Annotated in this window: 42 protein-coding genes and 1 tRNA gene; 33 read left to right on the top strand and 10 right to left on the bottom strand. The window is 33.1% G+C overall.

Annotated features, from left to right (window positions below; all coding sequences use genetic code 11):
- Positions 1-3,738 (top strand): T9SS type B sorting domain-containing protein (locus tag B2989_RS03970; protein WP_292944477.1); only part of this gene is annotated, 3,738 nt, incomplete at its 5' end.
- An 82-nt stretch (positions 3,739-3,820) separates the two neighbouring features.
- On the opposite strand, the gene B2989_RS03965 is transcribed toward B2989_RS03970, so the two are convergent.
- The 3 genes from B2989_RS03965 to B2989_RS03955 all read right to left on the bottom strand — a co-directional run bounded on the left by B2989_RS03965 (position 3,821) and on the right by B2989_RS03955 (position 6,598).
- Positions 3,821-4,021 (bottom strand): dodecin family protein, encoded by a 201-nt coding sequence (locus B2989_RS03965; RefSeq protein ID WP_099568818.1) that lies wholly within the window; start codon positions 4,019-4,021, stop codon positions 3,821-3,823.
- 94 nt (positions 4,022-4,115) lie between these two features.
- Complete coding sequence (locus tag B2989_RS03960) at positions 4,116-5,636, bottom strand: OmpP1/FadL family transporter (protein ID WP_292944467.1); 1,521 nt, start codon at positions 5,634-5,636, stop codon at positions 4,116-4,118.
- Positions 5,637-5,656: 20 nt separating this feature from the next.
- Positions 5,657-6,598: a hypothetical protein gene (locus B2989_RS03955; RefSeq protein WP_292944464.1), complete on the bottom strand. Its 942-nt coding sequence runs from the start codon at positions 6,596-6,598 to the stop codon at positions 5,657-5,659.
- 101 nt (positions 6,599-6,699) lie between these two features.
- On the opposite strand from B2989_RS03955, the gene proS reads away from it, so the two are divergent.
- From proS to rpsT, 3 genes are all read left to right on the top strand, one after another.
- On the top strand, positions 6,700-8,178 hold the full coding sequence (proS, locus tag B2989_RS03950) for a proline--tRNA ligase (protein ID WP_292944461.1): 1,479 nt from the start codon (positions 6,700-6,702) through the stop codon (positions 8,176-8,178).
- A gap of 146 nt (positions 8,179-8,324) precedes the next feature.
- A tRNA-Glu gene (locus B2989_RS03945) sits at positions 8,325-8,396 on the top strand.
- A 30-nt stretch (positions 8,397-8,426) separates the two neighbouring features.
- Positions 8,427-8,678: a 30S ribosomal protein S20 gene (gene rpsT, locus B2989_RS03940; protein WP_028282655.1), complete on the top strand. Its 252-nt coding sequence runs from the start codon at positions 8,427-8,429 to the stop codon at positions 8,676-8,678.
- Positions 8,679-9,001: 323 nt separating this feature from the next.
- On the opposite strand, the gene rho is transcribed toward rpsT, so the two are convergent.
- Complete coding sequence (gene rho, locus B2989_RS03935; RefSeq protein ID WP_292944453.1) at positions 9,002-10,687, bottom strand: transcription termination factor Rho; 1,686 nt, start codon at positions 10,685-10,687, stop codon at positions 9,002-9,004.
- A 260-nt stretch (positions 10,688-10,947) separates the two neighbouring features.
- On the opposite strand from rho, the gene B2989_RS03930 reads away from it, so the two are divergent.
- Complete coding sequence (locus tag B2989_RS03930) at positions 10,948-11,361, top strand: DUF4293 domain-containing protein (protein ID WP_292944450.1); 414 nt, start codon at positions 10,948-10,950, stop codon at positions 11,359-11,361.
- Positions 11,362-11,420: 59 nt separating this feature from the next.
- On the opposite strand, the gene B2989_RS03925 is transcribed toward B2989_RS03930, so the two are convergent.
- The gene (locus tag B2989_RS03925) at positions 11,421-11,915 is read right to left on the bottom strand and encodes a metallophosphoesterase family protein (protein ID WP_292944447.1); all 495 of its coding nucleotides are present in this window, start codon (positions 11,913-11,915) and stop codon (positions 11,421-11,423) included.
- 154 nt (positions 11,916-12,069) lie between these two features.
- Between B2989_RS03925 and truA the strand changes: the two genes are divergently transcribed.
- Both truA and B2989_RS03915 read left to right on the top strand, forming a co-directional pair.
- Positions 12,070-12,819 carry a tRNA pseudouridine(38-40) synthase TruA gene (truA, locus tag B2989_RS03920; protein WP_292944444.1) on the top strand — a complete coding sequence of 250 codons (750 nt, stop codon included), beginning with the start codon at positions 12,070-12,072 and terminating at the stop codon, positions 12,817-12,819.
- Positions 12,812-14,587, top strand: coding sequence for an ABC transporter ATP-binding protein (locus tag B2989_RS03915; protein WP_292944441.1), 1,776 nt, complete (start codon positions 12,812-12,814; stop codon positions 14,585-14,587). The genes truA and B2989_RS03915 overlap by 8 nt, the downstream gene beginning before the upstream one ends.
- Positions 14,588-14,645: 58 nt before the next feature.
- Here the strand turns inward: B2989_RS03915 and B2989_RS03910 are convergent, their stop codons facing one another.
- The 4 genes from B2989_RS03910 to folP form a co-directional block, all read right to left on the bottom strand.
- Complete coding sequence (locus B2989_RS03910; protein ID WP_292944438.1) at positions 14,646-15,047, bottom strand: hypothetical protein; 402 nt, start codon at positions 15,045-15,047, stop codon at positions 14,646-14,648.
- Positions 15,048-15,119: 72 nt separating this feature from the next.
- A complete protein-coding gene (gene cdaA, locus B2989_RS03905) occupies positions 15,120-15,905 on the bottom strand; it encodes a diadenylate cyclase CdaA (protein WP_145000797.1) in 786 nt (261 codons plus the stop codon).
- 40 nt (positions 15,906-15,945) lie between these two features.
- Entirely contained in the window at positions 15,946-16,623 is a 678-nt protein-coding gene (locus B2989_RS03900; protein WP_292944432.1) for a hypothetical protein, read from the bottom strand.
- Positions 16,616-17,440, bottom strand: coding sequence for a dihydropteroate synthase (gene folP, locus B2989_RS03895; RefSeq protein ID WP_292944429.1), 825 nt, complete (start codon positions 17,438-17,440; stop codon positions 16,616-16,618). The genes B2989_RS03900 and folP overlap by 8 nt, the downstream gene beginning before the upstream one ends.
- A gap of 115 nt (positions 17,441-17,555) precedes the next feature.
- Between folP and B2989_RS03890 the strand changes: the two genes are divergently transcribed.
- The 7 genes from B2989_RS03890 (at position 17,556) to B2989_RS03860 (ending at position 23,817) form a co-directional block, all read left to right on the top strand.
- Positions 17,556-18,095 (top strand): DUF1599 domain-containing protein, encoded by a 540-nt coding sequence (locus tag B2989_RS03890; protein ID WP_292944426.1) that lies wholly within the window; start codon positions 17,556-17,558, stop codon positions 18,093-18,095.
- A gap of 34 nt (positions 18,096-18,129) precedes the next feature.
- Positions 18,130-19,458: a BT_3928 family protein gene (locus B2989_RS03885; RefSeq protein WP_292944423.1), complete on the top strand. Its 1,329-nt coding sequence runs from the start codon at positions 18,130-18,132 to the stop codon at positions 19,456-19,458.
- Positions 19,459-19,556: 98 nt separating this feature from the next.
- Positions 19,557-20,633, top strand: a complete 1,077-nt coding sequence (locus B2989_RS03880) for an ABC transporter permease (protein ID WP_292944482.1) — start codon at positions 19,557-19,559, stop codon at positions 20,631-20,633.
- An 11-nt stretch (positions 20,634-20,644) separates the two neighbouring features.
- Positions 20,645-21,394: a triose-phosphate isomerase gene (gene tpiA, locus B2989_RS03875; protein WP_292944420.1), complete on the top strand. Its 750-nt coding sequence runs from the start codon at positions 20,645-20,647 to the stop codon at positions 21,392-21,394.
- A gap of 146 nt (positions 21,395-21,540) precedes the next feature.
- On the top strand, positions 21,541-22,380 hold the full coding sequence (prmA, locus tag B2989_RS03870; protein ID WP_292944417.1) for a 50S ribosomal protein L11 methyltransferase: 840 nt from the start codon (positions 21,541-21,543) through the stop codon (positions 22,378-22,380).
- A 235-nt stretch (positions 22,381-22,615) separates the two neighbouring features.
- Positions 22,616-23,446: a M57 family metalloprotease gene (locus B2989_RS03865; protein ID WP_292944414.1), complete on the top strand. Its 831-nt coding sequence runs from the start codon at positions 22,616-22,618 to the stop codon at positions 23,444-23,446.
- Positions 23,447-23,541: 95 nt separating this feature from the next.
- Positions 23,542-23,817, top strand: a complete 276-nt coding sequence (locus B2989_RS03860) for an ATP-dependent Clp protease adaptor ClpS (RefSeq protein ID WP_145000780.1) — start codon at positions 23,542-23,544, stop codon at positions 23,815-23,817.
- A gap of 44 nt (positions 23,818-23,861) precedes the next feature.
- On the opposite strand, the gene B2989_RS03855 is transcribed toward B2989_RS03860, so the two are convergent.
- Entirely contained in the window at positions 23,862-24,053 is a 192-nt protein-coding gene (locus B2989_RS03855) for a YgaP family membrane protein (RefSeq protein WP_292944408.1), read from the bottom strand.
- Positions 24,054-24,349: 296 nt separating this feature from the next.
- On the opposite strand from B2989_RS03855, the gene B2989_RS03850 reads away from it, so the two are divergent.
- From B2989_RS03850 to B2989_RS03760, 19 genes are all read left to right on the top strand, one after another.
- The gene (locus tag B2989_RS03850; protein ID WP_191101276.1) at positions 24,350-25,594 is read left to right on the top strand and encodes a tyrosine-type recombinase/integrase; all 1,245 of its coding nucleotides are present in this window, start codon (positions 24,350-24,352) and stop codon (positions 25,592-25,594) included.
- Between the two features lie 2 nt (positions 25,595-25,596).
- On the top strand, positions 25,597-26,646 hold the full coding sequence (locus tag B2989_RS03845; protein ID WP_191101277.1) for a hypothetical protein: 1,050 nt from the start codon (positions 25,597-25,599) through the stop codon (positions 26,644-26,646).
- A gap of 111 nt (positions 26,647-26,757) precedes the next feature.
- Complete coding sequence (locus tag B2989_RS03840; protein ID WP_013868959.1) at positions 26,758-27,090, top strand: helix-turn-helix domain-containing protein; 333 nt, start codon at positions 26,758-26,760, stop codon at positions 27,088-27,090.
- A 72-nt stretch (positions 27,091-27,162) separates the two neighbouring features.
- The gene (locus B2989_RS03835) at positions 27,163-27,564 is read left to right on the top strand and encodes a hypothetical protein (RefSeq protein WP_041301242.1); all 402 of its coding nucleotides are present in this window, start codon (positions 27,163-27,165) and stop codon (positions 27,562-27,564) included.
- A gap of 6 nt (positions 27,565-27,570) precedes the next feature.
- The gene (locus B2989_RS03830; protein ID WP_191101278.1) at positions 27,571-27,888 is read left to right on the top strand and encodes a hypothetical protein; all 318 of its coding nucleotides are present in this window, start codon (positions 27,571-27,573) and stop codon (positions 27,886-27,888) included.
- A gap of 2 nt (positions 27,889-27,890) precedes the next feature.
- A complete protein-coding gene (locus tag B2989_RS03825) occupies positions 27,891-29,087 on the top strand; it encodes a primase-helicase family protein (RefSeq protein WP_191101279.1) in 1,197 nt (398 codons plus the stop codon).
- A 590-nt stretch (positions 29,088-29,677) separates the two neighbouring features.
- Positions 29,678-29,989, top strand: coding sequence for a DUF6660 family protein (locus B2989_RS03820; RefSeq protein WP_224742434.1), 312 nt, complete (start codon positions 29,678-29,680; stop codon positions 29,987-29,989).
- Between the two features lie 92 nt (positions 29,990-30,081).
- The gene (locus tag B2989_RS03815) at positions 30,082-34,416 is read left to right on the top strand and encodes a CusA/CzcA family heavy metal efflux RND transporter (RefSeq protein ID WP_191101281.1); all 4,335 of its coding nucleotides are present in this window, start codon (positions 30,082-30,084) and stop codon (positions 34,414-34,416) included.
- A 4-nt stretch (positions 34,417-34,420) separates the two neighbouring features.
- A complete protein-coding gene (locus B2989_RS03810) occupies positions 34,421-35,626 on the top strand; it encodes an efflux RND transporter periplasmic adaptor subunit (RefSeq protein ID WP_191101282.1) in 1,206 nt (401 codons plus the stop codon).
- Positions 35,627-35,628: 2 nt separating this feature from the next.
- The gene (locus B2989_RS03805) at positions 35,629-36,042 is read left to right on the top strand and encodes a Fur family transcriptional regulator (protein WP_191101283.1); all 414 of its coding nucleotides are present in this window, start codon (positions 35,629-35,631) and stop codon (positions 36,040-36,042) included.
- A gap of 56 nt (positions 36,043-36,098) precedes the next feature.
- Positions 36,099-36,461, top strand: a complete 363-nt coding sequence (locus B2989_RS03800; protein ID WP_191101284.1) for a DUF3703 domain-containing protein — start codon at positions 36,099-36,101, stop codon at positions 36,459-36,461.
- Positions 36,458-38,419: a heavy metal translocating P-type ATPase gene (locus B2989_RS03795; RefSeq protein WP_191101285.1), complete on the top strand. Its 1,962-nt coding sequence runs from the start codon at positions 36,458-36,460 to the stop codon at positions 38,417-38,419. Before B2989_RS03800 ends, B2989_RS03795 begins: the two co-directional genes overlap by 4 nt.
- A 62-nt stretch (positions 38,420-38,481) precedes the next feature.
- A complete protein-coding gene (locus B2989_RS03790) occupies positions 38,482-38,895 on the top strand; it encodes an HYC_CC_PP family protein (RefSeq protein ID WP_224742435.1) in 414 nt (137 codons plus the stop codon).
- A gap of 324 nt (positions 38,896-39,219) precedes the next feature.
- The gene (locus B2989_RS03785) at positions 39,220-42,921 is read left to right on the top strand and encodes an efflux RND transporter permease subunit (protein ID WP_292944376.1); all 3,702 of its coding nucleotides are present in this window, start codon (positions 39,220-39,222) and stop codon (positions 42,919-42,921) included.
- The gene (locus B2989_RS03780) at positions 42,918-44,153 is read left to right on the top strand and encodes a TolC family protein (RefSeq protein ID WP_292944373.1); all 1,236 of its coding nucleotides are present in this window, start codon (positions 42,918-42,920) and stop codon (positions 44,151-44,153) included. Before B2989_RS03785 ends, B2989_RS03780 begins: the two co-directional genes overlap by 4 nt.
- 3 nt (positions 44,154-44,156) lie before the next feature.
- The gene (locus B2989_RS03775; RefSeq protein WP_292944370.1) at positions 44,157-46,499 is read left to right on the top strand and encodes a multicopper oxidase domain-containing protein; all 2,343 of its coding nucleotides are present in this window, start codon (positions 44,157-44,159) and stop codon (positions 46,497-46,499) included.
- Positions 46,500-46,514: 15 nt separating this feature from the next.
- Positions 46,515-49,016 (top strand): heavy metal translocating P-type ATPase, encoded by a 2,502-nt coding sequence (locus B2989_RS03770; RefSeq protein ID WP_292944367.1) that lies wholly within the window; start codon positions 46,515-46,517, stop codon positions 49,014-49,016.
- 18 nt (positions 49,017-49,034) lie between these two features.
- Positions 49,035-49,517, top strand: a complete 483-nt coding sequence (locus B2989_RS03765) for a DUF305 domain-containing protein (protein ID WP_138434445.1) — start codon at positions 49,035-49,037, stop codon at positions 49,515-49,517.
- Positions 49,507-49,716 (top strand): heavy metal-binding domain-containing protein (locus B2989_RS03760; protein ID WP_292944355.1); only part of this gene is annotated, 210 nt, incomplete at its 3' end. The genes B2989_RS03765 and B2989_RS03760, both read left to right, overlap by 11 nt.

Raw genomic sequence — 49,716 nt, 5'->3', positions numbered from 1 at the left:
AGTGATGGCTTTGGAGTCTTCACATTAAGTGATGCTACAGCAGAAATTACAGGAGGCGCACCAGGATTAACGGTTACTTATCACGAAACCTCAAGTGACGCGACAAATAACGTAAACCCATTAGTTAGCCCATATAATAACATTGTAGCAAATACTCAGGTTATTTATGTACGCGTAGAAAGTGCAACAATCTCAACAGACTGTGCAACGTTTGTAGACTTGGTTTTAATAGTAAATCCAACACCACAAATCACAGACCCAAGTGCTTTAGAAGTTTGTGATAATGATGCTGACGGTTTTGCAATTTTTGATTTAGAATTAAACAATCCAGAGATATTAAATCAGTTAGATTCAGATACAACAAACGATTTAGCAGCAGCAGATTATACAATAACATTTTACGAAACAGAAGCCAACGCTAATGTGCCAACAAACGCAATAGCAACACCAAATGCTTACACAAACACAACCGCAGATATACAAATTATTTGGGTACGTGTGGATGATAACGCTAATGGCTGTTCTACAGTAACACCAATGGATTTAATTGTAAACCCATTACCAGTATTAGTACAACCTGATCCAATAGCCTTATGTGATTATAACAATCCAGGAGACGAAGTAGAAGCCTTTAATTTAGAAGATGCCAATGCACAAATTCTAGCAGGACAAACCGGAATCACCTTAACCCACTATATTAGTCAATCAGGAGCAGACAATGCTACAGCAACGGACCAAATATTTAGTCCATACACTAATATTGTAAACCCACAAACGGTTTATGTAAGAGCAGTGGATAATGTAACAGGCTGTGTAAGCACAATTACATTAGACTTAAGAGTTAATCCTATCCCATCACCACAAGCAAGTCCAGTGGCTTTAATAGAATGTGATGACGATAACGACGGATTTACAACCTTTAATTTAGACAGTCAAACAACAACGATTTTAAATGGAGAGCCAGACGTAAGCATCAGTTACCACGAAACACAAGCCGATGCGACAAACGATTTAAATGCCTTAGTTAGTCCATACACAAATATCGTTGCAAACACGCAAATGATATATGTGCGTGCAGAAAATGATATCACAGGATGTTTTACAATAGTCGTATTACCATTACAAGTACAACCATCACCAGTAGTACCAGTAGTAATCGATGATTATATTGTATGTGATGATAATGATGATGGGTTTAGCCAATTTGATTTTGATACAGTAATGGCACCACAAATCTTAGGGACACAAGATCCAGCAGATTTTACATTAACTTACCATACCACACAATTAGCAGCAGACAACGGAACTAGCCCAATAGTTAACACAAGTAACTATACTAATGTTACTAACCCACAGACAATTTATGTTAGATTAGAAGGTAACGTAAATGGATGTGTTACAACAGGCTCATTTATAATCCGAGTTGAGTTTCCACCAGTAATTGTGCAACCAACACCATTAGCAATATGCGATGAGTTAGATGCAGATTATTACGAAAACAATGACGATATGGCAACGTTTGATCTAACGGTTAAAAACGACGAAATTACCGCAGGTAATCCTAGTTGGATTGTAACCTATTACGAAACACAAGCCAATGCACAAGCCGACGTTAGTCCAATAGTAGACCCAACCATGTATACTAATATGATGGTAGGAACAAATCCAGCTAACCCACAAACAGTTTATGTTAGAGTCACAGATGCAGATACAGGATGTTTTTCATTTACAACATTAACCATCCGTGTGTTACCAAACCCAACACCATTACAAAACCCTACAGATTTAGAATTATGTGATGATGTGAATATTGTAGGGCCAAATGATTTAATAGAAATCTTTGACCTAACCACAAATGAAGTAACCACAATAAACGGAGAATTAGGCGTAAGCGCAAGTTACTATACGGATTTAGATGATGCCTTAATGGGAACTAATCAAATAGTAGACCCAACAGCACATAGTAATGAAGATTCAGATAATCCAGGCGTAGCAATTAATCCGCAGACGATTTACATGCGTGTAACAAACGGAACAGATGCCTCAGGAACAGGAGGAACAGGATGTTATACTATAGTAAGTTTTGACATTACAGTAAATCCATTACCAGAGGTTAGCCCAATAGAAGATTATATCTATTGCGAATTATTTAATGATGGTCAATATGGTTTTGATTTAGAAAGTAAAACACCAGAAATCCTAAACGGACAAGACGGAACAATCTTTACTGTAACGTATCATGAAACACAAGGTGAAGCAGATATGGCCATGAATGCATTAAGCAGTCCATATACCAATACAAGTAACCCACAAACCATATACGTTAATATCACCAATACCCTAACAGGATGTGATACGACCACGACATTTAATATCGAAGTTCAGGAAGCAGCACAAGCCAATCCAGACCTAGTACCAATCGTATACCAGATATGTGATGACAATATGGAAACCGATGGAGATACAACTGATGATAGCGCACAATTTGATTTATTAACATTAAATCCAGAGGTATTAGATGGACAAGATCCAGCCAATTACATTGTAAGCTATTATGCAACACAAGCAGATGCCGATGCAGCAACAGATGCGTTACCATTTTTATATGAAAACAGTGTTAATCCACAAGTTATTTATGTACGTGTAGATAACAATACCATGACTGTATTACCATTGGCTATCGACCTAGCAGGATTAGGGACAACAGGAATAGACTTTAATGGCGACGGAACGATTGATACAATTGATACCGATTTAGATGGTGTCTTTGACCTAATAGATGTTGATGGCGATGGACTATCAGACGGAACAGATACAGATGCAGATGGTCTAATTGATGAAGTAGACATTGATGGCGATGGTATTGCAGATGCAGTAGATATTGATGGCGACGGTGTGTTAGATAATCAAGCAGACAGCTCAGTATGTTATGACACTGCCGAAATCACATTACAAGTTAACCCATTACCAGAGTTTGATTTAGATGACTTTTATTTATTATGTGTTAATACAAACGGAACTGAAGTGGTAAACACACCAGTATTAGATACAGGATTAAGCACGACAGACTACACTTTTGAGTGGCAATTAGAAAGCGTAACACTTCCAGGAGAAACAGGAAGCAGCTTAACACCAACACAAGGTGGTTTGTATACAGTAATAGTAACAGATGCAGTTACAGGATGTACTAATGACGACTCTGCAACGGTAGAAGAAAGTGAGCCACCAGTAATCACAGCAGAAGTAACCACAGCAGCCTTTGCAGAAGTACATAACATATCAGTAACCGCAACAGGAAGTGGTGTTTCAATCTTCGAGTTTAGTATAGACGATGGACCATGGGAAACAAATACACCAAATGATGGCATGTATATGTTTACAGACGTAGGAGCAGGAGAGCATATAATAACAGTAAGAGACATTAATGGCTGTGGAGAAGCAAGTATACCAGTAATGGTAATGGACTATCCACACTTCTTTACACCAAATGACGATGGGTTTAATGACACTTGGAACATTTACGGAATAGAAGACCAATTAGATGCCGAGATATACATCTTTGATCGTTACGGTAAATTATTAAAACAATTAAGCCCAAGTGGACTAGGATGGGATGGGACGTATAATGGTAATCCAATGCCAACTAGTGACTACTGGTTTACGGTTGAGTATAGAGAGCCAAACGATACCTCAAATACAAGAAAACAATTTAAAGCCCACTTTACTTTAAAAAGGTAATTAAGCAAGATTAAGTAACACCAATAAAAAAGCCTGAACAAATGTTCAGGCTTTTTTTATAATACTATATTTTAAAAAGGTATTAATTAACCTCAAATGTAATTTTAAGATTAACTCTAAAGTCTACAACTTCGCCATCTTTAACGCTAGCACTTTGATCTTGTACATAAACAGATCTAATGTTTTTAACGCTTTTAGACGCATGCTTTACCGCTTTTTTAGTTGCATCTTCCCAACTTTTATCAGAGTTTGATAATACTTCGATTACTTTTAATACTGCCATAATATTTAAATTCTTAATAGACGTAAAAGTTATTAATCACAAAAAAAACCTGAACGTTAAGTTCAGGTTTTTAAAATATAGTTTGTAAAGGGTTTTAAATTTTAAAACCTAATGTTAATGTAATGTTTGAGTTAGAGTTGTCTATCGCGACAGTATTAGTAAGTCCTGTGTCATATAATTGATAGTTTCTATCTTGTTGAGATTTGCTGTAAGATAAATCCAAATTAGTGTTTCCAAAATTATAACCTAAACCTAGAGAGTAGCCTTTTAAATCTCCAATAGTGTTTTTGTCTGCATATGGACTTTCTTCAATTCTATAACCGCCTCTAAAGCTAAATTGGTTTAGTTTGTATTCTGCACCAATCTTATATGTTGAAGCTGCAGTTAGTGCATTTTCAATCAATGTGTTTTGGTAGTTAAAGTAAGTGTCTGACGTAGGCTTAAATTTTGTTTTACTATGATCTTTTCTAGAATAATCAAAGCTTATTAAACCTTTTGTACCAAATACGTAGGCTAAACTTCCTGTAATTTTACTAGGTGTTTGTAAACGATAGGTTTCATAAATATTAACAATGTTTGGGTCTACAACTTGATAAAAGTTTCCATTTGTATCATCAATAACTAAAGTTTCTAAGTATTGTGTTGTTTCATCTTGTAAACTCATCCATGTTGGCGAGTCATAAGTTAGACCTGCTCTTAATTCATTTGTTAATTTAAATATACCACCTAATTGAAAAGAAAAACCTGATCCATTTGTAGATAGTGTATTGTCAAATAAAACGTCTCTTACAGTAGAGTTTTCATTTGAGTTGGTTTCGTATAAACTGGTGTAACGTTCGTAATTTAAAAAGTGCGAATTTAGGTTTAATCCAAAATAAGTGTCATCACCATATTGGGTACCAACATTAAAACTAATCTTACCATTATATCCTGTTGCTGCATACCTATAATCTTGTTTAAATGAATTACCTCTAATGTTACTTGTGTAATTTTGATTGTTATCGTCAAAAGTTTCAGGCTCTAAGATGTATGAGTCATACCCCAAAAAGGCTTGCTGATTATCAAATCCATAAGCGCTACCTATTTCGGCATAAGCTTCTGTTGTGGATTCACCAGGAAATGCTGATATTTCATCCAAGCGTAACCCTTGGGCATTAGCTAAAAAATATTGGCCAATACTAGTATTACCAGTTCCATTAGCTCTCCAATCATCCTCATAATTTTTAGAGATGTCATAATTAATACCTAATGAAAATTTTCTCCATTTAGAATTATCATTGGTGTTTTTGAAAATAAAAACACCACCACCTTGATTTAAGTTAACTGAAGAATTTGATGAATTATTCATTCCGTTAAAGTAATTAGTGTCGTTTTCATTATTTTCAATACCTAAAGATATAGAAGCATAACTACTTGTAAATACTGCAGAACCTGCAGGGTTTACACTAAAAGCACTTAAGTCTCCTCCAAGCGCTCCAAAAGCACCACTCATACTTTGAAATCTTGCGGTTCCTTTAATGTCTCCACTGGAGTATCTTAACGCGTCATTTATGTTTTGAGCTTGACTTACAGACACAGATATAACACCTATGACTAGTATAAATAATTTTTTCATAGCAAATTTGATTTTGTATTTTAACCTCTTCCTCTTCTTGAGCTACCTCCAGAAGTAGATCGACTTCTAGAAGGAGTACTTGATCTAGGAGTAGAGATGCTTCTTGGTGTAGAATTGTTACTTCTTGGAGTTGATGTATTTGTTCTTGGTCTAGGCGTCGATGTATTAGTTCTAGGTCTAGGAGTTGAAGTATTAGTTCGTGGTCTTGTGGTATTTAATCTAGGTTTAGAAGTAGAGTTTGTTCTTGGTCTTGTGGTACTTGTTCTAGGTCTAGTTGTAGTGTTTGTTCTTGGTCTAACAGCTGAATTTCTAGAATATCTTGAGCTTAAAACAGAGTTTCTGTTAACAAGTGAACCTCTTCTTCCAGAATTGTATGATATGCCTCTTCTGTGGTAACCATTGGTATAGCTATATCCATAACCGTATCCATAACCAAAATTATTAAAACCGTAATATGGTGATCTCCAGTAAGAGTTGTAAAAACTATTGTTCCATCCCCAACCATATCTCCAAGAATAAGGACTGTTCCAACCCCAATTATACCATCCATTCCAACCCCAAGGTCTGTTCCAACCCCATCCATAGTCATTGTAAAAACCAGTATCGTGTATGTTGATTATAACATTACTATTAGTCGCTCCCCAACCTGCATTCTGTTCAGCCACTTCTATAGAATCATCATAGTTACCTTGATAAGTGTCAACGTCAGTAAATATTTCTTCAGTCTGACTATATACTTCCGCTTCATCAGCTTTTTCTTTAAAATAATTAGAGTAATAGTCATTATTATTTTCTGCAGGTATAGCCTCAGACTCATACTGTCTGTTTTCTGTTCCACTATCATATATGCCATCAGTAGTTTGTCCAACATATTGGTAAGAACCGCAAGAACTTAATGCTAAAGCAGTGAAAAGAACAGTAAAAACCTGTACTTTATTAGTTAAGTAGTTAATTAATTTCATATCGTGTTGTTTTTAATTGTTGAACATTACAAAAATAGTTAGTTTTGTCCAACTATTTTATTATTTAACATAATCACAATTTTTGTGCCAAAAGACTATATATGAGTAAAAAACTAACAAGTAGAGCAGAAAATTATTCCAAATGGTATAATGAACTGGTGGTAGAGGCTGATTTAGCAGAAAACTCTGCAGTAAGAGGATGTATGGTTATTAAACCTTATGGGTTTGCTATTTGGGAAAAGATGCAAGCGGAGTTAGATAGAATGTTTAAAGAGACAGGTCATCAAAATGCATACTTCCCTTTATTTGTACCTAAGAGCTTATTTGAAGCAGAAGAAAAAAATGCTGAAGGTTTTGCTAAAGAATGTGCAGTCGTTACACATTATAGATTACAAAACGATCCTGATAATCCAGGTAAATTACGAGTGGACCCTAATGCTAAGCTAGAGGAGGAGTTAGTTGTAAGGCCAACTAGTGAAGCTATAATTTGGAATACATATAAAGGATGGATTCAATCTTACAGAGATTTACCTTTATTAATCAATCAATGGGCTAATGTTGTACGTTGGGAAATGCGTACGCGTTTGTTTTTAAGAACAGCTGAGTTTTTATGGCAAGAAGGTCATACAGCACATGCTACTAAAGCAGAAGCAATCACAGAAGCAGAATTAATGAATAATATATATGCCACTTTTGCTGAAAACTTTATGGCTATACCAGTAATACAAGGATTGAAAACCGAAAGTGAACGTTTTGCAGGTGCTGATGAAACATATTGTATTGAGGCACTAATGCAGGATGGAAAAGCATTACAAGCTGGTACATCTCACTTTTTAGGTCAGAATTTTGCAAAAGCATTTGATGTGAAGTTTACATCAAAAGAAGGGAAACAGGATTATGTATGGGCAACATCTTGGGGAGTGTCTACTAGATTAATGGGAGCATTAATAATGACGCATAGTGATGATCATGGTTTAGTCTTACCTCCAAATTTAGCACCTAATCAAGTGGTTATTGTTCCTATATATAAAACTGACGAACAATTAGAAGCTATTACCGAAGTTGTAAATGGCATAATGAAAGACCTAAGGAGTAAAAACATTTCTGTTAAGTTTGATAATAGAGACACGTATAGACCTGGAGCTAAGTTTGCACAGCATGAATTGCAAGGTGTGCCCTTAAGAATAGCAATAGGATCAAGAGATCTAGAAAATGGAACAGTGGAGCTTGCTAGACGTGATACATTAACTAAAGAGGTTGTTGCATTAGATGGTTTAATTGATAAAGTGGAAGGATTAATGACAGAAATACAAAACACCTTATTTAATAAAGCTAAAAATTACAGAGATAACCACATCACAGAAGTAGATACTTTTGAGGAATTTAAAAAAGTTTTAGAAGAAAAGGGTGGATTTATCTCTGCGCATTGGGATGGAACTGCAGAAACTGAAGATAAAATTAAAGAAATTACTAAAGCTACGATTAGATGTATGCCTTTAGAAGGAAAAATTGAAAAAGGAATTTGTGTGCTTACTGGCAGAGAATCAGCACGTCGCGTATTGTTTGCAAAAGCGTATTAATTTTTTTTTAATTTTTTTTATAAAAATTGTTGCAACACTTAAATATAGTTGTATATTTGCACCCGCAATGGAAACGTTGCTAAGTTATTTGAAAGGGTTGTAAGTTTAAAAAATATGTTTTATATTTGCGCTCTCAATAATCAAATGGCCCGTTCGTCTATCGGCTAGGACGCATGGTTTTCATCCATGTAAGAGGGGTTCGATTCCCCTACGGGCTACAATTTTTATAAAAAAATAAGGAAACAAAAATGGCAAATCATAAGTCAACTTTAAAAAGAATCAGAAGTAACGAAGCTAAGCGTTTGTTAAATAAGTACCAACATAAGACTACACGTAATGCTATTAAAAAATTACGTGAATTAGAAGATAAGAAAGAAGCTGAAGCTTTATTTCCTTCTGTAGTATCTATGTTAGACAGATTAGCTAAGAAAAATGTTATTCATACTAACAAAGCTTCTAACTTAAAGTCTAGTTTAGCTAAGCACGTAGCTGCTTTATAATTAGCTTTTAGTTTCTTAAAAATTATAAGTGCTTCATTTAATGAAGCACTTTTTTTTGTGCCTTATATTTTGGTAGTCTTTGTTTTTTAATGAAGATACTGTCCTTTGGCGCTGCGTTAGCGGTAGTAGTGGATAGCTTTTGGCGAGCTTGCGCTTTGAGCCAAAACTTGTAACGGATGACGCGACCTTTATCCTGAAACTTAAATCAGGGTATAGGTAACGCCCTAAAATAAAATAGAGCTACTAAGCTTAAGTGTTTACTTTAGTGCATAAAAAAGCCTTAACGATTGTTAAGGCTTTTTTATAGTTTATGCTTTTAGTGTTTAACCATTCATTGAGATTAAAAACTCTTCGTTATTTCTGGTTTGTTTAAAGCGGTCGTTTATAAATTCCATAGCTTCTACAGGGTTCATGTCTGCTAGATATTTACGCATTACCCACATACGTTGGATCGTGGAAGCATCTAGTAATATGTCGTCGCGACGTGTACTTGATGATGTTAAATCAATTGCAGGGAAAATACGACGGTTAGATATTTTACGGTCTAATTGTAGCTCCATATTTCCGGTACCTTTAAATTCTTCAAAGATAACCTCGTCCATTTTAGATCCTGTTTCTGTTAATGCTGTAGCAATAATAGTTAGTGATCCACCATTTTCTATGTTACGCGCAGCTCCAAAGAAACGTTTTGGTTTGTGTAATGCGTTTGCATCTACACCTCCAGAAAGTATCTTTCCTGATGCTGGTTGTACTGAGTTGTATGCTCTGGCTAAACGTGTGATTGAATCTAATAGGATTACTACATCGTGTCCACATTCTACCAATCGTTTTGCTTTTTCTAATACGATGTTAGCAATTTTTACATGCTCATGCGCTTCTTTATCAAAAGTAGAAGCAATAACTTCTCCACGCACATTACGTTGCATGTCTGTTACTTCTTCAGGACGCTCATCAATTAGTAAAATCATTTGGTATACTTCAGGATGGTTTGCTGCAATTGCATTGGCAACATCCTTTAAAAGCATTGTTTTACCTGTTTTTGGTTGTGATACAATCATACCACGTTGTCCTTTTCCTATTGGTGCAAACAAATCCATGATTCTTGTAGAAATAGTCGCTTGCTTTTCTGCAATATTGAATTTTTCTTGAGGAAATAATGGTGTTAAATGCTCAAAAGCAACACGGTCCCTAACCACATTTGGGTTTTGACCATTTATTTTGCTTACTTTAATTAAAGGGAAATATTTTTCGCCTTCTTTTGGTGGTCTCACTTGACCTAATACTGTATCTCCTACTTTTAATCCAAATAAACGGATTTGAGATTGTGATACATAAATATCATCTGGTGATGAAAGGTAATTATAATCTGAAGAACGTAAAAAACCATAGCCATCTTGCATGATGTCTAAGACTCCTTCGCTTTCTATTATTGCGTCAAATTCAAAATCTGGTTCTCTGTAACGGTTACGACTGTCTTTGTTACCGTTATGTTGATTACCATTTTTTTGATTGTTATTTTTTTGATTCTTTTGGTTGTTATGTTTTGGTCGATTAGGTTGCTTGTTGTCACCTTGTTTATCATCTTTATTGTCGTTAGACTGCTTATTTTTTTGATGATTATGGACCGGTTTTTTTGGTTGTGGTTTAGCAGGTGCTTTAGTTACAGGTGTTTTATCTCCAACCTCTGTTTTTGCTTCTGCCTCAGGTTTTAAATCTAATTGAGGTTGCTTAGTATTGTCCTTTTGTTGTGCAGGTTTACTAACTCTAGCTCTTTTTGGTTTTTGTATAGCAGGCTTTTTTGAAGCTTCTGTTTTAGCAGGTGCTTTTTTGACAGGTGTATCCTCTTTTTTTACTTCTAAAACAGCTTTTGGGTCTGCTGCTTGCTTATCTAGTATTTGATATACTAAATCTAATTTTTTTAATGAACGAAACTTTGAGACATTCAGTTTTTTAGCTATATCCTGCAATTCAGGTAGCTTCATTTCTTTTAATTGTGAGATTTCAAACATTGATGTTGAATTAACTTATGTGTTGATGTAATTTGAATTGATTATTTCTTGAAGAAAATAAGATATACTTCTGAAGAATTAACGTCTTGCTAGTGTGAGTGTTGCAAACCGTTACGCAATTATACAACTTTTATTTTAATTTTTTATTTAAGTGCTAATGTTTATTCATTTTAATAATTGTCTAAATTTTTAATGATGTATGTTTCATTTATAATAAAAGAAACTATATTTTTGTCATTCATACCATTTGAAACTTTAATATGTTACAACGTATACAAACCATATATTTATTAATTGTTGCTGCAATTTCTGGTGGACTTATTTTTGTCTTTGAGTTATGGACAACAACTAATGAGGTTGTGGTGTTTGCAAAAGATGAGCTACTTGTTTTTGGTTTGTTTTTTGCATCTGCGTTATTAGCATTAGTTTCAATATTTAGTTTTAAAAATAGAAAGTCTCAATTTATGCTGGGACGACTTAATCAGATATTAAATTTAATTTTACTAGGATTTTTCGTGTATCGAATACTAAATGCATCTGGAGAAGCAAATGATGTTTCAGAGAAAGGTGTTGCGATTTTCCTCCCTGTTATTTCTATCGTCTTTTTGATTTTATCAAATAGAGCCATTAAGAAGGATGAAGATCTTGTAAAATCTGTAGATCGTCTACGTTAAACCTAACATCTTAGTAGTATTAGTGCGAGAAAAAACCGAAGCGAAAGCTTCGGTTTTTTTTATTTTCTTGGATATTCAATAACTTCTAGATTATCAATTTTACCACTATCAATGGTAAAGCGTAGCATGGTACGTACATTATGAAAACCATGAATCCCAATTGCTCCTGGATTCATGTGTAATAAACCTAGTTTTTTATCCTGCATTACTTTTAATATATGGGAGTGTCCACAAATAAATAATTTAGGTGGATTTTTAGTAATTTCCTCTCTTACTCTAATATTGTATCTATTTGGATATCCTCCAATGTGTGTAATCCAAACATCAACACCTTCAATAGTAAACCGATTGTTTTCAGGAAATTCAGCTCTAGCTTTATCATTATCAATGTTACCCCAAACAGCACGAAGTGGTTTTAATGCTTTAATAGCATCTGTAACTTTCAGGTCACCAATATCTCCAGCATGCCAGACTTCGTCAGCTTGTTTGACGTGACTAAGTACAGCATCATCTATATGACTATGTGTGTCTGATAGTAGTAATATTTTTTTCATTTATACCTAAATTTTTTCTGGACGATCTGTTTCTGCAAAAGTGCTAAACTTAAATTTATTTTTTTGTAAACTATTCTTAAAACTTTAGGCTTGTGAGTTGAAGCTTCTGTGTTTGTATTATCTTTGCTTTTTAGAATGTAAAAATACAGCTTTCTTGCGCTATTTTATAGAACTCTCTTATAACGGAACAAATTATCATGGTTGGCAAAATCAGCCCAACGCTATATCTGTACAAGAAGTTTTAGAAAAAGCACTATCTACTATTTTAGGAGAAACTATTACTGTTATGGGAGCAGGACGCACAGATGCAGGTGTACATGCCAAACAGTTGTTTGCTCATATGGATACAGATGTTGCATTTAATATTGACACGTTGCAGTATAAATTAAATTCTTTTTTACCTAAAGATGTGGCTATTCAGTCCATATTTAAGGTAATACCAGATGCTCATGCACGTTTTCACGCAACTAGCAGAGCTTATGTGTATAGAATTGCGTTAAGGAAAAGTCCTTTTAATTTTGATCAGACTTATTTTTTAAAACAGTCTTTAGATATTGATAAGCTTAATCAAGCAACTAAAATATTATTTGATTACACAGATTTTCAGTGTTTTAGTAAGTCTAATACAGATGTGCATACCTATAATTGTGATATTATGGAGGCAAAATGGGATGTGGTAGAGGACGAAATTCATTTTACAATTAAAGCAGATCGTTTTTTGCGTAATATGGTTAGAGCAATTGTTGGTACGCTAATAAATATTGGTATTGGTAAGTTGGAAGTTAACGACATGCATACAATAATACAATCTAAAAATAGAAGTGAAGCTGGTTATTCCGTACCTGCTAAAGGTTTATATCTAATAAAAGTTGAGTATCCTGATACTATAAAATTAAATGACTAAGACTAAAGAAAACATATTTGATTTACAGCTATTTAAACGTTTGTTTAAATACACAAAACCTTACAGAACCGTTTTTTACGCATTAATAGTGTCTGTTTTAATTTTAGGTGCTTTAAGTATTGCAACACCTGTTTTACTTAGAGAAATTATTGACGAGCATCTTGTTAAAAAAGATTACAGTGGTTTTGTATATCTTATAATATTAATGGTTGTGCTACTGGTAGCACAAGTTTTGCTACAATTGTTTTTTATATTTTACTCGTCTTGGTTAGGATTAAAAATGGTAAAAGACATACGTGTTAAACTATTTGACCATATTTTAAGCTTCAGGATGAAATATTTTAACACCTCTTCAGTAGGTGTTTTAATAACAAGAGCTGTTACAGATATGGAACGTATTGCATCTGTTTTTGGTGATGGTTTATTTACCATTGTTAGAGATTTATTAGTTATGGTTGTTATATCTGGTGCGATGTTATATTACAACTGGCAATTAAGTTTAATTGTGTTTGTAACGTTACCAATTGTTTTATTTGCAACTAAAATTTTTCAGCGTTACATGAAACGTGCGTTTGAAGATGTACGTAATGAGGTGTCTAACTTAAACTCGTTTGTGCAGGAGCGTGTAACAGGAATGAAAATTTTGCAACTGTTTACAAGAGAAGATACCGAGTATAAAAACTTTAAAGAAATTAATAATCGTCATAAAAAAGCATGGTTAAAAACGGTTTGGTATAACTCGATATTTTTTCCGATTGCAGAATTTTTAGGATCGCTAACAACAGGTTTAGTGGTATGGTTTGGTGGTTTAAATATTTTAGTTGAAGGTAGTAATGTTACACCTGGAGATTTATTTATGTTTATTACCATGATCCCAATGTTGTTTAGACCATTACGTCAAATAGCAGATAAGTTTAATACGCTGCAAATGGGTATGATTGCCTCAAATCGTGTGTTTAAAATATTAGATACGACATCGCATATTGATAATGCTGGAAACTTAATAGCAGATAACTTTAAAGGCGCTATTAATTTTAAAAATGTACACTTTAGTTATGTGGAGGATGAAGAAGTTTTAAAAGGGATTAGTTTTAACGTTAATGTTGGAGATACGGTTGCTATTGTTGGTGCAACTGGTGCAGGGAAAAGTACAGTTATAAATTTATTGAATCGTTTTTACGAAATCAATTCGGGTAGCATAGCAGTGGATAATGTAGATATAAAAGAGTATACATTAGTCTCTTTAAGACAGCAAATAGCAGTAGTACTTCAAGATGTGTTTTTGTTTGCAGATACCATTTTAAACAATATTACACTTAGTAATCCAAATATTACCGAAGCTGATGTGGTCAAAGCAGCTCAGGATATTGGGATACATGATTTTATAATGAGTCTTCCAAATGGTTACCATTATAACGTAAAGGAAAGAGGTGTTATGTTATCTTCTGGACAACGCCAATTAATCTCTTTTTTACGTGCCTATGTAACTAACCCAAGTATTTTGGTTTTAGATGAAGCAACGTCATCTGTAGATTCGTATTCAGAACAATTAATACAAACAGCAACAGAGAAAATTACAAAAGGACGTACATCCATAGTTATTGCTCATAGATTAGCAACGATACAGAAAGCAGATAATATAATTGTTATGGATGCTGGTTTAATTGTAGAGCAAGGAACACATGCCGAGTTGCTTAAAAAAGAAAATGGCTATTATAAAAACTTATACGAAGTACAGTTTTTACAAGCAGAAAAGGTAGCTAGTTAATTTTCGAGAAACCAAATAATATATAAAAGTAACTAGTATTTAGTTGTTTATGTTATAATTAAGCAGAGATGTCTAATTTACTAAGCATTTTTTTTACTTTAATAATTTCTTCAGAAGATTTTAAGTAAGCTAAATCACGATGTTTTCCATTGGTTAATTGTAGTGATAATCGCTTTGCACCAAAGACTTTTTTTTCTGTAAAACTAACAATTGTTTTTGTATCAATTTTTTCTTGACTTGATTTTTTAAAAATGAAAAAATATAGGACTACAATGGATACTAATCCTAATATTAGCCAGATTATGTGCATAAAACCAATTCCGCTTTCACTAATATAGGACACGTTAAGAATAGCGTTTAATAGGTTTAAAATCATCAAAGCTTTTATCATAAAATATTGAGATTTTAATCCATCTTTAATGTCTATAGTATTTTCTTTTTCGTTATAAATAATGTTCATTATAATTTTAATTAAGGTGAAAACGCATAAAATGGTTGTAGAATAAAATGTTTAACAGAATAGAAATAAGACCTACTCTAAATCATCTTTCAAAATTTGAGCCAATTCAATAGTGTTTTCAAACGGAAGGAATTCGCCATTTCTAAAACATGAAATCTGTCCAGTTTCTTCACTTACTGCAATTGCAATAGCGTCAGTACGCTCTGTAACACCAACAGCAGCACGATGACGTAATCCAAATCGTTGCGGAATGTTTTTCTCGTTATTTACAGGTAAAATAACACGAGTTGCTTTAACAATATTATCTTGTATAATAATGGCGCCATCATGTAGCGGACTATTTTTAAAAAAGATACTTTCTATAATTGGTTGTGTAACTTTAATATTCATTTCGTCACCTGTATTTGCTAAAAAATCAAGATTATTATTACGTTCCAAAACAATTAAAGCACCAGTTTTAGAACTGCTCATTTTATTGCAAGCAGAGATGATAGCATCAATATCTGTGGATGTACCTTGTTCTATCTTTAAAAACTTTAACTGACTTAAAAACTTGCGTCGACTAGCAAAGTTTGTAGATCCAACCATTAATAAAAACTTTCTGACTTCTTGCTGAAATACAATAATTAAAGCAATAAAACCTACACTAATAAAACCTCCTAAAATTTTGGTAAGTAAAACCATTTGTAAGGCTTCAACCGTTAAGTAGATAAAGTAGATAACTACAATACCAATAAAAATATTAATGGCTACAGTCCCTTTAACTAGCTTGTATACGTAATAAAGTAGTAGTGCAACAAGCACAACATCTATCATGTCAATCCAACTAAATTTTAAAATGTCTTTAAATATTTCCAACGAAAATCGGTTTTTGTAAAATTAGTAAAATTGGATTGATTTAATCAAAAATGAATTCGTTATTACTAATTTCTGTGTTTTCAGTTTCAAAGGTTTTTATTATTGATTTTAATGAAATGTAATCTTGGAATAATAACGTTTTTTTAAAGCCTAAAACAATATAACTTCCTTCTTGGTTAATTTCGGGTTGTATAAGCTTTTTAAGTTGGCTATAATCACTTAAAATAGTTTTATTGTCTATGGATATTTTAATTTTATCTAATGAAAAACACATAATATCAATAATTTTATTGTCTTCATTTATGGCGCTATTTGAAATTCCTTCTTCGTTTTCATGTAAATAAACCACATCAGTAAAATCAATAAAGCCTAAATTTTTAATACTAGTATCATTACAAGTATAATAATTTCTAGCTTTTTCATTTTTATGCATGGTTGCATTTCGCTTCTTCTCTTGTAGTTTTATTATAGATGGTAACGCTTGTTCTAATGTTAGGCGCTTGTCAACGTTTATTAACCAATTAGTAGAAATAATTAAGTTTTTTCGGTTTAACTCAACGCTATCCTGTTTGGTTTCGTCATAAAAAATATAAGCAGGAGAAACGTCTAAAATCTGAGTTATTTCTGCATTTTGTATTTCTGGTAGTTGTATTACTTTTTCGTTTCCGCAGGAAAAAAATAAAAAAAGTATAGTTATAAATAAAAATCTGTTAAGCATTTAATTTGTTATATAGTGTGATACATTCTTTAGCTTCTTTTACATCGTGCACACGCACAATTTTAGCTCCTTTTTGTAGTGCAATCATGTGTAAAGCGGTTGTTCCGTTTAAAGCATTTGCTGCTGTAGTATCTAAGGTTTTGTAAATCATAGATTTTCTGGATATACCTGCTAATACTGGTAATTCTGCAATATTTAATAATTCAAACTTACTTAAAAGTTCAAAATTTTGTTCTAAAGTTTTAGCAAAACCAAAACCAGGATCTAAAATTAAATCTATAATACCCAATTCGCGTGCTTTGGCAATACGTTCTGAAAAATAAAAATTAATATCCTTTAATAAGTTGTCATACTGGGTTAGTGTTTGCATAGTTTGTGGTGTACCACGCATATGCATCATTATATATGGGACTTGTAAGTCGGCAATAGTTGGTAGCATATTGTCATCTAATAAACCTGCCGAAATATCATTAATTAAAGCAGCACCTTCAATAATAGTTGCTTTTGCTACTTGACTTCTAAAGGTGTCCACAGATATTATAATTTCTGGAAAATGACTAACCAAAAGTTTTATTATTGGTACAATGCGTTGCAATTCTTCATCTTCACTTACAAAAGGCGCATTGGGTCTTGAGCTGTAAGCACCAACGTCAATAAACGTGGCACCTTCATTTAGCATGTTTTCTACTTGTTTTATTATTGAAGTTTCATCTTTATAACGTCCACCATCAAAAAAAGAATCTGGTGTTACATTTAAAATACCCATTACTTTTGGAGTAGTTAAATCTATAAGTTTGCCTTTAAAATTTATTGTCATTGATACACTTAAATATGGTGTTGGGATAACGTTAGTAAAACTTTAAACCCTAAACCTTGAACTTTAAATAATTTTATGCGAAATTTACGCAAAATTCAATTAGAGTTTATCAAATATGCAAGATACTTCAAAACAATACGATGCTGTAATAAAAACCTGTCGAGACCTTTTTATTAATAAAATGACAGATTATGGTAGTGCATGGCGAATTTTACGTTTACCTTCATTAACCGATCAAATTTTTATAAAAGCACAACGTATTAGAGGTTTGCAACAAAACGATGTGCGTAAAGTTGACGAAGGTGAGCAAAGCGAATTTATCGGGATTATCAACTATTGTATTATGGCATTAATACAACTCCAAAAAGGAGTGGTAGAGCAGCCAGATTTGGAAGTTGAAGAAGCGACTGTTTTATATGATGAACAAGTAAAAGCAACAAAGCAGTTAATGCAGGACAAAAACCATGATTATGGAGAAGCTTGGAGAGACATGCGTGTTAGTAGTTTAACCGATTTAATTTTACAAAAATTATTACGTGTTAAGCAAATTGAAGATAATTCAGGTAAAACAATTGTAAGCGAAGGCATTGATGCTAATTATCAAGACATGATTAATTACGCCATTTTTGCAATGATACATTTAACAGAACAATAAAATTGCTTTTGCAATTTGATATTTAATTAAAGTTATGAAATACATAGTCGGTTTTTTAAGAATATTTGTTGGTATATTTTTTATTATTTCAGGATTTATAAAGCTTAATGATCCAATCGGATTTGCTTTTAAATTAGAAGAATATTTTGGACCAACCGTTTTAGATTTACCATTTTTTATTCCTTATGCTTTAGGGATTTCAATAATAGTAGTCGTTTTTGAGGTGCTTTTAGGTATATTTTTAATTATTGGATATAAACCTAAATTTACAATTTGGAGTTTATTATTAATGATAATATTCTTCACATTTTTAACCTTTTACTCAGCGTACTTTGATAAAGTAAAAGACTGTGGTTGCTTTGGTGATGCCATGAAAATGGATCCATGGGAAAGCTTCGGGAAAGATGTTTTTCTATTAGTTTTAATTTTAATTATTTTCTTCGGAATAAAATACGTTAAGCCATTTTTTGGTAAACTAGCTACCACTATTTTGTCTTTATTAAGTTTTATAGCTTGTTTAGGTTTTGCTTACCATGTGTTAATGCATTTACCAAGTATTGATTTTAGACCATTTAAAATAGGAAACAACATTACAGATAACATGATTGTGCCAGATGATGCACCACAACCAGTAATTGAGTATACGTGGACGTTTAATGAAAATGGTACAGAAAAACAATATATAACAGACGGTTCATACCCTGAATCTCCAGGAGAATATCTTACAGTAACAACAAAAACAATAGCGGAAGGTTATGAGCCACCAATCCATGATTTTTCAATTGAAAAAGATGGTGAGGATTTTACTCAAGACATCCTAACGCGACCAAATGTACTATTGGTAGTTAATTACAATTTAGCAAAATCTGAAAGTGATGGTTTAGTGGCTGTAAAACAAATTACAGACAAAGCAATCGCAAATGGTTATGATGTTATTGGATTAACAGCATCTGGTCCAGATGAGGCAAATGGTGTTATCTCAAATTACAAATTAGGTTTTGAGTATTATTTTTGTGACGAGACTGCCTTAAAAACAATCATCCGTTCTAATCCAGGATTATTAAAATTAGAAAAAGGGACCATTATCCAAAAAGTACATTGGAATGATATTGATCAATTAGAACTGCCTAAAGTAGATAGACCAGCACCTAAGGTTATAGATGATGGAACAGCACATGTAGTTGATGATAAAGTTTTAAATAAAGAAGCGTTTGAAGCTTTACAGTTAAGTGAGGATCAAATTGAAAAGGTATCTGTTTTTAAAGGAGCTTCAGAGGTTAAAACGGTTATTGACTCAATAAACACAGCTACTGGTAAAAATTACACAAGTATTGTAAAAATTGAAATAAAAAAAACAGAATAACATATCTTCGATTGATTTGTAAAGCATAAGCAAATTATATCTAGAAACACATTAATTTGTAAAACTGTAAAACAACGTATTTAAAATAAATAAACCCACTGACAACATACTTTCTAAATAAAACAGGTTACGCATTACTTACATTATTTGGTGTAATAACCGTTATATTCTTATTATTTAGTGTGCTTCCAGGAGATCCAGCACAAATGATGTTAGGGCAAAATGAGGATAGTCAGCAGCTAGCAATTATCAAAAAAAAATACGGTTTTGATAAGCCTGTTGCCACACAGTATTTGTATTATTTAAACGATTTGTCTCCAGTGTCATTTCACTCAAAAACAGAAGGAGACTACACCTATTTAAGTCAAAATAAATACGCAGCAACACAACTGTTTGCAATAGGCAATACGACTATGGTTGTTAAATTTCCATATCTACGCGAGTCTTTTACAAAGCAAGGTAAAAAAGTAAGCCAAGTATTGTCAGAGACGTTACCCAATACGTTTGTATTGGCAGTTTCTGCAATACTAATCGCAATATTTTTAGGGGTTATATTAGGCGTGGTTTCTGCATTAAAAAAAGATTCCTTTTTAGATAAAACCATTCAGATATTAAGTACCTTAGGTATGAGTGTACCATCCTTTTTTAGTGCCATATTATTCGCATGGTTATTTGGATTTGTATTGCATAAATACACCAATTTAGAAATGACAGGAAGTCTTTACGAGTTGGATGATTTTGGTGAAAAAATGCACATAAAATGGAAAAACCTAATCCTACCAGCAATCGTTTTAGGAATAAGGCCATTAGCAGTCGTGATACAATTAATGCGCAACTCCCTATTAGAAGTACTTAATCAAGATTATATCAGGACTGCCAGAGCAAAAGGATTATCAGAGTTTCAGATTATTAAAAAACACGCCATTAAAAATGCCTTAAATCCCGTAGTAACCGCAATCTCAGGTTGGTTTGCAAGTATGCTAGCAGGCGCAGTGTTTGTAGAGTATATTTTTGGTTGGAATGGATTAGGAAAAGAAATTGTAAACGCACTAAACACTCTAGATTTACCTGTAATTATGGGATCTGTGTTAATAATAGCCTTACTATTCATAATAATTAATATTTTTGTAGATATAATATACACTTGGTTAGATCCAAAAGTTAAATTAGAATAAAACGTAACGTCATGAGAAAAAACATAGTAGCCGGAAACTGGAAAATGAATAATGATTTACCACAATCAGAAGCATTAATTTCAGATTTAAAAAGACAAACAAAAACATCTAATGCAGAGGTTATGATTGCGCCAACATTTACTAACTTATGGCATGCTTTTGAAGCTACAAGACATGACGATATCGAGGTTATAGCACAAAACATGCACTTCGCAGAAAATGGTGCATACACAGGAGAGGTCAGTGCAGACATGCTCAAAAGCGTAGGTATCCAAACAGTAATCTTGGGTCACTCAGAGCGTCGTGCATATTTTAACGAAGACGATGCTATTTTATCTAAAAAAGTAGACCAAGCCTTATCTAACGACTTACGCGTAATTTTCTGTTTCGGAGAAGAGCTTGCAGACCGTAAAGCAGCAAACCACGAAGCAGTGGTAGAAAGTCAAATCAAAAACGCATTGTTTCATTTAGACGCATCAGCATTCAAAAATATCGTGTTGGCTTATGAGCCTGTATGGGCAATCGGAACCGGAGAAACAGCAAGTCCAGAACAAGCACAAGACATGCATAAATTTATCCGTCAAACATTAAACGACAAATACGGTAACCAAGTGGCGGACAGCATGAGCATCCTTTACGGAGGTAGTGTAAAACCAGCAAACGCAAAAGAGATTTTCTCAAAACCAGACGTAGACGGTGGTTTAATTGGTGGTGCAGCCTTGAAAGCCGAAGATTTTTACGCAATCGTAAACGCCTTTTAAATAACAACAAAAATTAATATAATTTGGGCGTTACCACAAGGGTCGCGTCTTCCGTTATATCTTTTTTTGCCATATGTGGCAGCAAAAAAAGGATGCCACTACAACCGCTAACGCAGGCTAATCTGCAAAATACAGTACAAATTATAATGTCAAATATTATTTACATAGGGTATTACTTTAAAGTGCAACCCATGCAACCAGGAACAGAAATCCTGATAGCAGAACTAGGTTACGCAGGATTTGAAAGTTTTGTAGAAACCGAAGAAGGGGTTACAGCATACATTCAAAAAGAAGAATATAACGCTTCTATTTTGGACGATATCCAAATATTAAAGTCAGACGAGTTTGAAATTACCTACACCTTTGACGAGATTGAGCAAACCAATTGGAACGAAGAGTGGGAGAAAAACTTTAATCCAATAGTTGTTGATGATTTGTGTGCAGTACGTGCACCATTTCATGATAAGTTTGACACAAAATACGATATTATCATCGAGCCAAAAATGAGTTTTGGAACCGGACATCATGAAACCACACACATGATGATACAACATATCCTTAAAAACGATTTTGAAGGTAAGTCTGTTTTAGACATGGGATGCGGTACAGCTGTTTTAGCAATACTAGCAGAGATGAAAGGTGCAAAACCATTAGATGCAATAGATATTGACAACTGGTGCTACTTAAATAGCTTAGAAAATGTGGAGCGCAACAATTGTAAACATATTTCTGTTTACGAAGGTGAAGCAGCACTTTTAAAAGATAAAAAGTACGACACTATTATTGCAAACATTAATCGTAACATTTTATTAAATGACATCGCTACATATTCAAAATGTTTGGATGCCAAGGGAACGTTGTTTTTAAGTGGTTTTTACCAAGAAGACATCCCAATGATAGAAAAAGAGTGTAATAATAATCAACTTTTTTTAAAGGATACATTAACCAAAAATAATTGGGTTGCACTTAAGTTTGAGAAGCAGTAAGATTGTTTAAAATCACAATTATCGATTAAATACATAAAATTTTAACAATTTTATTAAAAATAAATAGGGTCCTGTGGTTAAAACCTCAGGATTCTTCTTTTTTAAACAATTATCTTTGACCTGATAATTATCTCACATAAGATTAATAGCAAAATATCCTTAAACTAACATTTTAAGATTGTGTGAAACATTTTACGTAAAGCAAACCATTTATTAATTTAAAATTCAACCAAAAATGAAGAAAATTAAATTTATGGCTTTAGCTAGCCTATGTTTTATTCTAGGATTACAATCATGTCAAAAAAACGAAGACACGATTATAGACGAGGAAGTTGCAGCAAGAGAAGTGTCTGCAGAGCTTTTAGCTAAATTGGCAAAAGCACAAATTAATACCGACAATGCTAAAATAGTAGACTTCATGCTTCCCGATGGTTCTACTAAAGAAATGATTGAAGTTGAAGGTGATCTTTTTATGAGCGAAGAAGACATTTTAAACTTAGATGATAATGCTTCAGCATCAGAGCGAAATTATCGTACAAATAATTTAGTGTCACAAGGTAAAACCATTACTATTATTGGATATACAGGTGGTAGTAATGCCTTATCAACCAAAGAGAGAACTGCTTTACAATGGGCTGTTGATAATTACAATGCACTAAGCGGAGTTTCAATTTCATTTCAATTGTCATTTGGGACTAATTACTCTTCAAAAGACATGGTAGTATATCATAACCCTAGTCAATCTGGAGCAGGAGGATCTGCAGGATTTCCAAGCAATGGTAATCCGTATAAGTTTGTTCAAATTTATGGTTTAGACAACTACGATACTAATGTTGTGGAGCATGTTATTACACACGAAATTGGTCACTCCATAGGTTTTAGACACACAGATTGGTTTAATAGAGCTAGTTGTGGTCAAAATCAAAATGAAGGAGCAGGATCTATTGGTGCAATAGATTTAGGAGGTAACACTCCAGAGACATCTGTTATGCTAGCATGCTTTAGCAGTGGAGAGGATGGCGAGTTTGGAACTGACGATATCAATGCGCTTCAAATTATGTATTAAAAGTAATATAATATAATTTACAAAAGACTTCTGTGACGACAGAAGTCTTTTTTTATATCTAATATTTTTTTACTTTTATAAAAAAAATAGTACGTATGAGTACAAAAGAAAAAATACAAGAAGAACACGAGGTAAGTACCTTAGAACAACCTAATAATGAAATTGTTGTTTATAATGATGATGTCAATACGTTTGATCACGTCATAGATACTTTAATTTATGCTTGTGACCATACACCTGAACAAGCAGAGCAATGTACAATTTTGGTACATTATAAAGGACAATGTACAGTTAAGACTGGAGCCTATAAAGAATTGGAACCACGATGTACAATGTTATTAGAAGCAGGATTAAGTGCTGAAATAATTTAAAAAAAAGAGTCTTTAATTTTAAAGACTCTTTTTTTTTGTTGTAATTACTTTCGTTTGCACGTGTTTATACCTAATACGGTATAAAGTGGACAAAAATTGATAAAGCTAGTTATTAAAAAAATTATTGCAATACCCATTAAAACGTAAGCTAGAGTTCCGGTAATAACATTTAGATAATACAATAGTGCAATTATTATAGCAACTAATACTCTTAAGCTTTTATCTAAAGCTCCCATATTTTTTTCATATTAAAAGGTGTTAAGTATCTAAATGTAAGTATAAGGCACAAAAAAAGCAAGCTATAGTAGCTTGCTTTTTTTATCGTGACCTCGACTGGATTCAAACCAGTAACCTCTTGAGCCGTAATCAATAAAACCTACTTATCGTCGCTACATGTTTTGTGTGTAAATACTCTGTAAATCACTGTTTTGAGAGGTTTGTTTACTATTTGTTAATATTTAATAATAGTCTATTACACTATTTTTCTGCAAATTTTCTGCAAATAATATATATTTGCAGAAACATTTATGCCATGGGTTACAATATTTCAATTCGTTTAGATAATCGTAGAAAGAAAAAGTCTGGAATGTATCCAATAAAACTTCGTGTTTATGGAAAAGAAACTCAAAAAGAGAAATGGTATAATTTAGATATTGATTTAACAGAAAAGAAATTTCAAGAAATTTGGTTAAATCCAAACAACAAAAAGTTACGTGGTGAAAATAAAGAATTACGACTGAAACTTCAGGCTATAGAAAATAGAGCTAATGATGAAGCTAGTAAATTGGGTGTTTTTGATTTTAAAAATTTTGAATTTAAGTTGTTTAGAAAATCTTCTGATAAAAATAATCTTCAATTTCACTTTAACGTAGCTATTGAGAATTGTATCAAAAAGAATAAGATAAATACAGCAGAAAGTTTTAAATACACATTAAACTCGTTAGGAACCTTCAGTAATGAAGTTAAAAATTGTCCTATAGAGAAGCTAAAATTTCAACAAATAAATGTTGATTGGTTAAGAGATTACGAGTCTTATATGGTTAAAAAAGGTAAGAGCTATACAACTATAGCAATATACACTAGAACTTTACGGGTTATTTTTAATAATGCAATCGAAGCTAAAGACCTTAACCAAGAGTATTATCCTTTTGGTAAAAGTAAATATCAAATATTACGAACAAAAAAAGTGAAAAAAGCTTTAAACTCTAAAGAACTTAAAGTTTTATTTGATGCTAAACCTGCAAACGAGAATGAATCAAAAGCTAAAGATTTTTGGTTTTTTAGTTTTGCTTGTAATGGCATAAACCCAAAAGATATAGCACTCTTAAAATATTCTGATATTAAAGAGGATAAATTTACTTATTACAGAGCCAAAACTTTTGATAAAAAAGCTGAGAAAACCGAAATCATTATCTACTTAACTGATTTTACAAATAGTATTATAGAAAAGTATGGTAACAAAAATAAAAATAGCTTTGTTTTTGATATTTTGAATGAAAATGATGATGCAAACGAACAGCATAAAAAAATAAAAAACTTTACACGTTATATAAACGATCACATAAAAAGGTTGGCTGTTGCTAATAAATTACCGAGTGATATAAGCTTCTATTATGCTCGACATAGTTTCGCAACCAATTCTTTACGAAAAGGCGCTAGTATGGAATTTATTAGTGAAGCATTAAACCATAGTGATCTAAGCGTAACTAAAAACTATTTTGCTGGTTTTGAAGATGAAGCTAAAAAAGAATTTGCAAACTCAATAATGAATTTTTAAATATGATATATAAAGAAGAGTTTTACGAATTAATTACTATTCTGGCAAGTATTTCACCTTTAAATGCAGACTTAAAACTAGAAGAGATTATAGAGCATACTGCTGTTAAAGAAGAAAAAATTCACCTTCAATTAATCAAAGATTATTTAAATGATGATGAATTATATAGAGAAAAAATAGAAAAGCACTTATCAAATACAGTTGATATTGGGAATAACATAGTTGTTCATACAGATTTAGAACCATTATTTATTTTTGCATCTTTAGAGTTTTTTATATTCGACGAAGTTTTAAATGAGAGTGAGAAAAAAGAGCTCATCTTGAGTTATTTAAATACTTTAAATATTAAATTCGACGGTGATTTTGAGTATGATGATTTTTTAAAATCACAAGAATTAATGACTAAATACAGATTAGTATATCATAAAGAACTCTTTGATTTAGGAGCTGATAATCTGAAAAATTTAGAAATGATAAATGAGATTTTAGACGTTCTTAATTATCAGGAAAATATACTAGTAGGTTTAGATGAAACCTACCAGCAAATTTTTAAAACTTCCAAAAATTTTTTCACTAAAAAAAAAGAATATTTTAAAGATGCATATTTTATTGAAAGTGAATTAAAAAAATCTACATCACACACACCTACTATTAATAATACTTTAGATTATAGTAATTACACAAATGTGTTTAACCAATCCATGCCAATAGAAATAGCTGTTGACCATTTTAAAATCTTTACAGAAAAAAACAGTAAAAACGGTAAACCGTTTCTAACTGAAAAACAATTTGATATATTTATAAAGAAAGCATTTTGTGGAATCCCTAATTTAAAAAAACAGAAGTTCAATATGGCTCCTAAAGGAGAGAGCACTTTAGTTAAATATAGGTTTAGGGAGTTTTATGAAAGTTATTATCAATATTTCGGAACTGGTCAAGTTCTAGATAAATTTGTAGAATTACTTACAGATAACTTCGTTGGATGGAATTTTAAAAATGTTAAGGTTAATTTTGATAAAAAACCTAGTAAAACTATTCAATTACTAAAGTAACTACTTTTTTTACTACTGGTACTACGTTTTTTACTACTGCACTTACGGAAATTATAAATAACCTGTAATTAACCGCTATCATTGATAAATATTAATTTAAAACATTTAAAAATGATAGCATTTGAACAAACGCAACTAGATGTTGCAGAGGTAAAAAGAGACCTCAAAGAATTAAAAGCCTTAATTGAAAAGGCAGAAACGTTATCCCAAACGGATGACCCGCAAACTATTGATGACATTGTTAAGTTTTCTGGTTATACAAAACCAACACTCTATAACTATTGTCAAAAAAACACCATTCCTCACCATAAGAAAAACGGTCGTTTATTCTTCTTCAAGTCCGAGATAATAGAATGGATAAAAGAAGGAAAGCAAAAATGCACAACAGAGCTTGAATCTGATGTCGATACCTTATTGTCTAACCGTAAAAAGAGACTTAAATAATTGAAGGCTTAATAAAAGTTTTCATTTAGAGCGATTTAATCAATCGTTAGTCTAACGTTAAATTAACGCAAAATGGATAGATATACATACAATTGTAATTATTGTGGTGTCGAGTACACTCCAAAAAGAAGGTATAAACAGAAATATTGTAGCAATAGTTGTAGAGTAAACGCCTTTACAAAAAGAAAAAAGGTAACTAGAAATTTACCTACAAAAGAGAATCAAGAAAAACCATCAACAATCAATAAAATGAGTTGGTCTGGTGTAGGAAACGCAGCTGTAGGAACTTTAGCTACAAACATTGTTACAAATATCTTTACTAAAGAAGAAAATAAACCTGCAACAAAAGGAGATATAAAAAAACTAATTAATAAGACTCATCAGGGTGTGATTTTAATCAAAAACCTACCTCCAAGATATGATGGTACTAGAGCTTATTTCGATACAGCTCAGCAAATATTAATTTATAAATAATAAGAAATGGAAAATAATAAAACATATAAGCCAGATGGCTTAAATATAATAGAGGATATACACAAAGACTTATTAAGTCAATATGCAAATGAAAATAATGCGCTTTCAATTAAAAAATTAAGTTACTTAATAGCAAAAATAAAATTGGCAATAGAAGTAATTAACTATAACCCAAGATTGCCACTTTGTCAAATTGAGAAAGAAATAATTAAAATGTGTAAAGTAGATAGTTCAATTCAAGGAGTTGATGTGAAAATTTATTTTACTACAAAATTTGAAAAAATCGATTATTCCAAATTGGCTAGTTTAACAGTAAACGTTTAGTTATGAGTGAAAAATATTTAAGAATAGGTACAGCTTACTTTAAAGAAGTTAATATGCCTTTAAACAGCAAAGACACTATAAAAATGTTGAATCCTTGGTCAAAAAGTGAAATTATAACCGACCATGGTAAGGAGTACATTGAAGATATAAAAAAATATGATGGTTTTTGTTTAATCCCATCGCATACTAATTATAAACGTGTAATTAATGGGTTTTATAATAAATATGAAAAATTAGAACATAAATTTGAAAAAGGTAGTTTTCCAGAAACAGAAAAATTTCTCAAGCATATTTTTGGTGAGCAATATATTTTAGGCTTAGATTACTTAAGTGTTTTATGGCAAAATCCAACACAAGTTTTACCAATTTTGTGTTTAGTAAGTAATGAGCGAAATACAGGTAAAACCACTTTTTTAAATTGGGTAAAATCTATATTCCAAAATAATATGACAATTAATAATAATGAGGATTTTAGAAGTAGATTTAATTCAGATTGGGCTTCAAAGTTAATTATTGCTGTTGATGAAGTTTTATTAGACAAAAGAGAAGATAGTGAAAGGTTGAAAAATCTATCTACTGCAAAAACTTATAAAAGTGAAGCTAAAGGTAAAGATAAAGTTGAGGGAAATTTTTTTGGTAAGTTTATTTTATGTTCCAACAACGAAAAGAATTTTGTTTACATAGATAATTCAGAAGTAAGATACTGGGTTAGAAAAATTATTCCTTTCGATTTATCAAATGACCGACCAGACCTTTTAGAATCGTTAAAAAAAGAGTTACCGCACTTTATCCATTTTATAAACAAAAGAAAGATTTCATGTCCTAGAAAAACAAGAATGTGGTTTACTAAAGAGCAAATTCATACAGAAGCATTAGATATATTAATTAACGGTAATAAAACCTTTATAGATAAAGAATTAGAGCAAATTTTGTCAGATGAGTTTGCCTTGTTTGAAAAAGAAGAATTAAAGTATTCATTGGGTGACTTGGTAGATAAGCTTAGTAAAAATAATATAAGAACCAATTCTTTTAAATTATCTGAGTTAATAAAAAATGAATATAAATTAGAATCTAAGAATAGTACATATACTAAATATTATATGTCAACATCAGTTTCAAACACTCCTATTGTTGAAGAAACAACTCATAGAGGTCGTCATTATACTTTTACTAAACAAATGTTTAAAGAGTTAAGTTGATTTGTTGCAAAACTACTGTAATGCTATGCTAGCTAGTACTTACGGTAATAAACAACTCAACAACATTAAAACAACAATCACACGTTTTCTTATTCTATTACATTGGCTATGTTATTAAACTAAACAACATACTACAACATTTGATTAAACCCACATAACAACATACAACAACAACAACAACAACAACAACAACAACTTTTTTAATTGTTGCTACATTGTGTACAGCTTGTTTACTCTTAAAACCCTTATTATTCTATTGTTTCAAACAAATTAGCAACAATCAACAACAAGGTCTATTGGCTTTGGTTTTATTTGAGTAAATGAGAAAATGCTTATTATAAGACAATTTACAAGTTTATATAAGAAACGATAATATTTTTACTAGAGAAAAAATATGTAGAAATTAATAAGATGAGTATAATAAAGGAATTAACCAAAGTGATAGGTCACGCGCCTAAATTAGCTCGTGAGGTATGTTGTAAAAGCAATATGCTGAAGCATCTTGAAACTCTAAAAGAGAAAGTAAAGGTTGTGGCTTAAATAAAATAATTGCACAACCATTGCATTTAATAATTTGTATATTTGCTACGATGAAATTTTTAGCATTCATATTAGCTATAACAATGTTAGCATTATCTGCAATGCCTTGTTCTGATGGTCAAAATGTAGAAGACCAACAGCAAGAGGAAATAACTGCTGAACATAATCATCAAGAGGATAGTGACGATTCTTGTCCTGTTACTTGTATTTGTAATTGTTGTGGTATGTCAATTAGCTATGAGCCTTTGGCAATATTTCAGTTATTAACTTTCAATAAAATTCCCACAAAATTAGTGTCTACTTATCAGTCAAATTATAGATTTGATTTCCAATCTAATATTTGGCAACCGCCACAAGCTTAATTCAGTTTTTAAAGGATAGCTATATCCCTTTTTAATGTTTTCACTTTCAGGAAAGCATTTGCATTTTTTTTAACTGAATTAATACATTTTCTATGATTAATAAAATCATTGATTTTTCAATCAATAACAAATTCATTATTGGTTTGCTTACGCTTACCATAATCGGAACAGGTATTTGGAGTATGACCAAAGTGCCAATAGATGCTGTTCCAGATATTACCAATAACCAAGTACAGGTTATAACACAATCCCCCAATTTAAGTACTGAAGATATTGAGCAAATTGTTACTTATCCAATTGAAGTGGCAATGAGCAATCTTCCTGATGTTCAGGAAATAAGGTCAATTTCTCGTTTTGGCTTATCTGTGGTTACTATTGTATTTGATGATGATATGGGAACATATCTACCTCGCCAATTAGTAGCCGAAAAACTAAACGAAGTCAAAGAGCAAATACCTGCTGGATTTGGCGAACCTACAATGGGTCCTATTTCAACAGGTTTAGGAGAGATTTACCAATACACACTAAAAGTTGCACCAGAGTTTAAAGACAAATACAACATTGCAGATTTACGCTCAATGCAAGACTGGATTGTACAGCGTCAAATGGCAATGGTTCCTGGTGTGGTAGAAGTAAACGCTATTGGTGGAAAAATAAAACAATACGAAGTAGCGGTTGACCCAAACGATTTAAATGCTATTGGCCTTACCATTACAGATGTGTTTAATGCACTTGAAGCCAATAATCAAAATACAGGAGGTGCATATATTGAAAAGAACCATCAAGCTAATTTTATTCGTGGTGAAGGCTTGGTGAGAAGTTTAGAGGACATTAAAAAAATCACTGTCAAGAATATTAATAATATACCTGTCACTATTGGTGATATTGCAACAGTACAATTTGGCTCTGCAATTCGTTACGGTGCATTAACCCAAGATGGTGAAGGAGAAGTTGTAGGTGGATTGGTAATGATGCTAAAAGGAGCTAATTCCAATGATGTTATTGCCAATGTAAAAGAGCGAATGACTCAAATTGAAAAGTCGTTACCAGAAGGCATAATTATTGAACCATTATTAGACCGAAGTAAATTAATTGGCGAAACAACTTCTACAGTAACAACTAACCTTATTGAAGGTGCATTAATCGTCATTTTTGTGTTGGTCTTTTTGTTAGGTAATTGGCGAGGAGGTTTAATAGTTGCCTCTACTATTCCATTATCCTTATTATTCGCTTTTATTTTAATGAATGTTTTTGATGTTTGGGTAAACCTAATGAGTTTAGGAGCAATTGATTTCGGAATCATTGTAGATGGTGCTGTAATTATTGTTGAAAGCACTGTTTTTCTTATAGCATCACAAGTTTTGAAAAAGAAACAACTTACATCTAAAGAAAGAGATAAAGTTGCTTCTAATGCTTCAAAAAAGATGATGAATGCTGCCTTCTTCGGTCAGTTGATTATCCTTATAGTTTTTCTACCCATTTTAGCCTTACAAGGTATTGAAGGAAAGATGTTTAAACCAATGGCTTTGACTTTTATTTTTGCTATGATTGGTGCAATGGTACTTTGTTTAACCTATGTGCCTATGATGTCAGCTCTAATATTAAGAGCACCAAAAAATGATAATAAATCCTATGGAGATAGATTTGTACATTGGGTTGAAGACAAATACCAACCCTTATTGGTTAGAGCCTTGCGAAAAGGGAAATGGGTAATTGGTATTGCAGTTGTGTTGTTCGGAATAACCGTTTTTATGTTTTCAAGAATGGGTGGCGAGTTCATTCCGCAACTCGATGAAGGCGATATTGCATTTCACGCTATTTTAAAACCAGGTAGTTCACTTACAGAAACTATTGAAACTACTACCAAAATAGAACAAATAGTAAAAGCAAAATTTCCAGAAGTCGATAAAATTGTGAGTCGTATTGGTGTTGCCGAAATTCCAACCGACCCGATGCCTATGGATATTGCCGATGTTTTTGTAATCCTGAAACCTAAAAGTGAATGGACTACAATAGAATCAAAAGATGAATTGATTGAAGCAATGAAAGAAGCAGTTGAAATGGTTCCTGGTGTTAATTATGAGTTTACACAACCTATTGAAATGCGTTTTAACGAGTTATTAGAAGGTGTTCGTGAAGATATTGCCATAAAACTTTATGGTGAAGACATTGACATTCTATCTCAAAAAGCCGAAGAAATATCTAAAATTATCGCAGGTACTGAAGGTATTGGCGATATGAAAGCGGAAGCCACAACAGGTTTGCCACAAATGACAATCAATTACAACAGGAATAAATTGGCGCAATATGGACTTCAAATAAATACGCTTAATCAAACCGTACAATCTGCATTTGCAGGTGGTACAGCAGGTGTGATTTTTGAAGGTGAAAAACGCTTCGATTTAGTAGTACGATTAAGTGATCAAAACCGTAAGGATATTTCAGATGTTCAAAACCTGTATATCAATTTACCTTCAGGTGCTCAAATTCCTTTGCGTGAAATTGCAGATGTAAGCTACAAAGCAGGACCAATGCAAATAAGTAGAGACAATACTAATCGAAGAACCTATGTAGGGATAAATGTAAGAGGACGTGATGTAAAATCGCTGGTCACTGAAATAAAGTCAAAATTAGATGCACAACTGGAATTACCATCAGGTTATTTTATTCGATATGGTGGTGCATTTGAAAATCTGGAACGTGCCAGCAACCGATTACAAACCGTTGTGCCTATCGCCTTATTACTCATATTTATACTAATATACTTTGCATTAAAATCACTACCTCAAACCTTAATGATTTATATAGCCATCCCAATGGCAACTATTGGTGGTGTTGTAGCCTTATGGTTGCGTGATATGCCATTTAGTATTTCGGCAGGTGTTGGTTTTATTGTGTTGTTTGGTGTTGCGGTATTAAATGGATTGGTAATGATAAGTGGACTCAACGAATTAAAAGACGAAGGTGTAACTAATTTAAAGGATAGAATAGTTGAAGGTACTAAACGAAGAATCAGACCTATTATGCTAACTGCTTTTACAGATGTATTAGGCTTTCTACCAATGGCTATTTCATCATCAGCTGGTGCAGAAGTACAACGTCCTTTGGCAACTGTAGTTATTGGTGGATTATTAACTTCAACTTTGCTTACCTTATTTGTTTTACCAATTTTATATCATTGGGTAGAAAACAAATATTTTACGTTTAAGCCAAATAAAAAGTTAGTAACAGCAACAGCAGTTGTATTATTACTATTTGGTTTTTCACCACAAAGTAATGCACAAGAGTTGAATGATACAATTCCCGAAATTTCATTACAGGAAGCTGTTAAACTCGCAAAAAGTAATTATCCATTATTGAAGCAAAAGCAGTTGGAAATTACAAAACAAGAACAATTAAAATCGACTGCCTATGATTTCGGAACGACTCAAATTTTTACAGGTGGAGAAGAAATTGATAATGGAAATGGCATCTATACAACCATTGGTATTGGTCAATCAAATATCGATGTATTTGGCATTGGTTCTAAAAAGAAGCTACAAGAACAACGCATTCAATTGGCACAAAAAGCCTTTCAACTTTCCGAGTTGGAATTAGAATTGGAAGTTAAAAAAGCTTGGTCTAATTGCTATCAAATGAAACAAAACTATGATTTGTATAAGGAATTGGATTCCATTTATTCCAAATTCGAGCAAGCAGTAGCTTTAAATTATGAAGTCGAAGCTATTTCTAAATTAGAATATTCGGCAGCAAAAAATCAAGCGTTTCAAATTCAGAATAAAAAAGCGCAAGCCTATAGTAATTATCTTATTGCCTTACAGCAATTCAATTTGTGGTTGGTATCAGAAGAAATTTTTACAGTTTCAGATGAATTTGAGGTAGCGATAGATAGTGATATGGAAACGTTCAGTATTGAAAGTCATCCATTGTACAGTATGTCGCAGAACATTGTAGATGAAGCGGAAGCTAAATATAAAGCTGCAAAAGCAGATAATTTGCCAAAGTTCAATCTTCAAGGTGGTATACAGAAAGTAAATGGCAATTCAGGATTTTACACCTATCAAGCAGGAATTTCAATTCCGTTTTTATCAGGTACTAACAAAGCACAAGTTAGAAGTGCTAGAATTGATAAAGAAATAGCAGAAACCAATGTAGCGTTCAAAAAACAGGAAGTACAATCAAGGTTTGTTCAGGCTAAAGAAAATTATATGAAATGGAAAACATCTTGGGAGTTTTACAAAGACCAAGTTTTACCATTAACAAAAGAGCAAAAAACAGGTGCATTACTGGCATATAGAGAAGGCGAAATTGATTATACTGCATTTACGCAGTTGATAAAAGAAGCAATTCAATCGGAACTGGAAGCACAGACTGCATTAGTAAACTATTTAGAAAGCACATTTCAATTACAATATTTTAATAAATAAGACAATGAAAAACAAAATATATAAAATCCTTACCGTAATCGTGTTAGCCATATTTGTTTCAGCTTGCGGAAATAAAGAAAATCATAACGAGAATGATGGTCATTCCCACGATGAGGAAGAAAAAACAGAAGTTAACGAAGAGCATCACGATGAAGACGAAGTAATGCTTTCACAACAGCAATTCGATGCATTGAAAATGAAAATAGATACGTTAGCATTACGTAATATGAGCGGCTATGTAGAAGCAAACGGAACGTTAGAAGTACCACCACAAAACGAAGCAGCTATTACTACTGTTGTTGGTGCAAATGTCGTTTCAATTGAAGTGGTTGAAGGTGATAAGGTTAATAAAGGTCAAGTTGTGGCTTATCTATCGCACCCAAATATCATACAAGCGCAAACGGATTATTTAAACGCTTATAGCAATAGCGAGCTTGCAAAGAAAAATTATGAACGTCAACAAAAATTATACGATGCTAGTGTTGGTTCTGGTGCTAATTTCCAGAAAGCAGAAGCAGAATATCAAGTATCAAAAGCAATGGTTAATGGTTTAGAAGCGCAATTAAGAATACTCAACGTTAACACTACATCAGTTCGCAATGGAACAATTGCACAGCGCATAGCATTGCGAAGTCCAATAGAAGGCTTTGTGCAAAAAGTTGAAGTAAAAACAGGTCAATATGTAGAGCCACAAACCGAATTATTTGAAATTGTAAATACGCATCACGTTCACGCCGATTTAATGGTTTTTGAAAAAGATGTTTATAAAGTACAGAAAGGTCAGAAAGTTAACTTTACGGTACAATCCATACCAAATGCAGAGCTTATCGCAGAAATCTATTCCGTAAGCAAAACCTTTGAGGACAACCCAAAAGCAGTCCACGTTCACGCAGAAATAGAAAACAAAAAAGGTAACTTAATTCCTGGTATGTATATTCAAGGTAAAATTCAAGTAGATAATACCCAAACAAAAGCTTTACCAGAAAGTGCAATTATAAAAGAAGGCGAAAGATATTATGTGTTTTCAGTAGAAAAAGAAAATGACGATTGGAGCTTTAAACCTATCGAAGTTGTGTTAGGCACTAAAGATGGTGATTGGGTATCGGTTCAATTTACTGAAAACATAGAAAGTAATACAAAATTTGCTTATAACAATGCTTATTATCTTAACGCAGAAATGAAAAAAGGAGAAGCAGAACACGCACATTAATTATGGAAACAATAGAACAAGTATTAGAGTCAAAAAATATTCGTGTTACAGCAATGCGTTTGCTTATATATAAGTTTCTTGCAGAAAAAGAGGTCGCTGTTACTTTAAGTGATATTGAAAATGCTTTCGCAAAAGCAGACAGAACCACTTTATACAGAACTATTAAAACCTTTGAAGAAAAGGCTATTGTGCATCAAATAGACGATGGTACAGGGATTACAAAATATGCATTATGTGAAAAGGGATGTAATTGTGAAATTGAAACCGATTTGCACTTACATTTCCATTGTAATAATTGCAATGAAACCATTTGCTTAACAGAACATAAAATACCTCAAATAAAAGTGCCAGATGGTTTTGTGTCAGAGAATGTAAATTTGGTGGTAAAAGGTATTTGCGATAAGTGTAGTGTCTAATTATTGCACTTCCATTGCACTTACTATTAAAGTACATTTATCCAAAATTAGAGGATATGAAGTTTAATACTAAAATACCTAAAAATCTAAAACAGGCGTATAACGAAGAAATAAAACAATACAGTTTCTGTTTAGAAAATAAACAATTTGGTGATGCTTGGTATCATTTAGAACGTAGTCATATAATAGGACAATCTTATCCTATAGAACATACCTATTCACATTGGCTTATGCTAAAGTTTGGATTTAGACAAAAAGATACTAAAGAAGTAATAGGTCAAATAATTAGGTTGCTTGTGGGTGGCTGGAAATCATTTATAAATCACGTTCCACTTGGTAATACAGGTGGAGCAAACGTGCCACCATTAAAACGAATGCCTATTCCCAATGACATTGAAAAATTATTAGATATTAAATGAAAAAAAAGAAAGTCAATTTAAAAGATTTAAAACCAAATTCAGAAGAACAACATTCTCACGATGATGGTCACGACCACGGAAATGGAAGTGCATTCAAAACATACATTCCTGCTATTATAAGTTTTGTTATGTTAATGGTAGGTATCGCTGTAGATTATTTTGATACCATTCCTCAATTTGAAGGATGGATTCGAGTAGTTTGGTACACTTTAGCATATATTCCTGTTGGATTTCCAGTAATTAAAGAAGGATGGAAAAGTCTTATAAAAGGCGATGTTTTTACCGAGTTCTTTTTAATGTCTATTGCTACAATTGGTGCATTTATAATTGGTGAATATCCAGAAGGTGTTGCAGTAATGCTATTTTATGCAGTAGGTGAATTATTTCAAAACGCAGCAGTAAATAGAGCAAAAGGAAATATAAAAGCATTATTGGATGTTAGGCCAAAAGAAGCCAATGTATTTCGTGATGGTGATTATGTTAGTGTGTCGCCAGAAGCTGTAAATATTGGAGAGAAAATTCAAATTCGTGTAGGCGAAAAAATTCCATTGGATGGTATTTTATTATCCGAAAAAGCATCTTTAAATACAGCAGCATTAACAGGCGAAAGCAAACCAGATTCTATTCAGAAAGAAGCCAAGGTTTACGCAGGTAGTATTAATTTAGAAAGCGTTATTGAAGTTGAGGTAACCAATAAGTTTGAAGACAGTTCTATTGCGAGAATATTAGACTTGGTTCAAAATGCTACAGCACGTAAATCTAAAACAGAATTGTTTATCAGACAGTTTGCTCGTATCTACACACCAATTGTAGTGTTTTTAGCTTTTGGTGTTACTTTTATACCTTACTTTTTTGTAGATGATTATGTCTTTAGAGATTGGTTATACAGAGCATTAATTTTCTTGGTAATATCTTGTCCTTGTGCGTTAGTGATTTCAATTCCATTAGGTTATTTCGGTGGATTGGGAGCAGCTTCAAAAAATGGAATATTATTTAAAGGTGCTTCATTTTTAGATGCAATGACCAAGATAAATACTTTGGTAATGGACAAAACAGGAACCGTTACCAAAGGTGTTTTTAAAATCAAAGAAGTAAAAGCAATCGGTTGGAATGAAACCGAATTTATGCAATACTTAATGGCGATGGAAGAACAATCCACACATCCAATTGCTAAAGCAATTTTAGAGTATAAGGCTGAAGGAGAGGATTTTGAAGCACAAGACGTTTCTGAAATTGCAGGTAAAGGTTTAAAAGGCATTGTAAATGGTAAAACAGTTTTAGTAGGAAATAAAGCCTTAATGACTACTAATAATATTGATGTTCCATCTGAAACGGAATCTATTGTAGAATCGATAGTATTAGTTGCAATCGATAATCAATTTGCAGGTTATGTAGTCATAGCAGATGAATTAAAGGAAGATGCAAAAGAAACTATTACAGCATTACACAAAGTAGGCATTAAAAATATTATGATGCTTTCCGGTGATAAAGATTCCATTACGCAACAAGTCGCTAAAGAGTTGAACATCGAAAATGCTAAAGGTGGTTTGCTACCAGAAGATAAATTAAACGAAGTAGAAATTTTAAAGAAAAATCCTGAAAACAAAATAGCCTTTATAGGTGATGGTATTAACGATACACCAGTTTTAGCAGCGAGTAACGTTGGTATTGCAATGGGTGGTTTAGGTAGTGATGTAGCTATTGAAACAGCAGACGTTATCATTCAAACCGACCAACCTTCAAAAGTTGTAAGAGCAATAAAAATAAGTCGTTCCACACGAAAAATTGTTTGGCAGAATATCATTTTAGCATTTGGTGTTAAAGTCATTGTCTTGATTTTGGGAGCAGGTGGTTTAGCTACAATGTGGGAAGCAGTTTTTGCAGATGTAGGAGTAGCATTATTAGCAATTTTGAATGCAGTTAGATTACAACGTATGAGTTGGGATTTAGCAGATTAGTCAATTAAACTTCTGTTAAACAAAATCAATAGTTGTTAAAATTTCGTAACTTCGCAAACAGTATGAAGCAGTTTTTCCATAAAATAATGTCTTTAGCAATGGCTTTTGTAGTGTTATGCTCTACAATGTCATTTACTGTGAATATGCATTATTGTGGAGATATTTTAGTAGAAACTGCTATTTTCCATAAAGCCAAAGGTTGCGGTATGGAAATGGAAAAACCTTCAACTGATGGTTGTTCAATCACCAAGAAAAATTGTTGTGATGAGGAACAATTAGTTGTCGATGGTCAAGATGAATTACAATTGCAAGTTGACAAAATCTCATTTGAGCAACAGGTATTCATCGCTTCATTTGTTTACACTTACATTAACCTTTTTGAAGGTTTAGAAAATAACGTTTCTACTTACGAAGAATACAAACCACCACTCGTCATAAGGCAACTCTACAAGATTGACGAGACATACTTAATTTGATTTTTAAACAATAGACTCTTTTATCCTATGACAGTAATGTTGTAAGGATAATTTGCTGTATTCGGTGTTTTCTTAATACCGAATGAATTTTAAAATGATTGATAGTGAATTTGAATTATATTTTCTTTAGATGAAATAGAAAATATAAGCATAGCCAAAGTTACGGTTCTATTTTATATTGAAATATAAAGGAAATAGAACTGCGAAGCACATTACGAACACCTATTTATGCTATAGAATAGATGTGAGTAAACTAATTCAATCGATTATTTTGAAGTTTATCAGGTATTCTACCAATGTCTAACTGTTTAATAATCAAAATTTATGCTTAATAAAGCAATCAAATTTCTCATCGAGAATAAACTCGTTGCAGTACTACTTCTCGTCCTTTTCGTAGGATGGGGAACAGTAAATGCACCTTTTAATTGGGATACAGGATTTTTACCAAGTAATCCTGTGGCTGTTGATGCCATTCCGGATATTGGAGAAAATCAACAAATTGTATTTACAAAGTGGGATGGTCGTTCGCCACAAGATATAGAAGACCAAATTACATACCCATTAACCACATCCTTGTTAGGGATTCCTGGAGTAAAAACCATTCGTAGTTCTTCTATGTTCGGCTTTTCAAGTATCTATATTATTTTTGAAGAAGACATCGAATTTTACTGGAGTAGAAGTCGTATTCTCGAAAAACTTAATTCCTTACCAAGTGGTTTATTACCCGAAGGTGTTAATCCTGCATTGGGTCCAGATGCCACAGGATTAGGACAAATATTTTGGTACACGCTTGAAGGTCGTGACGACAACGGAAATGTAACTGGTGGTTGGGATTTGCAAGAGTTACGCAGTATTCAGGATTACTATGTAAAGTATGCGCTGTCCTCTGCAAGTGGTGTATCTGAAGTTGCATCTATTGGTGGTTATGTACAGGAATACCAAGTAGATGTGAATCCAGAATTGATGCGTCAATACGACATTGGTTTAAACCAAGTTGTAAAAGCAGTTAAGGAAAGCAATAAAGACATTGGTGCACAAACATTGGAAATTAACCAAGCCGAATATTTAGTTCGTGGTTTGGGTTATGTGAAATCCATTTCAGACATTGAAAATGCAGTAGTTACTTCCGAAGATTACACTTCTATTAAGATAAAGGATATTGGTAAAGTTTCATTAGGTCCTGCAACAAGACGTGGTTTATTAGATAAAGAAGGTGCAGAGGTTGTTGGTGCAGTTGTGGTAGCTCGTTATGGAGCAAACCCAATGGAAGTCATTAATAACGTAAAGGAAAAAATTAATGAATTAAGTGCAGGATTACCTTCAAAAATTTTGGCAGATGGAAGAACATCGCAAGTAACCATAGTGCCTTTTTATGACAGAACAGAACTGATACAAGAAACTTTAGGTACACTCAATGAAGCCTTAACTCTTGAAATATTGATTACCATTTTAGTAATAATTATTATGGTGTTTAATCTTCGAGCTTCCGTACTAATTTCTGGACTATTACCTGTTGCAGTTTTAATGGTATTTATTGCAATGAAACTCTTTGGTGTAGATGCCAACATTGTCGCTTTATCAGGTATTGCTATTGCTATTGGTACAATGGTCGATGTTGGTGTCATACTATCAGAAAATATTATTCGGCATTTAGATGAAGATGATGGAAATCAATCCATTAACACAGTAGTATATAACGCAACATCCGAAGTTTCAGGCGCAATCGTAACGGCAGTTATGACTACGATTATCAGTTTTATTCCTGTTTTTACAATGATAGGTGCTGAAGGTAAATTATTCAGACCATTAGCCTTTACAAAAACCTTTGCATTAACAGCTTCTATAATAGTAGCGTTATTTTTAATTCCACCGTTTGCTGCATTTTTATTCAGAAAGAAAAACATTAAAAACACTTTTAAATATGTTTTAAATGGCGTTTTAATAGCATTCGGAATCGTAGCAATAGTCTATGGATATTGGTTAGGATTGATTTTGATAGCGTTTGGAATTACAGCAGGTTTCAATCTTCAAAGTAAGATAACAGACAAGCAAGCTAATCTTATCAATATCATTATTTCAGTATCAGCTATTGTATTCTTGTTAGCCGAATACTGGAGACCATTAGGCGTTGATAAAAGCATTTTTTGGAATCTCATTTTTGTGAGTGTTATTTGCTTTGGTTTATTAGGTGTTTTCTCATTATTCATCAAATATTACACACGCATTTTAAGATGGTGTTTAGATAATAAGTTACTATTTCTTTCAATTCCGACTGCAATTGTAATTGCTGGTTTTTTCATTATGAAAAACACAGGTAAAGAGTTTATGCCCTCATTAAATGAAGGCTCATTTTTACTAATGCCAACCTCGATGCCACATTCTGGTGTAGAAGAAAACAAACGTGTTTTACAGCAATTGGATATGGCTGTCGCCAGTATTCCAGAGATTGAAACCGTAGTTGGTAAAGCAGGTCGTACAGAATCAGCTTTAGACCCAGCACCACTTTCAATGTATGAAAATATCATTCAGTACAAACCAGAATATATGCTGAATGAATATGGTCAACGCCAACGTTACAAAGTCAATGATGATGGTGAGTATGTGTTAAAAAACGGAATGTCATTGCGAGCGGAACAGAGTGAAGCGTGGCAATCTCTTAATGCAAAAGAACAACTCATTCCCGACGATGATGGCGAATTCTACCGTAATTGGCGACCAGAAATACAATCACCAGACGATATTTGGAATGAAATTGTAAAAGTTACCAAATTGCCAGGTGTAACCTCTGCACCCAAACTACAACCTATTGAAACCCGATTGGTAATGCTTCAAACAGGAATGCGAGCGCCAATGGGAATTAAAGTAAAAGGTCAAGACTTAAAGCAGATTGAAGCGTTTGGTGTGCAATTAGAAAACATCATCAAGGAAGCTGAAGGTGTTAAAAAAGAAGCTGTATTTGCAGACCGTATTGTTGGGAAGCCATATTTGCTTATTGATATTGATAGAGAAAAAATTGCACGTTATGGAATTTCAATACAAGATGTTCAAGATGTATTAAAAGTAGCAGTTGGTGGTATGGTATTAACTCAAACGGTTGAGGGTCGAGAGCGATATGGTGTTCGAGTACGATACCCAAGAGAATTACGTGCAAACCCAACCGACTTACAACAGATTTATGTGCCAGTTGAAAAAGGCAGTCCTGTGCCATTAAGCGAATTGGCAACAATAAAATATGAACAAGGTCCACAAGTTATTAAAAGTGAAGATACCTTTTTGGTAGGTTATGTCTTGTTTGATAAATTAGATGGCTTTGCAGAAGTAAGCGTTGTTGAAAATGCACAAGCATTGATTCAAGAAAAGATAGATTCTGGTGAATTGATAGTTCCAAAAGGAATCAACTATGCATTCACAGGAACGTATGAAAATCAGTTACGAGCAGAAAAAACCTTATCGGTTGTTGTACCGTTAGCATTGGCAATCATTTTCTTAATTCTGTATTTCCAGTTCCGTTCGATAGGTACGTCCTTAATGGTATTCACAGGTATCGCAGTAGCGTTTGCAGGTGGTTTTATAATGATTTGGCTCTATGGTCAAGATTGGTTTTTAAACTTCAATTTCTTTGGTGAAAACCTACGCGATTTATTCCAAATGCACCCAATCAACTTAAGTGTAGCGGTTTGGGTTGGGTTTATTGCACTCTTCGGTATAGCAACCGATGATGGTGTAGTAATGGCAACTTATTTAACCCAAACATTCGATAGAAACACACCAGAGAATAAAAAGGAAATTAGAGCATCCATAGTGGAAGCAGGTAAAAAACGAATCAGACCGTGTTTAATGACTACAGCTACAACCATTTTAGCATTATTACCAGTATTAACCTCTACAGGTCGAGGAAGTGATATAATGATACCTATGGCAATACCAAGTTTTGGTGGAATGCTTATAGCCTTAATCACTTTGTTTGTTGTACCAGTATTATTTAGCTGGAAAGCCGAAATTCAACTTAAAAGAACTGTAAAATGAAACAGATAAAATCACATATAAAAACAGTCGTTATTCTTTGTTCGTTATTCTTTGTTCTCAAAGGAAATGCACAACAATTAGAAGTGCTCATAGATGAAGCCTTAACAAACAATCCAGAAATTCAAAAGTTCGAGTTACAGTACAAGAGAGTTTCAGAAAAAGTAAACGAGGTCAACACCATTCCTAATACCGAATTTGGTGTTGGTTATTTTGTAAGTGAGCCGGAAACCAGAACAGGAGCACAACGTTTTAAAGTATCTGCTAAACAAATGTTACCGTGGTTCGGTACCATTACATCGAGAGAAGACTATGTGAGTTCATTGGCAGATGCTAAATACGAGGACATTGTTATCGCAAAGCGAAAGTTGATGGCTTCGGTATCACAATCCTATTATAATCTATACGCCAACAAAGCAAAGCAAGAGGTTTTAGCTGAAAACATCAAACTATTAGAAACTTACGAAACATTAGCACTAACATCTGTTGAAGTTGGTAAGGCATCAGCAGTAGATGTATTACGATTACAGATGCGTCAAAACGAAATGCAACAACTAAAAGATGTTTTAAGTCAACAATTTTTAGCAGAACAAACTAACTTCAATAATCTATTAAATAGAGAAAATGATGTTAACGTGAATGTGGTAGATAGTTTAATGATACCTTCAGAAGACTTTGATATTAATTCTGAAAATTTAGCATTACATCCTGAATTGCTGAAATATGATAAACTCTATCAATCCATAGAGCAATCAGAATTATTAAATCAAAAAGAAAGTAGTCCAATGATTGGATTTGGCTTGGATTATATAAACGTAGAAAAACGTCCAGATATGGATTTTAGTGACAACGGTAAGGATATTGTAATGCCAATGGTTTCAGTTTCTATCCCAATTTTCAATAAAAAATATAAATCGCAAACCAAGCAAAACGAATTGCAACAGCAAGAAATAACAGCTCAAAAACAGGAACGTTTAAATGCATTGGAAACGCTTTTAGACAAAGCGAATAACGAACGCATTTCTGCAAGAATAAGTTATGCTACCCAAACCAAAAACCTAAAGCAGGCCAAAGATGCAGAAGATATTTTAATCAAAAGCTATGAAACAGGAACGATTGATTTTAATGATGTTTTGGATATTCAAGAGTTGCAGTTAAAATTTCAAATGAACCAAATAGAATCTGTGAAGACCTACTATGTGCAAAGTACAATCATTAATTATTTAATTCAGTAAACAATGAAAACATTTAACACAATATTTCTCTTGTTTCTAACTTCAATGGCATTTGCCCAAGTTGGTACAAATGGTGAAGATAGAAAAGAAGAAGGCCGAAACATACAAGAGTATAACCTTACTATAAAAGAAAATGAAATAACCCTTGCAGGTGTAACTGTAAACGGAATGACAATTAATGGTGGGATTCCTGGTCCTACTTTAGATTTTAATGAAGGTGACCTCGCTATTATTAATGTAACCAATAAAATGGATGAAGAAACATCTGTACATTGGCACGGTTTAATACTTCCTAATTTTTATGATGGTGTTCCTTATTTAACAACACCACCTATAAAACCAAATACTACATTTCAGTATAAAATACCTATCAACCAATCTGGTACATATTGGTATCATTCCCACACGATGTTGCAAGAGCAAAAAGGGGTTTATGGCTCAATAGTTATTAAGCCTAAAGAAAAGACCTTGGACTATGATAAGGATTTAGTTGTAGTCCTTTCCGATTGGACAAATGAAAAACCAATGAACGTATTGCGTAACCTTAAAAGAGGAAACGAGTGGTATCAAGTTAAAAAAGGTACAGCAGTTCCATTAAGCAGAGTTATAAAAGAAGGTGCATTAGGTGCGCAATTTAAGTTTTGGCGCGATAGAATGGAAGGCGCAGATATTGCAGATATTTATTACCCTGCATTTCTTTCTAATGGTAAAAAACTTGCAGAATATCCAAAGTTTAAACCTGGAGAAAAAGTAAGACTTCGGTTTATCAACGCCTCTGCCTCAACTTATTATTGGATGGATTTTGGAGCAGGTAATGCTACAATCGTTTCAAGTGATGGTGTCGATGTCACACCAGTCAATAAAAGTAGGTTTCTCTTTGGTATAGCAGAAACCTATGATGTCATAGTTACGATACCAAACGGTACATTAGAAGTAACTGCAACCGCACAAGATGGGTCGGGCTACACATCAATTCGTTTGGGTACTGGAAAACTTTTTCCTGCAACTGTAATAGATAGACCAGACAAAGTAGCAATGATGAAGCAAATGGCAAAAATGGATATGAAAATGGGAGCACCTGCAATGGCAGGTAATCAAAAGAAAAATACACCTAAAGCTTTAATGGAAAAGTATGGAATGAAGATGGATATGAAAGACGGCAGCATGAAAATGGAGATGAACAATATGATGTCGATGAAAGATGGTAAGATGAATGACCAAATGGATATGAAGATGAATGAAAAGGATAAGATGGAAATGAAAAAAGACTCAATACCTATGAAACATGACATGTTTATGATGCAAAAAGATTGGACTTCGTTTGATTATGATGCACGTAAAACATATTTCAACTATGACTTTTTAGAGGCAAAAGAAAATACTACTTATAAGTCCGACATACCTATAAATGATATTTTACTTAATCTAACTGGTAATATGCAACGCTATGTATGGAGTATAAATGGTGTGCCATTATCCGAAACCGATAAAATTAAAATAAAAAGTGGAGAGGTTACAAGAATAACCTTAAATAACTTAACAATGATGCACCACCCAATGCATCTTCACGGTCACTATTTCAGGGTTATTAATGAAAACGGAGAACGCTCGCCATTAAAACATACGGTTAATGTGCCACCAATGCAAAAAGTAGTTATTGAATTTTATAACGAAGAATATGGCGATTGGTTTTTTCATTGTCACGTATTATATCATATGATGGGTGGTATGGCAAGAGTATTTAGTTATGACACACCACGAGATGAAAGGATGGAAGCATATCCAGTTCAAAAACTCATCAATGAAACTGATCATTATTATTCTTGGGGAAGTGCTCGTGCAGGTTCAAATTTCACAGAATTAAACCTTATGTCCAGTAATATTAGAAATGAATTTAGTTTAAGAACCGAATTGGATTATAATAAAAATCTTGAAGCAGAAGTAAATTATAACCGATACTTAAATGATTGGGTACGTGTTTATGCAGGTTTAAACACCGAAACATCAACACCAGATTCTTATGACACGTTTAATACCGTAGGATTAGTTGGCGTTAAATATTTCACACCATATAGATTTAATGTAGATGTGAGTATGGACCATCAACTGCGTCCTAGAATTCGCTTAGATAGAGAGCTTCTACTTTTTCCAAGATTTTTTATAGAAGGCGAATATGAATATAGAGCTGACTTTGGTTGGGTCAATAATTTGGAGAATAATAATTCATACGATGGCGAAACCCAATGGTTGGTTGGAGCCTCTTATATTTTATCACGAAATTTTTCAATTCAAGGAAACTATAACAACCGATATGGTTGGGGTGGCGGACTTTTGGTAAGATTTTAATTATAAAAGTAAACAATGAAACATAAATATCACATACACGGAATGACTTGCAACGGTTGTCGCAGTCACGTTGAGGAAACACTCTATAAAGTAGTAGGCGTTTCAAAAGCAACAGTCAATTTAGAAAAGGCAGAAGCTACAATCGAAATGGAATCGCATATTCCTATAGAAACATTTCAAGAAGCCTTAAAAAATGAAGGTGGGAGATACAGTATTCATAAACAAGGTGAACAGCATCACCATTTAGAAGATAAAAAGGAAAAACAACCAAAAGCAAAAGGCACAGGTACATTTTATTGTCCTATGCATTGCGAAGGCGATAAAACTTATGATGAACCAGGCGATTGTCCTGTTTGCGGAATGGATTTGGTGGAAGAACAAAATCTATCCACATCAACAGCAGAACAATGGACGTGTCCTATGCATCCAGAAATTGTCAAAGACGAAGCAGGTTCGTGTCCTATTTGTGGGATGGATTTAGTACCAATGCAACCAGATGTTTCAGCAGAAGAAAAGACCTATAAAAAATTATTGAAGAAGTTTTGGATTGCAACTGCATTCACATTACCAATTTTTATAATTGCAATGAGCGAAATGCTCAATAACAATCCATTGTACGATATAATGGAACAAAAAAATTGGAATTGGATTCAATTTGCATTATCCATTCCAGTTGTCTTTTACGCTACGTGGATGTTCTTTGAGCGTGCTTATAGAAGCATAAAAACGTGGAATCTCAATATGTTTACACTCATTGGAATCGGTGCAGGTGTGGCTTGGTTATTTAGTGTATTTGGGATGTTGTTTCCAGATGTATTTCCTGAACAATTTAAAACTGAATCAGGTGCAGTTCACGTCTATTTTGAAGCAGCAACAGTTATTCTAACGTTAGTGCTTTTAGGTCAGTTGTTAGAAGCTCGTGCGCATAGTAAAACCAATTCGGCAGTAAAAGAGTTACTAAAGTTAGCACCTAATAAAGCCATAAAAATAGTAGATGGTGAAGAAATTGAAGTCAGTATTGACGAGATAGAATTAAATGATATTCTAAAAGTGAAACCAGGAGATAAAATTCCTGTGGATGGTGTGATAACTGAAGGCGAAACAACTATTGACGAATCTATGATTACAGGAGAACCTATTCCTGTAAACAAATCTCAAGAAGATAAAGTAAGTAGCGGAACAATTAATGGTAATCAATCCTTTTTAATGAAAGCCGAAAAGGTAGGAAGTGACACGCTATTATCGCAAATCATTCATATGGTTAATGATGCCAGTAGAAGTCGCGCACCTATTCAAAATTTAGCAGATAAAGTTTCAGGTTATTTTGTGCCAGTTGTAGTTCTTATTTCTATTATCACTTTTATTATATGGTCAATTTGGGGACCAGAACCAGTTTATGTGTATGCGTTTGTAAATGCGATTGCAGTACTAATCATTGCGTGTCCTTGTGCTTTAGGTTTAGCAACACCAATGTCTGTAATGGTTGGTGTGGGTAAAGGTGCTCAAAATGGTGTATTGATTAAAAATGCTGAAGCTCTTGAAAAAATGGATAAGGTAAATACGCTTATCGTTGACAAGACAGGAACAATTACCGAAGGAAAGCCAACAGTTGAAACCGTTGGTGCTTTTAATGATGCTTTAAGCGAAAAAGAAGTGCTACAATACATCGTGTCATTAAATACCAATAGCGAACATCCTTTAGCAGAAGCGACAGTTAAATATGGCAAAGAACACAACGCAGAAATTTTAAAGTCCAAAGATTTTAGTGCAGTCACAGGAAAAGGTGTTGAAGCGACCATAAAAGATAAAAAAGTAGCATTAGGTAATCCTAAAATGATGGAATATGCCAAAGCAGATATTATCTCTAAAATGAAAGACGAAGCTAAATCTTACCAAAAACAGGGTAAAACAGTTTCTTATTTGTCAATAGATAAAACCGTAGTTGGATATGTAGTTATAGGCGATAAGATAAAAGAAACAAGTGCTAAAGCGATTAAAGCACTTCAAGATAAAGGGATAGATGTAATAATGCTAACAGGTGATAATCACGATACAGCACAAGCAGTAGCATCAGAACTAAATCTTGCAGATTTTAAAGCCAGTATGCTACCAGAAGACAAACTCAAAGAAGTAGAGAAACTACAAAAAAATGGAAAAGTAGTTGCTATGGCAGGTGATGGAATTAATGATGCACCAGCATTGGCAAAAAGTGATGTAGGTATTGCAATGGGAACAGGAACAGATGTAGCGATAGAAAGTGCTATGATAACTTTAGTAAAAGGCGATTTACACGGTATTGTAAAAGCAAAAAAATTGAGTAATGCTGTAATGAAGAACATTAAGCAAAACCTATTTTTTGCACTTATCTACAACACTTTAGGTGTACCTATTGCAGCAGGTGTGTTGTTTCCATTCTTCGGAATACTACTCTCGCCAATGATAGCAGCTTTAGCAATGAGTTTTAGTTCGGTTTCGGTAATAGGTAACGCACTACGATTAAGAACAATTAAAGTATAACTATAAAATCAAATAATTATGAAAAATCCAAAAGAACACTCAAACAAAGGAAATTACAAAACCTTCTTTATAATGTTGGCTTGCTCATTTGTAGCAATGTACATCACAATGTATTTAAACACCTATTCCATAGACCACGTATGGTTTAGTTTAACACGATTCTATATGACGTGTTTAGGAATTTCAACAATGGCAGTAATAATGTGGTTTTTTATGCGAAAAATGTATAATGATAAAAAGAAGAATATCGCCATACTCGCGGGTAGTTTTATTCTGTTTGTAGGTGCATTAGGGTTGGTAAGAACACAAGCACCAATTATTGGTGATGTCCTTTGGATGAAAGCAATGATACCACATCATTCTATCGCTATTTTAACAAGTGAAAGAGCAGATATTCAAGACCCAGAAGTTAAGAAATTAGCAGAAGACATTATAAAAGCACAACGTAAAGAAATAGGAGAAATGAAAGCAATGATAAAACGATTAGAGAATGAAAAATAATAAAATAGTCATATATATTGGCATACTCGTAGTAGGTGTGTTATTGGGTTGGTTGCTTTTTGGTGGTTCATCAAAAAAAGATACAGTACATAATCACGATACCATTTCAGAAACCAATCAAATGTGGACGTGTTCTATGCATCCACAAATTATGCAACCAGAATCAGGCGATTGTCCTATTTGTGGTATGGATTTAATT

The sequence above is a fragment of the Olleya sp. UBA1516 genome, from assembly GCF_002323495.1.
Classification (GTDB): Bacteria; Bacteroidota; Bacteroidia; order Flavobacteriales; family Flavobacteriaceae; genus Olleya.
The sequence above is the reverse complement of the archived record's forward strand: the minus strand, read 5'-3'. Positions and strand labels throughout refer to the sequence as shown.

Bases quoted from the DNA above. Each gene is read 5' to 3' on its own strand.
- rpsT (WP_028282655.1), top strand. From the start codon at position 8,427: ATGGCAAATCATAAGTCAACTTTAAAAAGAATCAGAAGTAACGAAGCT.
- B2989_RS03855 (WP_292944408.1), bottom strand. From the start codon at position 24,053: ATGGGAGCTTTAGATAAAAGCTTAAGAGTATTAGTTGCTATAATAATT.
- B2989_RS03805 (WP_191101283.1), top strand. From the start codon at position 35,629: ATGGAAACAATAGAACAAGTATTAGAGTCAAAAAATATTCGTGTTACA.
- B2989_RS03765 (WP_138434445.1), top strand. From the start codon at position 49,035: ATGAAAAATCCAAAAGAACACTCAAACAAAGGAAATTACAAAACCTTC.
- B2989_RS03955 (WP_292944464.1), bottom strand. From the start codon at position 6,598: ATGAAATTAATTAACTACTTAACTAATAAAGTACAGGTTTTTACTGTT.
- B2989_RS03925 (WP_292944447.1), bottom strand. From the start codon at position 11,915: ATGAAAAAAATATTACTACTATCAGACACACATAGTCATATAGATGAT.
- B2989_RS03810 (WP_191101282.1), top strand. From the start codon at position 34,421: ATGAAAAACAAAATATATAAAATCCTTACCGTAATCGTGTTAGCCATA.
- B2989_RS03770 (WP_292944367.1), top strand. From the start codon at position 46,515: ATGAAACATAAATATCACATACACGGAATGACTTGCAACGGTTGTCGC.
- B2989_RS03865 (WP_292944414.1), top strand. From the start codon at position 22,616: ATGAAGAAAATTAAATTTATGGCTTTAGCTAGCCTATGTTTTATTCTA.
- B2989_RS03815 (WP_191101281.1), top strand. From the start codon at position 30,082: ATGATTAATAAAATCATTGATTTTTCAATCAATAACAAATTCATTATT.
- B2989_RS03845 (WP_191101277.1), top strand. From the start codon at position 25,597: ATGATATATAAAGAAGAGTTTTACGAATTAATTACTATTCTGGCAAGT.
- B2989_RS03790 (WP_224742435.1), top strand. From the start codon at position 38,482: ATGAAGCAGTTTTTCCATAAAATAATGTCTTTAGCAATGGCTTTTGTA.
- B2989_RS03915 (WP_292944441.1), top strand. From the start codon at position 12,812: ATGACTAAGACTAAAGAAAACATATTTGATTTACAGCTATTTAAACGT.
- B2989_RS03860 (WP_145000780.1), top strand. From the start codon at position 23,542: ATGAGTACAAAAGAAAAAATACAAGAAGAACACGAGGTAAGTACCTTA.
- tpiA (WP_292944420.1), top strand. From the start codon at position 20,645: ATGAGAAAAAACATAGTAGCCGGAAACTGGAAAATGAATAATGATTTA.
- B2989_RS03850 (WP_191101276.1), top strand. From the start codon at position 24,350: ATGGGTTACAATATTTCAATTCGTTTAGATAATCGTAGAAAGAAAAAG.
- B2989_RS03900 (WP_292944432.1), bottom strand. From the start codon at position 16,623: ATGCTTAACAGATTTTTATTTATAACTATACTTTTTTTATTTTTTTCC.
- B2989_RS03800 (WP_191101284.1), top strand. From the start codon at position 36,099: ATGAAGTTTAATACTAAAATACCTAAAAATCTAAAACAGGCGTATAAC.
- B2989_RS03910 (WP_292944438.1), bottom strand. From the start codon at position 15,047: ATGAACATTATTTATAACGAAAAAGAAAATACTATAGACATTAAAGAT.
- B2989_RS03930 (WP_292944450.1), top strand. From the start codon at position 10,948: ATGTTACAACGTATACAAACCATATATTTATTAATTGTTGCTGCAATT.
- B2989_RS03965 (WP_099568818.1), bottom strand. From the start codon at position 4,021: ATGGCAGTATTAAAAGTAATCGAAGTATTATCAAACTCTGATAAAAGT.
- B2989_RS03835 (WP_041301242.1), top strand. From the start codon at position 27,163: ATGGATAGATATACATACAATTGTAATTATTGTGGTGTCGAGTACACT.
- B2989_RS03840 (WP_013868959.1), top strand. From the start codon at position 26,758: ATGATAGCATTTGAACAAACGCAACTAGATGTTGCAGAGGTAAAAAGA.
- B2989_RS03825 (WP_191101279.1), top strand. From the start codon at position 27,891: ATGAGTGAAAAATATTTAAGAATAGGTACAGCTTACTTTAAAGAAGTT.
- B2989_RS03820 (WP_224742434.1), top strand. From the start codon at position 29,678: ATGAAATTTTTAGCATTCATATTAGCTATAACAATGTTAGCATTATCT.
- folP (WP_292944429.1), bottom strand. From the start codon at position 17,440: ATGACAATAAATTTTAAAGGCAAACTTATAGATTTAACTACTCCAAAA.
- B2989_RS03785 (WP_292944376.1), top strand. From the start codon at position 39,220: ATGCTTAATAAAGCAATCAAATTTCTCATCGAGAATAAACTCGTTGCA.
- B2989_RS03775 (WP_292944370.1), top strand. From the start codon at position 44,157: ATGAAAACATTTAACACAATATTTCTCTTGTTTCTAACTTCAATGGCA.
- proS (WP_292944461.1), top strand. From the start codon at position 6,700: ATGAGTAAAAAACTAACAAGTAGAGCAGAAAATTATTCCAAATGGTAT.
- rho (WP_292944453.1), bottom strand. From the start codon at position 10,687: ATGTTTGAAATCTCACAATTAAAAGAAATGAAGCTACCTGAATTGCAG.
- B2989_RS03885 (WP_292944423.1), top strand. From the start codon at position 18,130: ATGAAATACATAGTCGGTTTTTTAAGAATATTTGTTGGTATATTTTTT.
- B2989_RS03960 (WP_292944467.1), bottom strand. From the start codon at position 5,636: ATGAAAAAATTATTTATACTAGTCATAGGTGTTATATCTGTGTCTGTA.
- prmA (WP_292944417.1), top strand. From the start codon at position 21,541: ATGTCAAATATTATTTACATAGGGTATTACTTTAAAGTGCAACCCATG.
- B2989_RS03890 (WP_292944426.1), top strand. From the start codon at position 17,556: ATGCAAGATACTTCAAAACAATACGATGCTGTAATAAAAACCTGTCGA.
- B2989_RS03780 (WP_292944373.1), top strand. From the start codon at position 42,918: ATGAAACAGATAAAATCACATATAAAAACAGTCGTTATTCTTTGTTCG.
- B2989_RS03795 (WP_191101285.1), top strand. From the start codon at position 36,458: ATGAAAAAAAAGAAAGTCAATTTAAAAGATTTAAAACCAAATTCAGAA.
- B2989_RS03830 (WP_191101278.1), top strand. From the start codon at position 27,571: ATGGAAAATAATAAAACATATAAGCCAGATGGCTTAAATATAATAGAG.